Here is a 57671-nt window from a genome sequence, read left to right as displayed (position 1 = left end):
AACGCGCGATCAAACTCGCCCGGCGCAACGCCAAACCCGTCATCGTCGCCACCCAGATGCTCGACTCGATGATCGACAACTCCCGGCCCACCCGCGCCGAGGCCTCCGACGTCGCCAACGCCGTCATCGACGGCACCGACGCCGTCATGCTCTCCGGCGAGACCAGCGTCGGCAAACACCCCGTCGAAACCGTCCGCACGATGAGCCGCATCGTCGAAGCCGCCGAGCAGGAGATCCTCGCCAAGGGACTCCCCCCGCTCACCGAACGCAACAAACCTCGCACCCAGGGCGGTTCCGTCGCCCGCGCCGCCGCCGAGATCGGCGACTTCCTCGGGGCCAAGTTCCTCGTCGCCTGCACCCAGTCCGGGGACACCGTCCGGCGCCTCTCCCGCTACCGCTCGCCCATCCCCCTCCTCGCCTTCACCCCCGACCCGGCCACCCGCTCCCAGCTCAACCTCACCTGGGGTGTTGAGACCTTCCTCGGCCCCCGCGTCGACTCCACCGACGCCATGGTCGGCCAGGTCGACGAGGAACTCCTCCGCATCGGCCGCTGCGAGCGCGGCGACACCGTCGTCATCACCGCCGGATCCCCGCCCGGCGTCGCCGGATCCACCAACCTCGTACGCGTCCACCACATCGGCGAGGCCGACACCCCACGCCCCTGACCCCGGCCGTGCCGGGGCGACGGCGTGTTTGTGCGGACAGGTCCTGGGCAGTCGGCCCCGCAAGAGGCCCCGACACAAGGGCCCCCGCCGACAACGGACGCATGCCGAGGTCCGGATGTCCACAGGAACACTCATCGCCATCATCGTCCCGATCGCGGTCGTCCTGCTCCTGATCGCGGTGGGCGCATGGCTGATCGCCCGCCGGCGTCACCTTCGGGAACGCTTCGGCCCCGAGTACGACCGCACCGTCGAGTCCGGTGACAGCAGGCGCGCCGCCGAGCGCGAACTGCGCTCCAGGGAGCAACGGCACCGCGACCTCGACATCCGGGAACTGCCCCCGGAAGCCAGGGGTACGTCCGTGCCATGGAGCTTCATGTGACTACATTGCGCGATGGCTCGTCGCGGCGGGTGACAAAAAGCGGATGCTCACGAGAACGTGAGCATCCGCTTGTCGTGCCGGGTGCGGGACTCGAACCCGCACGTCCTTTCGGACAGATGTGTTTGAGACATCAGCGTCTGCCACTTCCGCCAACCCGGCGAGGCCGCTTGTGGGAGTGTACCGGGTGAAGGTCGGGGGCCTCAGCTAGGTAGGCTTTCCAGTGCAGCACCGGCCCCGCAACGAGGAGCTCCCGTGACCGCCCCCGAGTCGCCCCAGCCCGTCGCCGACGACGGCAACGCGTCGCACGTCCCGCCGCTGACGACCCGCGTCGTCATCGCAGAGGACGAGGCCCTCATCCGCCTCGACCTGAAAGAGATGCTCGAGGAAGAGGGCTACACGGTCGTCGGGGAGGCCGGGGACGGGCAGCGAGCCGTCGAGCTCGCCCGGGAGCAGCGGCCGGACCTGGTGATCCTGGACGTGAAGATGCCGGTGCTCGACGGCATTTCCGCCGCCGAGAAGATCGCGGAGGAGTCGATCGCACCGGTCCTGATGCTGACGGCCTTCTCCCAGCGCGATCTCGTCGAGCGTGCGCGGGACGCCGGGGCGATGGCGTATCTGGTGAAGCCGTTCAGCAAGAGCGACGTGGTGCCGGCCATCGAGATGGCGGTGTCGCGGTTCGCGGAGCTGCGGGCGCTGGAGAAGGAGGTCGCGGATCTCGCCCAGCGGCTGGAGACGCGGAAGCTGGTGGACCGTGCGAAGAGCATTCTGCAGACGCAGTACGGGCTGACCGAGCCGGCCGCCTTCCGCTGGATCCAGAAGACGTCGATGGATCGACGGCTGTCCATGCAGCAGGTCGCGGAGGCGGTCATCGAGGACGCCGAGGAGAAGAAGGCGGCCAGGGGCGGCCACGACCAGAAGTAGTCCGGCGGCGGTCCGTCGCGGTGCTCGCGCACCGGCCGGCCGTGGACGGAGGAGGCCCGCACCCCCCTGAGGGGTGCGGGCCTTTCGGTGTTCCGGGTGGTGCGGGTCAGTCCTCGCCGAGGTAGGCCTTGCGGACGGACTCGTCGTGGAGCAGGTCCTGTCCGCTGCCGGAGAGGACGATCTTGCCGATCTCCATGACGTGGCCGTGGTCCGCCAGGGAGAGCGCGGCCTGGGCGTTCTGCTCGACGAGCAGGATGGTCGTGCCCTGGGCCTTGAGTTCGGCGATGGTGGCCATGATCTTCTGCATCATGATCGGTGAGAGGCCCATGGAGGGCTCGTCGAGCATGAGCAGTTTCGGCTGGGACATGAGGGCCCGGCCCATGGCGAGCATCTGCTGCTCACCGCCGGAGAGCGTGCCGGCGGCCTGCTTCCTGCGTTCGCCCAGGATGGGGAAGAGGTCGTAGGCGCGCTGGACGTCCTTGACGATGCCTTCCTTGTCGTTGCGGAGGAAGGCGCCGAGGAGGAGGTTGTCCTCGATCGTCATGCGCGGGAAGATGTGCCGGCCCTCGGGGGAGTGGGCGAGTCCGAGCGAGACGATCTGGTGGGCGGGTACCTTGCGCAGCGACTTGCCGTTGAACTTGATCTGTCCGCCGACGGGCTTGAGGAGCCCGGAGAGCGTGCGCAGGGTGGTGGTCTTGCCGGCGCCGTTGGTGCCGATGAGGGTGACGACCTCGCCCGCTTCGACCTTGAACGAGATGCCCTTGACGGCCTCGATCTTGCCGTAGGCGATGCGCAGGTCCTCGACCTCGAGAAGTGCGGTCATCAGTCGTTCTCCTTGCGGGTGCCGGAGGCCTGGGCGGTGTCACCGTCGCCGGCCGCTTCCGGCGCGTCGGCCCGGGGTGCGGCCGGTGCGTCGTCGGGTCCTTCGGTGCCGTCGCCGGCGTCGTCGGCCCGGTCCTCGTCGGCACCGGCCGGGTCGGCGGTTGCGTCGCCGGTGGTGCCGGTGACGTCCGCCTCGGCGGCGTTCGAGGTGTCGTCGGCCTCGTCGGCGTCGCCGTCCGGGGCCACCGCGGCCTCGGTCTCCGGCGCGGTCCCGGCCTCGGTCTCCGCCTCGGTGGTGGTGACTCCGGCCGCGGCCTCGGCCTGGGCGACCTCCGCCGCCTCCTCCTCGCCGGGCGCTCCCTCGAAGGGCTCGCCGAGGTAGGCGGCGATGACGCGCTCGTCGTTCTGCACGGTCTGGCTGTCGCCCTCGACGAGCTTCTCGCCCTGGACGAGCACGGCGACCCGGTCGCAGAGGTTCATGATGAAGCGCATGTCGTGCTCGATGACGAGGACCGCGATGCCCATGTCACGGATGGCGAAGACCAGTTCCTCTGTGGCCCGGGTCTCCTGCGGGTTCATGCCGGCGGTGGGCTCGTCGAGGAGGAGCAGTCCGGGCTCGCTCGCGAGTGCCCGGGCGATCTCCAGCTTGCGCTGCTCGCCGTAGGGCAGGTTGCGGGCGAGGTGCTCGGCCTTGCCCGCCAGACCGACGAACTCGAGGAGTTCCATGGCCCGTTCCCGGGAGGCCGCTTCGGCCTTGTGGAACCCGGGGCCGCGCAGCAGGGCCGACCAGAGGCCCTCCTTGGTCCGGGTGTGCCGGCCGACGAGGACGTTCTCCAGCACCGTCATGTTGCTGAAGAGACGGATGTTCTGGAACGTACGGGCGATGCCGGCCGCGGTCACCTTGAAGGATTTCGGCGGCAGGATCGTGCCCTTGTACCGGACCTCGCCCTCGGTGGGGATGTAGAGGCCGGTGAGGCAGTTGAAGAACGTGGTCTTGCCGGCACCGTTGGGGCCGATGAGGCCGACGATCTCGCCGCTTCTGACGGTGAGGTCGACGGATCGCACGGCGGTCAGGCCGCCGAACCGCATGGTGACGCCGCGGGCGTCGAGGACCGGCTCACCGGTCGGCGCTGCGGTCGCCTTCGTGATCGTGTCGGTGGTCATGTTCAGGCACCTGCCTTGGTGAGGGTGGCGGGCGCTTCCTCGTTCTCGTGGAACTCGAGCTGGCGGCGGCGGTTGGGGATGAGGCCCTCGGGGCGGAAGCGCATCAGCAGGACGAGCGCGAGGCCGAACGCGAGGAGCTGGAGGTCGCTGAGGAACTGCAGCTTGGCGGGGATGAGGAAGAGCAGTGCGCCGCCGACGAGCGGGCCGCTGATCGTGCCCATGCCGCCGAGGACGACCGCGGCGAGCAGGAACGCCGAGTTCGGCGGGACGACGTGGGCGAACTGGTACTGCTCCGGGGTCACGGTGTAGGTGACGTGTGCCTGGACCGTGCCGGCCAGGCCGGCGAGCGCGGCGCCGAGCGCAAAGGCGATGAGCTTGACGCGGAACCCGTTGATGCCCATGGCGAGTGCGGCGGTCTCGTCCTCGCGGATGGCGATCCAGGCGCGTCCGATGCGGGAGTCCGCGCTCCTGCGGAACACGACGACGACGATCAGCGTGACGAGCAGCATCAGGAAGAAGTAGTTCGCGAAGCGGCCGATGGTGAAGCCGCCGATGCTGTGCTCGGCGCCGAAGTCGAACCCGAGGATGTTGAGGTTCGGGATCGAGGAGATGCCGTTGGAGCCGTTGGTGATGTCGGGGCCGGAGGTGCCGTCGAGGTTCAGCACGGCGATGCGGAAGATCTCACCGAAGCCGAGCGTGACGATGGCCAGGTAGTCGCCGCGCAGTCGCAGGGTGGGGGCGCCGATGAGAACGCCGAAGACCATGGACGCGGCGGCGCCGACGAGGATCGCGCCCCAGAACGGGAGGTGGATGTCGAACGGGGAGGAGGGCGAGCCGGAAACCATGGCTGCGGCGTACGCACCGACACCGAGGAAGGCGACGTAGCCGAGGTCGAGGAGGCCGGCGAGGCCGACGACGATGTTCAGGCCCAGGGCGACGGTGGCGAAGATGAGGATGTTGACGCCGATGGTGGCGTACTGGTCGTCGCTCTGGGTGAAGGGGAAGGCCGCGGCCGCGGCGAACGCGCCGGTCAGGGTGACGTTGCGGTGGCGTGCGGTGAGCACGGAGATTCGGGCGACGAGGCCGGCCTTGGTGAGCGCGGCGAATCCGAAGCCCGCGGTGAGCAGGAAGCCGATGAACAGTTCGTCGTACTCGGTGGTGATGCCGTAGGTGAAGACGGCGAGGCCGAGGGCGAGGAAGCCGGTGATGATCAGGATCTCGGCGTAGGCGGGGAGCCTGCGCGCCGGCGGCGGGGCGTCGGCGGCGAAGCCGGCCTTGAAGCCCGCCCAGCGGTTGCCCAGATCGTGCTTGAACTGCTGCCAGCCGCTGTCCTCGGGGTCGGCGGGGTGGAGTTCGGGGCGTTCGTACGGCAGGGACTGGGCGCCGATGAGGGCGGCCAGGGAGGCCAGGGCGGCGACGAAGCCGCCGGGCTCGAGGTTGACGAGGCCGCCGAGCTGGGTGCTGATGGCGATGACCGTGTACCAGGCGGTGGCGAACACGGCGTAGGCGGCGAGCTTGAGGGCGGAGTCCGCGCCCGCCGGGGTGAGCCAGCGCAGGCCCTTGACGCCGTAGGAGGACAGGCCGAAGAGCACGGTCAGGGCGCCGCCGACGAGGACGAGCCACTGGAGCCCGCCGGGGTAGCCGTAGACGGTGAGATCGCCGGGGAATGCGGCGGTCCAGGTCCAGGCGGTGAAGGCGGAGAGGGCGGAGAGGGCGCCGCCGGCGGTCGCGGTGGCGCGGGCGATGCGCGGGGGCAGGAGCCCTGAGCGGGTCTCGGCCGATGCGGTCTCGGGGGTGCCCGTGGTGCTGGTCTGTGTGGTCATGGTGGTCACGCCCTGTCCGCGACGCGCTCGCCGAGGAGGCCCTGGGGCCGGAACAGGAGCACGAGGATGAGGAGTACGAAGGCCCAGGCGTTGGCCCAGGACTGGCCGCCGAGCTGCTGCATGCCGGGGACCTCGGAGACGTAGGCGGCCGCCATGGTCTCGGCGACGCCGAGGACCAGGCCGCCGATCATGGCGCCGTAGATGTTGCCGATGCCACCGAGGACGGCCGCGGTGAAGGCCTTGAGGCCGAGGAGGAAGCCCATGCGGAACTGGACTTCGCCGTACTTGAGGCCGTAGGCGACGGCTCCGATGGCGGCGAACGCGGCGCCGAGGGCGAAGGCGACGACGATGATGCGATCGGTGTTGACGCCCATGAGCTTGGCGGTGTCGGGGTCCTGCGCGGTGGCCTGCATGCCGCGGCCGGTGCGGGTCTTCATGACGAAGTAGCCGAGGACGGCCATGGAGACGGGGGCGGCGATGAGCAGGAATATGTCACCGGTCTGGATGGTGACGCCACCGATGTGGAAGGGGCCGCCCGGGATCTCGGGGAACGTGCGGGACGACTTTGCCCCGGGGTACCACGCCCATACGGCCTGCTGGAGCGCGAGGGACAGGCCGATCGCGGTGATGAGCGGGGCGAGTCTCGGCCCTCCGCGGAGTGGCCGGTAGGCGAGGCGTTCCGCTCCCACGGCGATGGTGGTGGCGACGACGACCGCACCGATGATCATGAGCGGCAGCGCCACCCACATGGTGGTGCCGCCGGGGAGTATCAGCCACACGGTGAGGGCGCCGAAGCCACCCGTCATGAAGATCTCGCCGTGGGCGAAGTTGATGAGCTGGACGATGCCGTAGACCATTGTGTAGCCGATGGCGACGAGCCCGTACATCGATCCGAGTAGCAGGCCGTTGACCAGCTGCTGCGGCAGTTCGTTCACCGCATGTCCTCCGATAAGTCTTGCGCCGGATATGACACCGCGCGGGACGCCTGGTGCGGCGCCCCGCGCGGCGATGGATGTGCTGCGGAGAGCTGATCAGCCGGAGAACGTACCGGACTTGACGGGCGCCCAGGCGCCGCCCTTGTACTGGTAGACCGTCAGCTGCTTGTTGGTCGTGTCGCCGTACTCGTCGAACGCGACCTTGCCGGTCACGCCCTCGAAGGACACGTCCTTCAGGGCGTCGATGACCTTGGAGCGGGCGTCCTTGGACTCGGGCAGCTTGCCGCCGTTGTCGTCGACGACCTTCTTGACGGCCTCGATGATCGACCAGGCGGCGTCGTAGGAGTAGCCGCCGTAGGCCTCGAAGGCCTCCTTGTAGCCGGCCTTCTCGTAGTTCGCGACGAACTCCTTGGCCGACGGGAGGGTCTCGATCGGCGCGCCGACGGAGGTGGCCAGGTCGCCCTCGCCCTCCTTGCCGGAGAGCTTGATGAAGTCGGCGCTGTAGATGCCGTCGCCGCCGACGAGCGGGATCTTGGCGCCGGCCTTCTTGATCTGCTTGCTCAGCGGGCCGGCGGCCGGGTACTCGCCACCGTAGTAGACGACGTCGGCCTTGGAGCTCTTGATCTTGGTGACGACGGAGGAGAAGTCCTTGGTCTCCGGGTCGACGTGGTCCTCGCCGGCGACCTTGCCGCCCAGCTTGGTGAACTCGGCCTTGAAGGTGGCCGCGAGGCCGGCGCCGTAGGTCTTCTTGTCGTCGATGACGAAGACCTTCGTCTTCTTGGCCTCGTTGAAGAGGTACTGCGCGGCGAACGGACCCTGGATGGCGTCCGTGGTGGACGTGCGGAAGTACGAGCTGAACGGGCGCTTCTTGGTGCCGCTGTTCCAGTCCGGGCCCTGGCTCAGCGCCGGGGCGGTGTTGGCGGGCGACACCTGGGCGAGCTTCGCGTCGTCGAAGACCTTCTGCATCGACTCGGCGACGGAGGAGTTCAGCGGGCCCACGACGCCGAGGACGTTCTTGTCGGCGACGAGCTTGGTGGCGTTCTGCTGGCCCGACGACGGCTGGGCCTGGTCGTCGAGCGCCTCGATCTTGAAGGTGACGCCCTTGACGTACTTCTTCTCGTTGGCCTGCTTGGCGGCGAGGTCCACGGAGTTCTTGATGCCGAGACCCAGCGCGGAGAGGTCGCCGGTCAGCGGCGCGTCGACACCGATGACCACGGTGGTGTCGCCACCGGCCGCCGAGTCCCCGCCCTTGTCGTCGCGCGAGCCACAGGCGGTAAGGGTGAGTGCCCCCGCAGCCAGAGCAGCGGTTATGGCTATGAGCGAACGTTGACGCACGAATTTGGTCCTTTCACCTGGCACGGCTGCTCCTCCGTGGAGCGCCGAGTCGAGCGCTGGAGCCTTACTGGGAAGGGATCTGGCGCGGTGACTGGCCGTGACTCTAAGCGGCTAAATGGAAATTAAGCACTGGTCTGACTGATGCTGTGACGCTCTTGTTATCCCGATCGGATTTGCGGCATCCGGTGCATGACTGTTTCCGCATTTTGCTCATGACAGCCGTGGTGGTTGCTCGCAGTAGTCAGCGACGGCCCGCGCCAGGTCCCGGGCGTACCGGTCGCCGAGGATGAACTCTGGTCCTGTTTTGCGTGCACATTACGGAGCGTTACGTCGAGGAATGGGAGTCCGGCATTTCGGGGTGCCTTTTTGCAGTCGCGTACGGCAACGGTGATCACCACGGTCCGGGTGGACCCGGTTCTGACCGTAACGGGAGGGTTCGGGGACGCCGTCAGGCCCAGCGCCGGGGACGGCTGGCGGATGCTCTCGACCGTCACCGGCGGTCCGGTCTCCACGCGGATCCCCAGCGGGAAGCGGAGCGCCCCGCCGGACCGGTCCACCGCCGGGACGGCACCCCCGTACGACACCGAAACCGCCTGCGCGGGCCAGGGGCCGGGGTCCGGTCGAGGGCGGGTGGTCCAGAGGAAGGCGGAACCCGCGGCGATGGCGCAGGCGGTCACGGCGACGGCCACCGGGCGGCGGTGCCGGACGGCGAACCCTGCGTACTTCCCGGCCGGTTCCCGCCGGACGGGCGGAGCGGAAGGTTCCACCGCGTACGTGTGGCCACGGGGCTCCACGGGGCCCACGCCGATCACTGCCACGGCCCTCCCGTCGGAACTCCGCCGCGGTAGCGCTCCGTACAGCCCCGCTCGGACAGACGATGCGTCAGGCGCCGTGCCGCATCGGGTCCGTTGCGCCGTTCCTCGGCCCGGCCGGCGTCCAGGACGGTGCGCAGGATCCCGTACTGGCCGTTGGACAGGCCCATTGACTGGTAGTCGCCGTAACCGCTGCCGCCGTCCGCGAGGAGCCGGTGCGCCCACTGGGTGACGAGCCGGGTGCACAGCTCCTGGGGCGGGGTCGTCCGGGGGGACGGGGAGGGCCGGGGGGCCGTCCCCGCGCCGGGGCCCGCGCAGCCGGCCAGAACGGCCGCCAGCGCGACGGACGGGGTGAGCAGGCGCAGCGGGACACACCACGGGCGGGGCGGTGCGCCGTCGGTCATGCGTCGACGCTAGACCCGTCCGCCCGCCGCGGCAACGGGGCGGGTCTCCCCATCCGGTGGCGGGCCGGCGGTGGCGGGACGAGAGGATCCGCAGCCGGGTGCAAGAGGGCCTGGCCGTGGCCGTGTTGGGTCTGGTGCCGCTGGGGCGCACAGGGTGAAATGTGTCCGCGCAACCCGCGTGATCGTCACCCGTGATCGTCACCAACCCCGGCCCTGGAGGGCACGAATGGCGAGATCCCCCCGAACAGGCGCGGCCCGCGTGGCGCGTGCCCGCACGGCGTACCGATGGGGCACGGCCGCGCTGGCCGTGTCGCTGATGTCGGCGCTGCCCGCGCCGGCGGCGCGGGCGGACGACCCGGCGCTGAGCATCGTGGGCAACCGGACCCAGCCCGTCTTCTCCCGTGCCGACGCCGTCCACCAGCAGGTCGACATCGAGACCGAGGCGGACAGCGACGGCGACGGCCGGCGCGACACGGTACGGATGAGGATCCTGCGTCCCAAGGAGACCGACGCGGGGCTGAAGGTCGCCACCATCGTCGAGGCCAGCCCCTACTGGGCGGGTGGCAACGACGTCCGGTACCACGACGTCGACGTGGACGTGGACGGTCTGCCCGCGCACGGCCGGCTCACCGGGGACGAGCGGGTCCCCGGACCGGTGACCCCGTACGAGGAGCAGGGATCCGCCGGGCCGTCCGCCTCGTCGGCGCCCTGGTCCGGTTACACGGACAACTACTTCCTCCCACGCGGCTACGCGGTGGCGCAGGTCGACAGCCTCGGCACGGGCGGCTCGACCGGCTGCCCGACCTCGGGCGGCCGCAACGAGACGCTCGGCGCGAAGGCTGCCGTCGACTGGCTGAACGGCCGCGCCCGGGGCTGGGACCCCGACGGCAGGCCCGTGGGCGCCGCCTGGTCGACGGGCGACACGGCGATGATGGGCATCTCGTACAACGGCACCCTGCCGACGGCCGTCGCCACGACCGGGGTCGAGGGGCTCAAGGCCATCGTGCCGATCTCGGGGATCTCGTCCTGGTACGACTACTACCGCGCGGGCGGCGGAGTGGTGGCGCCCGGCGGCTACCAGGGCGAGGACGCCGACGTCCTCGCGAAGTACGTGCACACCCGCGCCGACCGGGAGGTCTGCCGGCCCGTCATCGACCGGCTCACCGCCGAACAGGACCGGGTGACGGGGGACTTCACCCCCTTCTGGAAGGAGCGGGACTACCTCCGCGACGTCGGCGGGATCAAGGCGGGCGTCTTCCTCGTCCACGGCGGCAACGACTGGAACGTGAAGACGCGGCACTTCGGGCGGTTGTGGGAGGCGCTGAAGAGGCACGGCGTCCCGCGGAAGCTGTGGCTCCATCAGGCGGGCCACGTCAACCCGATGCCACTGCGCATGGAGGAGTGGCTCGACCAGCTGCACCAGTGGTTCGACCACTGGCTGTACGGGCTGGACAACGGCGCGCTCACCGCACCGCCCGTCGAGGTCGAGCAGTCGGACTTCAGCTGGCGGCGGCAGTCCGACTGGCCGGCGCGCGGCACCCGTGACGTCAGACTGTGGCTGACCGAGGACGGGCTCTCACCGCTGCCGGGCAGGCCCGTGCGGCAGCAGGCGACCGACCGGGGCCGCACCGTACCCGCCGAGCAACTGGTGACGGACCCCGGTGCGGCACGGCCCGACCGGCTCGCCTACACCACCCGTCCGCTGCCGGCCGATCTGAGGGTCAACGGCGTGCCGGAGATGTCGGTACGGGCCTCGCTCGACGGCTCGTCGCCGTACGTGACCGCGCTGCTGGTCGACTACGGCACCGACACCCGGGCGACGGCAGGCACCGTCACGGACACCACGCAGCAGGTCTGCTACGGCGAGGGCATCCCCGGGGACACCGGATGCGCCTACCGCACCCGCCACCGCACCGAGACGGCCGACTTCAAGATCGTCTCGCGCGGCTGGCTGGACATCCGCAACCGGGACTCGGTCGAGCGGCAGAGCACGGTCGTCGAGGGCCGCGAGTACCGACTGGAGTGGGCGATGCAGCCCCAGGACCACGTCTTCAAGAAGGGGCACCGGCTGGGAGTCGTGCTGATCTCGACCGACCACGACCACACCCTGCGCCACCCGGCCGGGACGGAACTCGCCGTCCGGGCCGGTATCAGCAGCGTCACCCTGCCGGTCGCCCCCTGAGGGCTGTCCCGTCAGACCCTGCGGGCGCGCGTCAGCCGTCCGTCCCCGGGACGTGGTCCGCGTCCTGGGGACGGACGTCCCTCAGCAGGCAGGTCAGCCGGGCCGTGCAGACCCGCTTGTCCTGCTCATCGGTGATCACGATCTCGTAGGTGGCGGTGGAGCGGCCCCGGTGTACCGGTGTCGCCACGCCCGTGACCTGCCCGGAGCGCACACCCCGGTGGTGCGTGCAGTTGAGGTCCACACCGACGGCGATCTTCGAACTGCCGCCGTGCAGCATCGACCCGACCGACCCGAGGGTCTCGGCCAGCACCGCGGACGCCCCGCCGTGCAGCAGGCCGTACGGCTGAGTGTTGCCCTCCACCGGCATCGTCCCGACGACGCGCTCCGCGGAGGCCTCGACGACCTGCACACCCATCCGGTTGCCGAGGGTCCCCGCCGAGAACAGCGAGGGCAGGTCGACACCGAGTGCGGCGTACTCGTCGATGACCTCCTGCGGGAACTTCACCGTCGTCTGCTCACCCATGGGCCGGCTCCGATCGTCGTGCGTCTGTGGTGTCCTGGGGCTCCGTCGCCTGAGCGAACGCTCAGTCGGTCGGTGATTGTTCCAGACGCACGATCACGGACTTGCTGGCGGGGGTGTTGCTGGTGTCCGCGGTGGCGTCCAGCGGCACCAGGACGTTGGTCTCCGGGTAGTACGCGGCGGCGCAGCCCCGGGCGGTCGGGTAGTGCACCACGCGGAAGCCGGGGGCCCGGCGCTCCACGCCGTCCGTCCACTCGCTGACGAGATCGGCGTACGAGCCGTCCGCGAGCCCCAGCTCCGCCGCGTCCTCCGGGTGGACGAGGACGACGCGGCGGCCGCCCCTGACACCGCGGTACCGGTCGTCGAGCCCGTAGATCGTGGTGTTGTACTGGTCGTGGGAGCGCAGGGTCTGCAGCAGCAGCCGGCCCTCGGGAACCTCCGGGTACTCGACCGGCGCCGCCGTGAAGTTGGCCCGGCCCGTAGCCGTGGGGAAGCGGCGCTCGTCGCGCGGGGCGTGGGGCAGGGTGAAGCCGCCGGGGCGGGCGATCCTCTTGTTGAAGTCCTCGAAGCCGGGCACCACCCGGGAGATCCGGTCCCGGATCGTGGCGTAGTCCTCCTCGAACTCCTCCCACGGGGTCCTCGACCCCGGGCCGAGCACCGCCCGGGCCAGTCGGGCCACGATCGCCGGCTCGGACAGCAGGTGCTCACTCGCCGGCGGAAGGTTGCCGCGGGACGCGTGCACCATGCCCATGGAGTCCTCGACCGTCACGAACTGGCGGCCGCTCCTCTGCTCGTCCCTGTCGGTCCGGCCGAGCGTGGGCAGGATCAGCGCCCGCGTCCCGGTCACCGCGTGCGAGCGGTTGAGCTTCGTCGACACGTGCACGGTGAGCCGGGCGCGGCGCATCGCCGCCTCGGTGATGTCCGTGTCGGGCGTGGCGGCCACGAAGTTGCCGCCCATGGCGAAGAACACCTTCGACTCGCCGTCCCGCAGCGCCCTGATGGCCCGGACCGTGTCCAGGCCGTGGTGCCGCGGCGGGGCGAAGCCGAACTCCTTCTCCAGGGCGTCGAGGAAGGCGTCCGAAGGGCGCTCGAAGATGCCCATCGTGCGGTCGCCCTGGACGTTGGAATGCCCGCGCACCGGGCACACGCCCGCGCCGGGACGGCCGACGCAGCCGCGCAGCAGCAGCAGGTTGACGATCTCGCGGATGGTCGCGACGGCGTGCTTGTGCTGGGTCAGGCCCATCGCCCAGCAGACGATCGTCCGCTCCGAGGCGAGGACCATGCTCGCCGCTCGCTCGATGTCCGCGCGGTCGAGGCCGGTCGCGGCGAGCGTCTCGTCCCAGTCGGCGGCGCGCGCCGCGGCGGCGAACTCCTCGTAACCGTGCGTGTGCTCCCGGACGAACGCCTCGTCGACTCCGCCCGGCACCTGGAGCATCAGCTTGTTCAGGAGCCGGAAGAGGGCCTGGTCGCCGCCGATGCGGATCTGGAGGAAGAGGTCGGTGAGCTGGACGCCCTTGAGCATGCCCCGCGCCGTCTGCGGGTTCCTGAACCGCTCGAGCCCGGCCTCCGGCAGCGGATTCACCGAAATGATCTTCGCGCCGGACCGCTTGGCCTCCTCCAGCGCGGACAGCATCCGCGGGTGGTTCGTCCCCGGGTTCTGCCCGGCGACGACGATCAGGTCGGCCCGGTGCAGATCCTCCAGGGAGACGCTGCCCTTGCCCACGCCCAGCGTCTCGGTCAGCGCCGAGCTCGAGGACTCGTGGCACATGTTGGAGCAGTCCGGCAGGTTGTTGGTGCCGAACTCGCGGGCGAAGAGCTGCAGCAGGAAGGCGGCCTCGTTGCTGGTGCGGCCCGAGGTGTAGAAGAGGGCCTCGTCGGGGGAGCCGAGCGCCCCCAGCTCCTCGGCGACGATCGCGAAGGCCCGCTCCCAGGTCACCGCCTCGTAGTGGTCGGCGCCCTCCGCCAGGTACACGGGCTCGGTGATGCGGCCCTGCTGGCCCAGCCAGTATCCGCTGCGGGAGGCCAGGTCGGACACCGGGTGGGCGGCGAAGAAGTCCGGCGTGACCCGGCGCAGCGTCGCCTCCTCCGCCACCGCCTTCGCGCCGTTCTCGCAGAACTCCGCCACATGACGGCGCTCGCCCTCGGGCCAGGCGCAGCCGGGGCAGTCGAAGCCGTCCTTCTGGTTCACCCTGAGGAGGGTGCGCGCGGTGCGCACCGGCCCCATCTGCCGCTGAGCGACCCTGAGTGTGTGCCCGATCGCCGGGAGTCCGGCCGCGGCGTGCCGGGGCGCCTCGACCCGGGGTGCGTCCTGCACCGGGTCGTCTTCGGGCGGCTTGGTGGCCATCGTGCTCCCCTTCGAGCGCGGACGAGAGGATGGGCTGTACGCCACCGATCCTGTCACGCGTGCGCGGTGGCCTGACCCCGGCGGCCGTGGGCGGCTTTGTCGGCGGTCCGTGGCAGGATCGTGTCCGTGGCTGAGACAGCATCGAGGAAGACCTCAGAGGAAACCCGTCCCCGCCTGCTCCTCATGGACGGGCACTCGCTGGCGTACCGGGCGTTCTTCGCGCTGCCCGCGGAGAACTTCACGACCGCGAGCGGCCAGACGACGAACGCGGTCTACGGCTTCGCGTCGATGCTGGCGAACACGCTCCGCGACGAGGCGCCCACGCACTTCGCCGTGGCCTTCGACGTGTCCCGCAAGACCTGGCGCTCCCAGGACTTCCCCGAGTACAAGGCAAACCGCTCCTCGACGCCGGACGAGTTCAAGGGCCAGGTCGAGCTGATCGGCGAACTGCTCGACACGATGAACGCGGTCCGGTTCGCCGTGGACGGCTTCGAGGCCGACGACATCATCGCGACCCTCGCCACCCGGGCCGAGGCCGCCGGCTTCGAGGTCCTGATCGTCACCGGCGACCGGGACTCCTTCCAGCTCGTCTCCGACCACGTCACCGTGCTGTACCCGACCAAGGGCGTCTCCGAGCTGACCCGGTTCACCCCGGGGAAGGTCCAGGAGAAGTACGGGCTGACCCCCTCCCAGTACCCGGACTTCGCCGCCCTCCGCGGCGACCCGTCCGACAACCTCCCGGGCATCCCCGGCGTCGGCGAGAAGACGGCCACGAAGTGGATCAACCAGTTCGGCTCGTTCGCGGAGCTCGTGGAGCGCGCCGACGAGGTCAAGGGCAAGGTCGGCCAGGCGCTCCGGGACCATCTGGAGGCCGTCAAGCTCAACCGTCACCTGACGGAACTGGTCCGTGACGTGGAGCTGCCGAAGTCCGTCGGCGACCTCGAGCGCGCGCCCTACGACCGGACCGCGCTGAAGGGCTTCCTGGAGGTCCTGGAGATCCGTAACCCGAGCCTGCGCGAGCGGCTGCTCGCCGTCGACCCGGGCGCCGCCGAGGACGAGCCCCCGGCCCCGGCGGCCGGTGTGGAGCTCGACGCCAGCGTGCTCGGCGCGGGCGAACTGGCCCCCTGGCTGGAGCGGCACGGCGCCCAGCCGCTCGGTGTCGCCACGGTCGCCGCCTGGGCTCTGGGCGTGGGCAGCGTCAGCGAGATCGCTCTCGCGGCCGCCGGGGGAGCGGCGGCCTGGTTCGACACGACCCAGCTCGACGAGGCCGGCGAGCGTGCCTTCGCCTCCTGGATCTCCGACCCCGACCGTCCCAAGGTCGTGCACGGCGCCAAGGAGGCACTGCGGGTCTTCCCCGAGCACGGCTGGGACATCCGGGGCATCACGATGGACACGGCCCTGGCCGCCTACCTGGTGAAGCCCGGGCGCCGGTCCTTCGCGCTGGACGCCCTCTCCGTCGAGTACCTCCATCGCGAGCTGGCCCCCGCCGCGGCCGACGGGCAACTGGCCTTCGGCGCGGAGGACGAGCAGGCCGAGGCCGACGCGCTGATGGCGCAGGCCCGCGCCGTCCTCGACCTGGGCGAGGCCTTCGGCGGCAGGCTCGGCGAGGTCGGTGCCGGCGAGCTGCTGCACGACATGGAACTGCCCACGTCACTGCTGCTGGCCAGGATGGAGCGGCACGGCATCTCCGCCGACCGGGCCCATCTCGAGGCCATGGAGCAGCAGTTCGCGGGAGCCGTGCAGCAGGCGGTGAAGGAGGCCCATGCCTCCGTGGGCCACGAGTTCAACCTCGGCTCGCCCAAGCAGCTCCAGGAGGTCTTCTTCGGGGAGCTCAACCTCCCCAAGACCAAGAAGACCAAGACCGGTTACACGACCGACGCCGACGCGCTGGCCTGGCTCGCGAACCAGACCGACCACGAGCTGCCCGTCATCATGCTCCGCCACCGCGAGCAGGCCCGGCTGCGCTCCACCGTCGAGGGCCTGATCAAGACCATCGCCGCGGACGGCCGGATCCACACCACCTTCAGCCAGACCGTCGCCGCGACCGGACGGCTCTCCTCCACCGACCCGAACCTGCAGAACGTGCCGGTGCGCACGGACGAGGGTCGGGCGATCCGCCGCGGCTTCGTCGTCGGCGAGGGCTTCGAGTCCCTGATGACCGCCGACTACAGTCAGATCGAACTGCGGGTCATGGCCCATCTCTCGGAGGACGAGGGCCTGATCGAGGCGTTCACCTCGGGCGAGGACCTGCACACGACCGTGGCCTCGCAGGTCTTCGGCGTCGAACGGTCCGCGGTCGACGCCGAGATGCGCCGCAAGATCAAGGCGATGTCGTACGGACTGGCCTACGGTCTCTCCGCCTTCGGCCTCAGCCAGCAGCTGAACATCGAGGCGGCCGAGGCGCGGGCCCTGATGGACACCTACTTCGAGCGGTTCGGCGGCGTCCGCGACTATCTGCGCCGCGTCGTGGACGAGGCACGCGCCACGGGCTACACGGCGACGATGTTCGGCCGCCGTCGCTACCTCCCGGACCTCAACAGCGACAACCGCCAGCGCCGTGAGGCGGCCGAGCGCATGGCGCTGAACGCGCCGATCCAGGGCACGGCGGCGGACATCGTCAAGATGGCGATGCTGCGGGTGGACGCGGCGCTGCGGGAGGCGGGTCTCGCCTCGCGGATGCTGCTCCAGGTCCACGACGAAATCGTTCTGGAGATCGCCCCGGGCGAGCGCGAGCGGGTCGAGGAACTCGTCCGCCGCGAGATGTCCGCGGCGGCGGAACTGCGCGCACCCCTCGACGTCTCGGTGGGCGTGGGCCCGGACTGGGAGTCCGCCGCGCACTGACGCCGCCGGGAGCGGGCGTCCCGGGGCGGTACGGGCGTTTCGCGTCCGTCCGGCAGCCGCCGCGTTCGCGTGTGTCCGTGAGGCGCTTCGCGCCCGCGCGGGGACGACGCCCGCGTTCGTCCGTGAGGCGGTGGGCGCCCGCGGGGCGGTCCGAAGGTCGTTCGGTGGGATCGATCGGCGATGGCGTGAGGGACACGGCGTGTGCCCGGCCGGGATGTACGGGCGGTGGGCGCCCGCACGCCCCTGCGGGGCGCGACGCCCGCGTTCGTCCGTGAGGCGGTGGGCGCCCGCGGGGCGGTCCGAAGGTCGTTCGGGGCCGGCGTCCGTTCGGCGACGGCGTGCCGGCCGGTGCGCCCTCGGTCTCCGTCCGGGGTCACGCGTTCCCGCGCGGGCGTCGCGGCGCGCGGGTGGAGGCTTCCCCCGACGAGTGGTCGGCGTCTCCGCGTTCGGGCCTCCCGGGCTCCGACGCGGGATCCTGACGGGCGGCACCCGTCAGGACACGCCCGCAGGCTCCCGGGAGGGCGCCGCGTCCTGGCTCGCGCCGCGGCGTGACCGCAGCCGGACCGCCGCGCCGTACAGCACGACCCCCGCCGCAAGCCCCGCCCCCGCCCCGAAGCACGCGGTCGGGATGATGTCGAGCGGCGTGTCGACCCGGCCCCAGTACGCGTACCAGCGCACGCAGCGGTGCACGGTTCCCGCGAGCACGCACAGCGTCAGCAGCGCCACGGCGGCCCACCGTCCGCGCCGACCCAGCGACGGCACGGGTGCCGGCCCGGTGCGCCCCGAGGTGCGCTTCCAGGCGGACCCCGCGAACCAGCCCAGCGCCACCAGCGCCACGATCGAACTCCCGTACTGCGTGTACGTGTAGAGGGGGAATCCCGCGAGGGATTCGGTCAGTACCGGCAGCGCCCGCGTGCCCCAGCGGTCGAAGTGTGTGAAAGCGTCCCAGACGACGTGCGTCGCAGCACCGATCGCCGCCGAGACCCAGAACCACAGCGCCAGCGACGCCCGCGTCCGGTCCTGCTGGGTGTTGCCGCGCACCATGGCGTGGGCGCGTGCCTGCAGGTGCTGCGGCAGCAGGGCCAGCAGCGGTTCACGCACCATCAGCCAGAGACCCACCAGTCCCGCCGCGATGACGACGTCGACCGTGAGCACCCCCAGCGGGCCGTGCGTCACTTCGCCGAAGCGCATCGCACCCGGCAGGGCGCTCGCCGCGAAGTAGGTCATGTCGGGTGCGAACGAGCCCGCGACCAGTGCCGACGCGACCAGCGGCCCCCGGGCTGCACCGTTCCTGCGGATGCCGGGCAGGACCGCCGCGGCGTGGCTGAGCGTGAATGGCATGGTGCCGCCCCCGTGAGACCTTGTTCGAGCGATGCGGCCCAGTATGCGGGAACCCGACCGGGCGCCGTGCGTACCGGACGCCCGTATGCCGTCCGTGGACGCGGGGTGAACGCCGGGCGCCGGCGGCCGGGGTGACTGTTACGCGGCGCCGGGAGTTGCCGTAATGTCGCACGGGACGTTGCGCGGGGAGCGCGAACGGCCGCCTATGGGGAGGGATCAGGGGTATGGCAGCGCAATTCGGCCGTCGGCTGCGCAAGGGGGCCACCACGACAGCGGTGGCGGCGGTCGCGGTGGCCGCACTCTCCGCGTCGCAGGCGCCGGGTGTCGTGCCCACCGCCACCGGCGGCGACGCCCCGGCATCCGGGTCCGCCCCTCAGTCGGGCTCCTCGGCGACCGGCAACTCCCCCTACTTCACGGACCTGCCACCGCTGAACAGCCCCAACAAGCCGGGCGTGTCGCCCCACCTGCCGGTCGTCGGCCCGGCGGAGGCCGGTATTCCGGCCACGGTGCTGGCCGCGTACAAGCAGGCCGAGCAGGCCGTCGCCGCCAGCGACCCCGGCTGCAGGGTCCCCTGGCAACTGCTGGCCGCGATAGGCAAGGTCGAGTCCGGGCAGGCGCGCGGCGGCCGGGTCGACGCCAACGGCACGACTTTCTCCCCGATACTCGGCCCGGTGCTGAACGGTGTCGGGTTCGCCAACATCTCGGACACCGACAACGGCGCCTACGACGGCGACCGCACGCACGACCGCGCCGTCGGCCCGATGCAGTTCATCCCGTCCACCTGGGCCACCTGGGGCCAGGACGCCAACAGCGACGGCCGCAAGGATCCGAACAACATCTACGACGCGGCCCTCGCCGCCGCGAAGTACCTCTGTGCCGGCGGCCGCGACCTGTCCGTCAAGGAGGACCTCGACAAGGCGATCCTGAGCTACAACCGCTCCCGGGAGTACCTCCGGACGGTTCTGTCCTGGTTCGAGTACTACAAGCGCGGCACGCACGAGGTCCCCGACGGCTCGGGAGTGCTGCCGGTCGGCCGCAGCAAGAGCGGCTCCACCGGGACGGTCGCCGCACCGGCCGCACAGGCCACGCCGGGTGTCACCCCCGGCACTTCGCCGTCCCCCTCGAACCCCGGCACTTCACCGTCCCCCTCGAACCCCGGCGGTTCGACCGGGAGCCCCAAGCCGTCCCCGGACCCGTCGAAGCCGGACACCGGCACGCCGTCCCCGGGTCCGTCGACGCCGACGACCCCGAGCCCGACGCCGACGCCGACGCCGACCCCGATTCCGACCCCTCCGCCCGCCGCGACGGTGTTCGCCATCGAGAACGCGGGCGACGGTCGTCCCACGGCCGTCGCCGGCGAGGACTTCGCCGTCCTACCCAAGGTCCGGGCGAAGAGCCGCTCGGGCCGGTCGGTCGTCGGGGCCGACCTCGTCTTCGAGATCGTCGGCGCGACCGACGCCCGGTTCTCCGGCAACCGCACCACCGCGGTCGTACGCACCGGCGAGGACGGCGTCGCCGTCGCACCCGCGCTGAAAGCCGGTGAGGAGGCCGGCGACTTCACCATCCGCGTCACCGTCGCCGGACGCGCCCTGCCCCGGCTCGACTGCACCGCGACCGTCATCGCCCGCCAGGCCGACGCGCTCGTCCGGACCGGCGACAAGGAGCCGACCGCGGCGCCGTCCTCGGAGTTCGCCGACGCGGTCGAGGTCAAGGCCACGTTCAAGGGCGAGGTGGCCGCGGGTGTGGCGGTCACGGCCACGATGGTCACCTCGGCCGACGACCCCGCCGAGAACACCGGGGGACCGTACTTCAAGGACGCCGAGGAAAAGCCCGTCCGCACCCTCACCGGGCTGAAGACCGGCGCCGACGGTCTGCTGGTGCTGCCGCAGATCTTCTCGGACGAGCAGTCCGGCACGTTCCTGCTGCGTCTGACGACCGAGGGCGGCGCCACGTTGACCGTCGAACTGAAGGTCGCCGCCCCCGAGGCCCCGCCCGTCTGACCTGCTCCGCCTCGGACCACCGCCCCTTTCGCGCTTTCCCACGCGGAGGGGCGGTGCCGTGTGCGGTGCGACGTGTTCTCATCTCGACGCCCCGTTGCTACGGTGCCCCCGCCCGCTGTTCTGACGCTTCATCAGATCGCGTACTCGGGAGGCCGACCATGCGCGCCCTCGTCGCCGCCGCCGTCGGGCTGGCCCCGGTGCTCCTCGTCGTGCTGCTCATCGCCGTGCTCGACGTACCGTCCGGGGAGACCTCGCCCAGACCGCTCCTCACCACCGTCCCCGGCCCCAAGAAGTAGCGGGAGGAGCAGCGCCGTGCGCCGCAGAGCCAGTCTCGTGCTCCTGTCCTTCGCCGTCTTCTTCGCGGCGCTGGCGCCGGTGCTGCGCTGGTACGCCTTCCCCCGGCTCGCGAAGATCCCGCCGAGCCAGTACCAGGAGATGGTGCTCGAGGCGAGGCCCGCGACCCTGCTGCAGTACGACACCATGCAGCCGAAGCAGGTGGAGAAGGTCACCATCGTGCAGACCCTCAAGGGCAACGTGGAGGAGTCGGAGCGGATCGAGCGCGACGCGGGCCGGGACGTGGTCGTCTGGGACTCGCTGTCCTACGTCCAGGGGCCGGACGGGGAAGCGGTCTCCCAGATCCCCGAGCGGTACATCTTCGACGCCCACACCCAGGCTCCCGTGCACGCCACGGGGGAGGCCGTCGACGGGGACCCGGTCCGGCGCGAGGGCATCGAGTTCAAGTGGCCCTTCCTCACCGAGAAGCGGGACTACGCCTACTTCGACGCCCAGACCAGGACCTCGGCCCCCATCCACTACCGGGGCACCCGCACCTTCCGCGGCCTGGAGGTCTACTACTTCGAGCAGACGGTCCCGTGGACCAAGGTGCCGTACCCGAAGAAGATGCCGATGCCCGGCATCGACGCGACGACGCTGGAGAAGCAGACCGGCACCACGCGCTGGTACACCACCAAGCGCATGTTCTGGGTCGAACCCGTCACGGGGGCGCCCGTCAACGGCGAGGAGATCCACACCGAGGAACTGCGCGGGGGGTCGCTCCTCGGCGGCCGTGACAAGGTGACCGCGTTCTCCGGGCACGTCAAGATGCGCGAGGACTACGTGGACCACACCGTCGCCCTGGTGTCGTCCAACCGCGGCCTCGTGCTCCTCCTGGTCTCCCGGCTGCCGTGGACGTTCCTGACCCTCGGCACCGGCCTCCTCGTGCTCTCCCTCCTCCTCGAAGCGCGTTCGCGCCGGCCGGACGGCGGCTCCGCGCCCGCACCCGGGCCCGAACCGGCCCGGGCGTGACCGTGCGGCCCGGGCCCCACCCCGCCGCCGCGTCCGCAGGTCAGCGCTTCACACCGCGCGTGGGCTCCGCCGTCCCCGGATCCTCCGGCCAGGGATGCTTCGGGTAGCGCCCGCGCAGCTCCGCGCGCACCGCCCGGTACCCGTCGCGCCAGAACGACGCCAGGTCCGCGGTCACCGCCGCGGGGCGGCCCGCCGGGGAGAGGAGATGGACGAGTACGGGCACCCCGGCGAGGCGCGGCGTCTCCTGGAGCCCGAACAGCTCCTGGAGCTTCACGGCCAGCACGGGCTGCTCGCCTGAATAGTCCACCCGGATCCGCGAGCCGCTCGGCACCTCGATCCGCTCCGGGGCCAGTTCGTCGAGGCGTGCGGCCTCGCCCGCCGCCCACGGGAGCAGCCGCCGCAGGCACTCCCCGGCGTCGATCCTCGCCAGATCGGCCCGGCGCCGGGCCCGGGACAACTCCGGTTCCAGCCACTCACCGGCGCGATCCAGCAGGGACGTGTCCGAGACGTCGGGCCAGGGCGCCCCCAGCACCCGATGGAGGAAGCCGAGCCGCTGCCGCAGCGCCGCGGCGTCCCGCGACCACGCGAGCAGCCCCGGACCCGTCTGCCGGAGGCCCTCCAGCAGCGCGTCCCGCACCAGGCCCGCCCCCGGCTCCGGAAGCGGGCGCACGGAGAGTTCCACCGCGCCGAGCCGCTCCACCCGCCGGGCCACGACGTCGCCGTCCTCCCAGCGCACCTCCTCGCCCCGGGTGCCCAGATGCCCGGCGGCGGTGCGCGCGGTCTCCTCGTCCACGACGGCGGCGAGCCGCACCCGCGCGGACGCCGCCTGCGCCTGCCGGTCGGCCACCGCCACCGCCAGCCAGGGGGCACTCCGCAGCGGTGACCCTTCGCCGAGCTCCGCACCGGTCCCGGAGACCATCAGGTACGACGTGCCGCCCCGCGCCCGCGCCACCCGCTCGGGGAACGCCAACGCGGCCACGAACCCCGCGACCGTGTCGTCGGAGGCGGCCGCCGGACGGCCCGAGGCGCTCCCGGCGCCGCCGAGCGAGCGGGCCAGCCGGTCCGCCTCCGCACGCCAGCGCGCACCGTACGCGTCATCGCCCCGCCTGGCCGTGCGCCAGACGGCCGCCAGGTCGTCCCCGTACTCGCGCGGGGGCTCCTCGCTCAGCAGCGCGACGACCTCCGCGGCACGGCGGGAACCCACCTCGGACGCGCCGTCGACCAGGGCCCGCGCGAGACGCGGGTGGAGGCCGAGACGTGCCATGCGCCGTCCCCGGTCCGTCGCCCGGCCCGACGCGCCGACCGCACCCACGGCGCCGAGGACCGAGCGGGCCGCGGCCATCGCACCCGCGGGTGGCGGATCCAGCAGGGCGAGCCCGGAGGCGTCCGGATCACCCCAGCACGCCGCCTGCAGGGCGAACGCCGTCAGGTCCGCCACCTGGATCTCCGGCGCGGGGAAGCGGGGCAGCCTGGCGTCCTCCGCCTCGGCCCAGCAGCGGTAGACCGCGCCGGGCGCCTCCCGCCCCGCCCGGCCCGCCCGTTGCCGGGCCGCCGCCCGGGAGGCACGCACGGTCGTCAACGAGCCGAGGCCGCGCGCGTGATCGGTGCGCGGCTCCCGCGCCAGTCCCGAGTCCACGACGATCCGCACGCCCGGGACGGTCAGCGACGACTCGGCGACCGACGTCGCCAGCACGACCCTGCGGCGCCGCCCGGGGGAGAGCACCGCGTCCTGCACGGCCGCCGGCGCCCGCCCGTGCACCTGCAGCACCTCGGCCCCGGCGCCGTCCCCGAGCAGCCCGGCGACCCGCGCGATCTCCCCCACCCCCGGCAGGAAGCAGAGCACGTCCCCGCCCCGCTCGGCGAGGGCCCTGCGGACCACCGACGCCACGTGCGCGAGCAGTGCCGGATCGACCCGCATGCCGTGCGGCGGACGCACCGGCCGCCCGGGCGGCGCCCACACCACGTCGACGGGATGGGCGACGCCCTCGGCTTCGACCACCGGCGCGCCGCCGAGGAGCCGGGCCCAGCCCTCCGCGTCCGTCGTGGCCGACGCCGCCAGCAGCCGCAGTTCCGGCCGCAGCGTCTGGCGTACGTCCAGCAGGAACGCGGCCACCGTGTCCGCGTCCAGATGCCGCTCGTGGCACTCGTCGAGGACCACGGTGCCGACCCCGGCGAGCTCCTGGTCGCGTTGGAGCCGCTGGAGCAGCACACCCGTGGTGACGACCTCGATCGTGGTGTCCGGCCCCACGACCCGCTCCCCGCGCACCGTGAAGCCGACCCGGCCGCCCACCCTCTCGCCCAGCAGCCACGCCATCCGCCGGGCGGCCGCGCGTGCCGCGATCCGCCGCGGCTCGGCGACCACGACCCGGCCGCGGGCGCCGGCATGGCCCAGGAGCCCGGCGAGCGCGATCGGCACCAGCGTCGTCTTGCCCGTGCCGGGCGGGGCGCACAGCACCGCGGTGCCGTGCGCGTCGAGGGCGCGCTCCAGCGCGGGCAGGGCGCCGCGCACGGGAAGCCCGGCCAGGGCGTCCTCGCGGATCACGTCACCCGTCCTCCGCCCGGGGACCCGACCCGCTCCGCTCGCAGACGAAGACCGCCGTCCCCGGGATCAGGTTCCCGCGCAACGGGGACCAGCCGGCCCACTCCTGGCCGTTCCACGCGGGCCACTCCGGCTCGACCAGGTCGACCAGCCGGAAGCCGCCCGCCACCACGTCGCGGACCCGGTCCCCGATCGTCCGGTGGTGCTCCACGTAGACGGCCCTTCCCTGCTCGTCCTGCTCCACGTACGGGGTGCGGTCGAAGTACGAGGCGGCGATGCTCAGCCCCTCGGGGCCGGGCTCGTCGGGGAACGCCCAGCGGATCGGGTGCGTGACCGAGAAGACCCACCGCCCGCCCGGCCGCAGCACCCGACGCACCTCCCGGAACACGCCCACCGGGTCGGCCACGAACGGCACGGCCCCGTACGCGGAGCACGCCAGGTCGAAGGAGCCGTCGGCGAAGGGCAGCGCGCCCGCGTCCGCCTCGACGAGCGGGAAGCCGGTGCCGAGCCGGAGGGCGTGCTGGAGCTGGCGGTGCGAGAGGTCCAGTGCCACCGGCCGCGCGCCCTGGGCCAGCAGCCAGCGGGAGCACTGCGCCGCGCCGGCGCCGATCTCCAGCACGTCGGCGCCCCGCAGGGCCTCCGCCGGGCCGAGCAGCCGGGCCTGCTCCTCGTCCAGTCCCTCGGGTCCCCAGACGAAGCGGTCGTCCCCGAGGAAGGAGCCGTGCTCGGACTGGTACTCGTCGGCGTTGCGGTCCCACCAGCCGCGGTTCGCCCGGCTGCTCTCCGCGCCACCGGCGTCACGCCTGGTCGCCTCCGGTTCGTACTCTTGGATCATCTCGCCCGTCGTTGTACGTTGCTGGTATCTCGCCCGGAAGGGCCGGGACGGCCCTGCGGCCGTGTCGCGGGGGGCGAGGCGCGGCCATCATGGCCTCGGCAAACCTTAGTTGTGCCGGGTATGCGGTGTTCCGCCCCGGGTGGGGGCCTTCGCGCATTGACCGTGCCCTGCCGCCCCCGTATGCTAAAGGTTGCGCTGCGGGCTTGCGCGCCTCAGACGGAGCAGGCCGCGCTCGCATCTGTTGTATGTCCCCTCGGTTCTCGAGGCGCCATTCCTCTCGGGTTGGCGCTTCCTTGGCTGTCCGGCTTCTTCAGCTGCGATACGGGCTCACGGCGTAGCAGTACCTACGACTTCAATGTCCGTACCGGAGCCCTTTCCCACATGACGAGCAGCACCGAGACCACCGCCACCACCCCGCAGGTTGCGGTCAACGACATCGGTAACGAGGAAGCCTTCCTCGCCGCGATCGACGAGACGATCAAGTACTTCAACGACGGCGACATCGTCGACGGCGTCATCGTGAAGGTCGACCGGGACGAGGTCCTGCTCGACATCGGTTACAAGACCGAAGGTGTCATCCCGAGCCGCGAGCTCTCGATCAAGCACGACGTCGACCCGAACGAGGTCGTCGCCGTCGGTGACGAGATCGAGGCCCTGGTCCTCCAGAAGGAGGACAAGGAGGGCCGCCTGATCCTCTCGAAGAAGCGCGCCCAGTACGAGCGTGCCTGGGGCACCATCGAGAAGATCAAGGAAGAGGACGGCATCGTCACCGGTACCGTCATCGAGGTCGTCAAGGGTGGTCTCATCCTCGACATCGGCCTCCGTGGCTTCCTCCCGGCCTCCCTGGTCGAGATGCGCCGCGTCCGCGACCTCCAGCCGTACGTCGGCAAGGAGCTCGAGGCCAAGATCATCGAGCTGGACAAGAACCGCAACAACGTGGTCCTGTCCCGCCGTGCCTGGCTGGAGCAGACCCAGTCCGAGGTCCGTCAGACGTTCCTCACCACCCTGCAGAAGGGCCAGGTCCGCTCCGGCGTCGTCTCCTCGATCGTCAACTTCGGTGCCTTCGTGGACCTGGGCGGCGTCGACGGTCTGGTGCACGTCTCCGAGCTGTCCTGGAAGCACATCGACCACCCGTCCGAGGTCGTCGAGGTCGGCCAGGAGGTCACCGTCGAGGTTCTCGACGTCGACATGGACCGCGAGCGTGTCTCCCTGTCGCTGAAGGCGACGCAGGAGGACCCGTGGCAGCAGTTCGCCCGCACCCACCAGATCGGCCAGGTCGTCCCGGGCAAGGTCACGAAGCTGGTGCCGTTCGGCGCGTTCGTCCGTGTGGACGAGGGCATCGAGGGTCTGGTCCACATCTCCGAGCTGGCCGAGCGCCACGTGGAGATCCCGGAGCAGGTCGTCCAGGTCAACGACGAGATCTTCGTCAAGGTCATCGACATCGACCTCGAGCGTCGCCGGATCTCGCTGTCCCTGAAGCAGGCCAACGAGTCCTTCGGTGCCGACCCGGCGTCGGTCGAGTTCGACCCGACCCTGTACGGCATGGCCGCGTCCTACGACGACCAGGGCAACTACATCTACCCCGAGGGCTTCGACCCCGAGACCAACGACTGGCTCGAGGGCTACGAGAAGCAGCGCGAGGAGTGGGAGCGCCAGTACGCCGAGGCGCAGCAGCGCTTCGAGCAGCACCAGGCGCAGGTCATCAAGTCCCGCGAGGCCGACGAGGCCGCAGCTGCCGAGGGTGGCCAGGCAGCTCCGGCCGCCGCGCCGCAGGGCGGTTCGTACTCCTCGGAGTCGGACGACAACTCCGGCGCCCTGGCGTCGGACGAGGCCCTCGCCGCGCTCCGCGAGAAGCTGGCCGGCGGCCAGAGCTGAGAAGCTCCCCGTCAGCCACCGGGTGACTGGTACGGAGGCCCGCCCCCTTTTCAGGGGGCGGGCCTCCGTCGTCGCCCCGGACACGCCGCGGCCCGCCCCTCCTGGATCTCCGAAGCGGACCGGCACCGGCGGGGAATGATCGCACCGGCCGCGAGGTTGACACCGGAGACACGGAGAAGGGGCGGTAACGGTGCGAGATCCGCAGAGTCTGTACGAGTGGGAGCCGAAGGGCCTGGCGGTCGTCGACGTGGCACTGGCGCAGGAGTCGGCCGGACTCGTCATGCTGTACCACTTCGACGGGTACATCGACGCGGGCGAGACGGGTGAGCAGATCATCGACACTCTGCTCGAGTCGCTGCCCCACCAGGTGGTGGCCCGCTTCGACCACGACCGGCTCGTCGACTACCGCGCCCGCCGTCCGCTGCTGAGCTTCCGCCGTGACCGCTGGACCGGTTTCGAGACCCCGTCCCTGGAGGTCCGCCTGGTCCAGGACGCCACCGGCGCCCCGTTCCTGCTGCTGTCCGGTCCCGAGCCGGACGTCGAGTGGGAACTGTTCGCCGCGGCCGTGCGGCAGATCGTCGAGCGGCTCGGCGTACGTCTCTCCGTCAACTTCCACGGCATCCCCATGGGGGTACCCCACACCCGTCCTGTCGGCATCACCCCGCACGGCAACCGCACGGACCTGATGCCCGGTCACCGCAGCCCCTTCGACGAGGCCCAGGTGCCCGGAAGTGCGGAGTCCCTCGTCGAGTACCGGCTGGCGCAGTGGGGCCACGACGTCCTCGGAGTCGCCGCCCACGTGCCGCACTACGTGGCCCGCTCCGCGTACCCGGACGCCGCGCTGACCGCCCTCGAGGCGATCACCGCCGCGACCGGTCTGGTCCTTCCCGCCGCCGCGCACACCCTGCGCACCCAGGCCCAGCGCGTCCAGACCGAGATCGAACGCCAGATCGGCGAGGGTGACGAGGAGCTGACGTCCCTGGTGCGCGGGCTCGAGCACCAGTACGACGCCATCGCCGGCGCCGACACGCGTGGCAGCCTGGTCGCCGAACCGGTGGAGTTGCCGTCCGCGGACGAGATCGGCAGTCAGTTCGAACGGTTCCTCGCCGAACGCGAAGGCGACTCCTAGGGCGTGTTTCCAGAGTCCCGTCTGGGCGGGGTTCGCCCGGGGCGACGGGGCAGAGCTCGGCTGACGGCACCGGGTCCCGGCCGAATGTCCCGCCCGGTGCCTGCCCTACGGGCTCTCCCGCAGTCACCGGGGGACCGGGGCGCGACGTCGGAAGCGGTGCGTCGCAAGGCGGAGAGTCGCCCTCATACCGGGTGTACTCGGGTGATTCGACAACACGTCGAGGCGCCGTGGCTGTCGTCGTCCGCCTGCCGGGGACTGCGGAACAGCCCCTAAGCTTCGGCCCATGCTGAAGGTGGGCCTGACCGGCGGAATCGGCGCCGGCAAGAGCGAAGTGTCCCGGCTCCTCGCGTCGTACGGCGCGGTACTGATCGACGCGGACGAGATCGCCCGGGAGGTCGTCGAACCCGGCACGCCCGGACTGGCGGCCGTCGTCGAGGCGTTCGGCCCCGGCGTACTCACCCCCGAGGGCACCCTCGACCGGCCACGGCTCGGCGCGATCGTCTTCGCGGACGCCGAACGGCTCGCGCGGCTCAACGCCATCGTGCACCCGCTCGTCGGGGCGCGGTCGGCCGAGCTGGAGGCCGCGGCAGGCCCCGACGCGGTCGTCGTTCACGACGTCCCGCTGCTCACGGAGAACGGCCTCGCCCCGCTGTACGACGTGGTCGTCGTCGTGGACGCCGCCCCCGAGACCCAGCTGGGCCGGCTCGTACGGCAGCGCGGCATGACCGAGTCGGACGCGCGCGCCCGGATGGCCGCGCAGGCGACGCGCGAGCAGCGCAGGGCCGTCGCCGATGTGGTCATCGACAACGACGGGCCGCTGGAGGCGCTGGAGCCCCAGGTCCGCCGGGTCTGGGCGGAGCTGAGCGAGCGGGCGCGGCGCTAGGGCGCGTGTCGAAAGGCCCGTCTGGGCGGGGGCCTCCGGCACACACCTTCGCGGCGTTGTCGGTCGTCGGCGCAGCCCGCTGCGCTCTTCTCCCTCCGCCTTGCGACCCCACGCACCAGAGGCCCCCGCCCCCGCCCTGCGGCGGACGACGCTGCCTTCGACGCACGCCCCGGACGTATTCGGTCATGACCGTGGCCGACGGTTCGGCCCGGCCCGGCCCCCGCACCGCTTCGTGCCCGGCCACGGGAATCCCCCGCGGCCGGGAATGTTGAACACATGAGGGGGAGGGAAGGATGCGAGCGTGCCCGAGACCAACCCGGAGACCCACGTCATCGACTTCCGCGCGGCCGAGCAACTGCTCGCCTCGCGGGACCCGCGCGGGGCGATCAAGCTCCTCGACTCGGTCATCGCCGCCCACCCGGAGAGCAGGGCGGCCCGTCTGCTGCGGGCACGTGCCTACTTCGCGTCCGCCCAACTGCGCGCGGCCGAGCGCGAGTTCCAGCACATAGTCGACCACGAACCCGACAACGCATTCGCCCACTTCGCGCTGGCCCGTACCTTCCAGCGCGCCGGCCGCCCGGACCAGGCACAGCGGCACTTCCGCCTCGCCGCCGCACTCGATCCCAAGCCCGAGTACCTGGAAGCCGCACGCTTCGACACCTGAGACCGAGGAGGCGGACGCGGCGCACGGCGAGCCCCGGGGCGGAGCGTCGGCACCTGGGGCGGAGCACCGGGATCTGAGACCGAGCTCCTGGCTCGGGCGCCGCGCCGCCCGCGCCCTAACGCCGCCGCCGGTTGTCCCCGTGGTCCGGCTCGTAGGGCGGGATGCCGGGACCGGGCTGGTAGTGCGGCCCCTGGTGCAGCCGGTGCACCACGATCATCAGGTCGGTCATGACGACCAGGGTCAGCACCGCGCAGGCGATAGCCCACCCGGGGCGTTCGGCGAGCGCGAAGAGCGCCGTCCCCGCGACCGCCCACAGCAGTCCCCAGACACCCAGCCAGAAGCGCATCCGCAGCGGACTGCGCGCCGTCGCCGGTTCGTTTCCCGTACGCATCGTCATCGCCTCTTCCCCTCCAGGATCCACCCTGACCGCGCGGGACGGGCCGGGCGGGCGCCGAATTCCTCCGGGGCCGCACCCGCGGGGCACCCGGGAGAACGACCCGGGACCGGTCACGGGCCGGCGATGAGTTCGCGGGGGTGGTCTCGGTCCGACTCGGTGCGGGAGTCACGAGGCGCCCGCACGGACCGCCGGCCCGGCACACCCCGCAGAGGAGAACCCCATGTCCGCCCCCGCCCCGCGTGCCCCCGCTCCCGCCGGTCCGTCCGGCGCGCCCGTCACGGACCACGGTTCCGGAACCGGCCGTCGCGCGCATCTGACGACCCTGACGCTGCAGGTGCTGCTCGCCCTGTTCCTCGGCGGTGCCGGCGCCCTCCCCAAACTGATCGGGCACTCCTCGGCCGCGGAGTCCTTCGACAGGATCGGATTCGGGGACTGGTTCATGTACGCCGTGGGCGTGCTGGAACTGGCCGGCGCGGTGGCGCTGCTGGTCCCGGTCCTCTCCGGGGCCGCGGCGCTGGCACTGATCGGCCTGATGGCCGGGGCCTTCGTCACCCGGGTGACCGTCTTCGACGGGCAGTACGCCCTCACACCCGTCCTGGTGGCGCTGCCGCTCGCGGTCGTCGCCCGCGTCCGCGGGCACCGCAACGCCGAACTCGTGGCGCTCCTCCTCCGGCGCAGGCGCGGCGGGCCCGCGCCCAGTGGTCCGGCGCCTGCTCAGTGGACCCAGCGGTAGCTGAGCCAGGGCTGGGTGCCGGGGGCGATGTTGTTGAACAGCGTCGTCGCGATGTACGTCGTGCCGCCGCCCGTGCAGTCCGGTGTCCGGTACGCGATGAGATCGATCAGCGTCGCGTTCTCGATACGCACCGCGCCGGCCGGCAGGAGCTTGTGGCAGCCGGTGACCACGGGATTGGACACCGTGACGACGCGGTCCTTCCCGGCCTCGTAGTTCACGGTGCCCACAGCCGTCCGGCCCAGGCCGGAACAGCCCGCGAGGGCGGTGGTCAGAAGCACTGCCCCGGCGACGATGCCGAGGCGCCGGTGATCGGCCATGACTGGTCCCCGTCTGTGATGCGGACTCCTGCTCAGACCCTGCCGGACGTCCTCGGGGGTCCGCACGCCGGATGCGCCCGCTCAGGGGACATCCCGCCCCGCACGGCGCTCGACCACCGCACCGGACAGGAATACCGTTGAAGCACAGACCGAACCTCCCGGACGCGTGAGACTGCAGGGGGTGCCGTGATGGTTGAGGATCTCGTGGCGGTCGGTGTCACAGCGGGTGTCGCGTGCGCCGCCTACGTCATGGCCGCGGCCAAGGTCGTCAAACAGTACGAGCGGGGCGTGGTCTTCCGCCTGGGCCGCCTGCGCGATCGGGTCCGCGGCCCCGGATTCACCATGATCATCCCGATCGTGGACCGGCTGCACAAAGTCAACATGCAGATCGTGACGATGCCCGTACCCGCGCAGGAGGGCATCACCAGGGACAACGTCACGGTCAGGGTCGACGCCGTCGTCTACTTCAAGGTGGTCGACGCGCCCGACGCCCTCGTGAAAGTCGAGGACTACCGCTTCGCCGTCTCCCAGATGGCGCAGACGTCGCTGCGCTCGATCATCGGCAAGAGCGAACTGGACGACCTCCTCTCCAACCGCGAGAAACTCAACCAGGGCCTCGAACTCATGATCGACAGCCCGGCGCTCGGCTGGGGCGTGAGCGTCGACCGCGTCGAGATCAAGGACGTGTCGCTGCCGGAGACGATGAAGCGCTCCATGGCGCGCCAGGCGGAGGCCGACCGCGAGCGCCGGGCACGGGTCATCAACGCGGACGCGGAACTCCAGGCCTCGAAGAAACTGGCCGAAGCGGCCCACCAGATGTCCGAGACCCCGGCGGCACTGCAGCTGCGCCTGCTCCAGACCGTCATGGCGGTCGCCGCCGAGAAGAACTCCACCCTGGTCCTCCCCATCCCCGTCGAACTGCTGCGCTTCCTGGAACGCGGTTCCGCCCCCGACCGGGACGCCGAGCACCACCACGAGGCACACGCGGTGAAGCCCCCGCTGAACGCGCCGGTGACCAACTCGACGGCGATGCCCGCCATGCCGGACCTCCCGCTACCGGTCGTCCCGGAGAGCCCCGCCGCCCTCAGTGACCAGGCACACGGCGGCCACGAGTCCCTGGACGACGGAAGGAGATGAGACACCGCCCGCCCGGCAGCAGCGGGCCCACCCCGCGCACCCGCCCCGCGGACCCCGAACGGCACCCGGCCGCCGCGCGCGCCGGATCCGTTGTCAGACCCGCCCCGTAAGGTCGTTCACCCATGGCGCGGTCCACGTCGCGCCGCCCGTACGACCGAGCGGAACGGAGACGACCGGGCATGCTGCACACCCTTGCCGCCGTCTTCCGTCCCGCGGCCCTGCCCCGCGACGGACGGGTCGCCTTCTGGAGCCCCGACGGGGAGCCGCTGCCCGACGGCGGCACCGCGGGAGACACCCCCGCCGTCCCCGGCGAGATCACCGTCGTCCGCGGACACGGCGCCGGGATCCGCCGCCGCACCGTCCCCGCACTGCTGCTGTCCGTCGCCGACGCCGTGCCGCTCCTCGCCGGTACCCGGCACGACACCGCCGCCCACCCCGCCACGGCCTGCTGGGGCGCCGCCGCCCTGCACGCCCTGCACCTCGTCGCCCGCGGCAGACTGCTCCCCGGCCTCACACCCACCGACCACGACGCCTGGCGAGCCGGGCCACTGGACGCCGACGACATCGCCCAGCTCCGCGCCATCGCCGCCGCCATGCCGCCCGAGGCGCACGCCATCCCCCTCCCCGGGCTGCGGCCACTCCGGCTGCCCGAGCCCGAAGCCCTGGTCAGAGCATTCCTCGACGCGGTCGCGGACAGCCTGCCCCGCACCCCCGCCGCCGAGCACGCCGCCGGCGGGCCGTTCGCCGCCACGGCACCGCAGCATCTGCCGCACGCACGCGAGTGGGCGGCACAGGCCGCGGCCGGCATGGACGCCGGCGTCCGGATCTCCCTCCGCCTCGACCTGTCCGCCTACGAACTCTTCGACACGTCCGAGGAGAGCCGGGACGGCCGGCAGGCAGCAGCAGCCCTCGTCCAGGTGCACAGCCTCGCCGACACGACACTCGTCGTCGACGCCGCACGGCTGTGGGCGGGGGAGGGCGACGAGCACTTCGGCCCCCGCGCCCGCGTCGACGCCGTGCTGGCCCTGCGCCGCGCCGCCCGCGTCTGGCCCCCACTCGGCCGGCTCCTCGAGCGCGAGGTGCCCGATGTCCTGCCCGTCACCGAGGACGAGCTGTACGAGCTGCTGGGCCCGGCAGCCACCCGACTCGCCGACGCCGGGATCGCCGTGCACTGGCCCAGGGAACTCGCCAGGGCCCTCAGCGCCACTGCGGTCGTCCGCACGACCGCACCCGGCTCCGCCACCGACGGCACGCCGTTCTTCGAGAGCGAGCAGCTCCTGCGGTTCGACTGGCGGCTCGCGCTCGACGGCGACCCCCTCACCGAGCAGGAGATGGACACCCTCGCCGAATCACACCGGCCCATCGTCCGGCTGCGCGACCAGTGGGTGGTCGTCGACCCCGACCTCGTACGCAAGGCCCGCAAGCGGGAACTCGGCCTGCTGGAACCGGTCGACGCCCTGGCCGCCGCCCTCACCGGCACCGCCGAGGTCGACGGCGAGAGGGTCGAGGCCGTCCCCGAGGGCGCGCTGGCCGCCCTGAGGGACCGTCTCACCCACGGCCCGGCCCCCCTCTCCCAGCCCACCGCCCTCGCCGCCACCCTGCGGGAGTACCAACTGCGGGGACTCGCCTGGCTCGATCTGATGACCTCACTGGGCCTGGGCGGCTGCCTCGCCGACGACATGGGCCTCGGCAAGACGGTCACCGTCATCGCGCTCCACCTCCACCGCGCCGAGCACCGGGCCCGCACGGCACCCACACTCGTCGTCTGCCCCGCCTCCCTGCTCGGCAACTGGCAGCGCGAGATCACCCGCTTCGCACCCGGAGTGCCCGTCCGCCGCTTCCACGGCCGGCAACGCAGCCTCGACACCGGGCCCGGCGGCTTCGTCCTCACCACCTACGGCACGATGCGCACCGGCGCCTCGGACATCGCCGCCCGGGACTGGGACATGGTCGTCGCAGACGAGGCCCAGCACGTCAAGAACCCCTTCTCCGCGACCGCCAGGGCCCTGCGCACCATTCCGGCCCCGGCTCGCGTCGCCCTCACCGGCACCCCCGTCGAGAACAACCTCTCCGAGCTGTGGTCCCTCCTCGACTGGACCACACCGGGACTCCTCGGGCCGCTGAAGACCTTCCGTGCCCGCCATGCCCGCGCCGTCGAGAACAACGAGCACACCGGCAACGAGGAGGCGGTCGAACGTCTCGCCAGGCTCGTCCGCCCCTTCCTGCTGCGGCGGAAGAAGAGCGACCCCGGGATCGTGCCCGAACTCCCTCCGAAGACCGAGTCCGACCACCCCGTCCCCCTCACCCGGGAACAGGCGTCGCTCTACGAGGCGGTCGTCCGGGAGACCATGGCCCGGATCGAGACCGCCGAAGGCATCGCCCGCCGCGGCCTCGTCATGAAACTGCTCACCTCGCTCAAGCAGATCTGCAACCACCCGGCGCAGTTCCTGAAGGAGGACCGGCCCCGCCTCACGGCCCGATCCGGCAAACTCGCACTGCTGGACGAACTGCTCGACACGATCCTGGCCGAGGACGGGTCCGTGCTGGTCTTCACCCAGTACGTGGCCATGGCCCGGCTCATCACGGACCATCTGGCCTCCCGGGCGATCCCGGCCCAGCTGCTGCACGGCGCCACCCCCGTACCGGAGCGGGAGAGGATGGTGGACCGCTTCCAGTCCGGCGAGATCCCCGTCTTCGTCCTCTCCCTCAAGGCGGCGGGCACCGGACTCAACCTCACCCGGGCCGGCCACGTCGTCCACTACGACCGCTGGTGGAACCCGGCGGTGGAGGCGCAGGCCACCGACCGCGCCCACCGCATCGGACAGACCCAGCCCGTCCAGGTCCACCGGCTGATCACCGAAGGCACGGTCGAGGACCGCATCGCCGAACTCCTCCAGTCGAAGCGGGCGCTGGCGGACGCCGTCCTCGGCTCCGGCGAGGCCGCCCTGACCGAACTCACCGACCGCGAACTGGCCGACCTCGTATCCCTCAGGAGGCCGTCATGACCCCGGCCCAGCCCCGCCGCACGCAGGCGCGCCCGCACCGCACCGGCCGGCCCGTCCGGGAGACCCCGCACCACCCGGACGACCGGCGGCGCACGTTCCCCGCCCTCGCCCCCCGGCCCGGGAAGGACGGCATCGCCGCCTCCTGGTGGGGCAACGCCTGGGTGGACGCCCTGGAGGACACCGCCCTCGACCCGGCCCGTCTCACCCGCGGCCGGGCGTACGCCGGACGCGGCCACGTCGACGCGATCACCGTGACCCCGGGAAGAGTCGTCGCCTACGTCCACGGCTCCCGGCCGCGCCCCTACCGCGCCGAGATCCGGCTGCGCCCCCTCGGCGACGACGAATGGGAGCGGCTTCTGGACACCGCGGCGGCCCGCCCGGACCACATCGCGGCCCTCCTCGACAAGGACGTCCCGCACGCCCTCGCGTCCGCCGCCGACCTGCTGCCCACGCCCGGCGCCCTGATCCCCGACTGCTCCTGCCCCGACGACGGATTCCCCTGCAAACACGCCGCGGCACTCTGCTACCAGACCGCCAGGATCCTCGACGAGGACCCCTTCGCACTCTTCCTCATGCGCGGCCGCGGCGAGCAGGAGATCCTCGCCGAGCTCACCCGGCGCAACGCCGCCCGCTCGGCGGCCGAACACGGCGCCGCCCGGCACCACGCCGCCCCCACCGGACACCCCGCCGACGAAGGCGACGGCACCGCCCCGGCCCTCGCCACGGTGCGCGCCCGCGACGCCCTCGCCCCGCGGACCCGCCCCGCGCTCCCGCCCCCGCTGCCCGCACCACCGCGGCCCGGCCGCCCACCCGTGTACCCCCAGGCCGCCGGCGCACCCGACCCCCTCGCCCTCGACCTCCTCGCCGGCGAGGCCGCGGCTCGCGCTCACACCACCCTGCGCACCGGCAGGGACCCGGTCGGCGGGCTCAGCCTCTGGCAGGACGCGGTCCGGCTCGCCGCCGCCCACCCCGGATCCGGGCTCACCGCGTCCACCCGCGCGCTGTACACCGCGCTGGCCCGCGCCGACGGCCGCACCCCCACCGACCTGGCGCGCGCCGTGGCCGCCTGGCGCCAGGGCGGGCTCGCGGGACTCGCGGTCCTGGACGAGGAATGGGATCCGCCCGCCGGCCCCTTCGACCGGGCCCGCCCCGCCCTCGCCGCCGCGGACTTCCCGCACTTCCGTCCCCGGCGCAATCGCCTGTCCACCCCCTCGCTCCAACTTCGCCTCGGCCGCGACGGATTGTGGTACGGATACGAGTCGGACCCCGGTCGCGACGACTGGTGGCCGCGGGGCACACCGGACGAGGACCCGGTGGGCGCCCTCACGACCCTGCTGGGCCGTTGACCACCGGCCGTGCCTGCCGCCGGGCCCGGCCGCGCCGACCGACCCACCGAGCGTGCGCACCGGCGCCGAGTCCAGGGCCGCGGTGCCGGGAGCCGAACACATCGCCGGTGCCGGACAGTTCTGCCCCACCCCACCCGAAGGGGTGAAACGCGTCGCGGCCATAACCCGGCCGGTTCCATGGCGTTATTTCCGGTGCGGGTGAGCACCCGTGTTCATCCACCGGAAGGCAGGAATCCATGAGGCACATTCGCCGAACAGGTCTGGTCGCAGTGATGGTCACCGGCGGCGCGCTGGCCGCCGCCGGGGCCGCCCACGCCGACTCGGGCGCGCAGGGGAGCGCGGCCGGATCACCGGGCCTGATCTCCGGCAACGCGGTGCAGATCCCGGTCCATGTGCCGGTCAACGTGTGCGGCAACACCGTGAACGTGATCGGTCTGCTGAACCCGGCGGTCGGCAACAGCTGCGAGAACGCAGGAAACGGCGGCGGCGGAGGCGACGGCGCGTCAGACGGCGGAGCGGTCGCCGGGACGAGCGCGAACGACTCCCCCGGAGTCCTCTCCGGGAACGCGGTCCAGCTGCCCGTGGACGTCCCCGTGAACGTCACCGGCAACTCCGTGAACGTCGTCGGCATCGGCAACGCCGCGGCCGGCAACTCCTCCTCGAACTCCGCCAACCCGCCGGCCCCGCCCCGGCAGGTGACGCCGCCGAAGACGGCCACACCCTCGGAGGTCCGCCCCGCCACGCGCGACCTGGAGCCCCAGCAGGGCCCGGTCCACCTGGCCGAGACCGGCACACCGGCGTCTCTGGGCCTCACCCTCCCGGCAGGCGCCGCCCTGGTCCTGGGCGGAGCCGTGCTGTTCCGCCGGTCCCGCGCCAGGGCGTAGACGCGCAGGCGTCCGCGTCGCACACGGGGCCTGTGCTGCTTCTGCCGCCCGGTCCGGAGCCGTCCGGGCCCGGCCCCGTGGCGCCACCCTCCCCCCGGCCGTGTTCCGCCCCTGCGGTACCCCATGACCATCGCTCCGGCGCCCCGCCGTCACACCGGAGCCGCCCGCCAGGCCGTGAGCGCCGTGTCGACGGCCGCAGCGACCCGCCGACGTGCCTCGTGGCGGGGGACACCCCGCATCAGCAGCGCGTCGTACGGCGTGTCCCGGTGGCGTACCGAAGCCCGCACCGCCGCCGTGACCGCGCCCTCGTCCAGGGCGCGGCCGGCCGCGGAACGCCCCACCCGTCCGCTGCCCCGCACCGAGGTGTGCGCCGCCACGTCCAGCGCGCGGTCCAGCGGGCAGGACGGAAAGAGCCGCAGGATCTCCGCGGTGAGTCGGGCGGTGAACCGGACGTCCTCCGCCGCCCGCCGGGCCGCGTCCCGCTCCCGACGGCGTGCCCGTGCCTCCGCGTCGGCCAGGCACGCCGCCTGCGCACGCGCCAGTGCCGCCTCCTCCACCAGCAGGCCCTGCCGTTCGTACCGGGTGCGCTGTCTGTTGTGCCGTACGACGACGGCCCACAGGGAACTCGCCTCGCGAGCCCGCCGGGTCAGCGCCGCGTCACCGCGCGCCAGGAAGACCAGATGGCCCAGGTCCGCGCAGTCGAGACAGCGCGGCGCGTTGAACTCCAGCACCAGCCGCTCCAGCGGACCCCGCCGGCATTCAGCGCAATGCCGCCGCTTCAGCGGCTCGACGACGACGAGCGGTTCCACCGGTCCCTCGCCCCCTCCCCGCAGAACGCCTCATGAACGGGAACTGACAGCTGACGGAACACGGCCGTCCAATAACCGTTCGAGAAAAGGACATCGGTCTTGCCAACTTCCCGGACGTGGCGAAACTCAATCAGATCATCGCAGTGGAGAAGGGCGTCAAGTCCAAGGCGCACCAGGACCTGACGACGGCTCATCACGGCCTCCAGAAGCCGGCCCTGCTCGCCGGAATCGCCCGCACCTACCAGCCCAAGGACGAGGAGGGCGAGCAGCTTCCGCCCGAGTCGACGCTGGTGCAGGTCAAGGCCGAGGACGTGCTGCGCGACACCGCGAGGACGCTGACCCGGTTGTTCGACGTGACCGCCACCAAGGACTGGGCGAACTGCACGGCCCGCGCGGACGTCACCGTCGACGGGCGGGTCCTGGTCGCCGGCGTGCCCGTCGCCTACCTCCTCTTCCTGGAGAAGCAGCTCACGGACATCAACACCTTCGTGCGCGAGCTCCCGGTGCTGGACGCCGCGGAGTCCTGGACCCAGGACCCGTCCACCGACCCCTGGAAGACCGAGCCGGTCAAGACGGTCCGTACGAAGAAGGTGCCCCGCAACCATGTGAAGGCGGAGGCGACCGAGAAGCACCCCGCGCAGGTCGAGGTGTACTACGAGGACATCCCGGTGGGGTACTGGACCACCGTGGAATTCTCCGGTGCCCTGCCCGCCCGCCGGGTCAACGAGTTGCTGGACCGGGTGGAGAAGCTCCAGCAGGCGGTGAAGTTCGCCCGTGAGGAGGCGAACGGCGCGGAGGTCACCGACCAGCGGGTCGGCGACGCCGTGTTCGGCTACCTCTTCGGGTAGCCCATGTACTCCCCGGCCACCACGCACCACGGCCGGGGTGCGCGAGGAGCGCAAAGCTGAAGCTAGTCGTGAACCGCGCGGCCGGCAGGAGACCGGCCGCGACGAATCTCGGACTCTCGCTCCGGACTCAGCATTCGCCGCTCATCGCCGGATCGACCGGGCCCGGGCCCTGGTGCGTCGAGATGCCGGTTCAAGTCCGGCCCGCGGAGCTCGGTCCGCGGTGGTCCAAAGGAAGGACGCGGCGCAATGACGACTGGCCCGGGTCCTCAAGCGTGCCGGCGTGTGAATGTGAGCGGCATCAACAGGGCCCGGAGGCCGGCTACGCCTCCGGGCCCGCTCCCGTTACCCAGTGCCTTCCGCCCGTGCCGGGCGGCACGGTCCGGCTCGCCCGGCGCGCTGTGAGCCACCCCGGCTGTGCGGGCCCTCCGGCGCGCGCCGCGTCGCCCGGTGCACAGGCCCCGGCGGCCGGCGGCCTCTCGCCTACTGGCGGTATCCGCTCAGGAAGCGCCCGATCCGGCTGATCGCGGCATCCAGGTCGTCCGCGTGCGGCAGGGTCAGGATGCGGAAGTGGTCCGGGCGCGGCCAGCTGAAGCCGGTGCCCTGCACCACCTGGATCTTCTCCCGTAGCAGCAGGTCCAGCACGAACCTCTCGTCGTCGTGGATGGGGTGCACCTCGGGGTCGATGCGCGGGAAGGCGTACAGCGCCCCCTTGGGCTTCACGCACGAGATGCCGGGGATCTCGTTCAGCCGTTCCCACGCACGGTCGCGCTGCTCGCGCAGCCGTCCGCCCGGCGCGGTGAGCTCGTGGATCGACTGGCGTCCGCCGAGCGCGGCCTGGATGGCGTACTGTGCGGGCGCGTTGGGGCACAGCCGCATCGACGCGAGCATCGTGAGCCCCTCCAGATAGCTGCGCGCGTGCTGCTTGGGGCCGGTGACGACCAGCCAGCCGGAGCGGAAGCCCGCCACCCGGTAGGTCTTGGACAGTCCGCTGAAGGTGAGGACGACCAGGTCCGGGGCGAGTGCGGCCGCGGTGTGGTGGACGGCATCGTCATAGACGATCTGGTCGTAGATCTCGTCGGCGAAGACCATCAGCTGGTGGCGGCGCGCCAGGTCCAGGATGCCCTCGACGATCTCGCGCGGATACACCGCTCCGGTGGGGTTGTTGGGGTTGATGATCACGACGGCCCTGGTCCGGTCGGTGATCTTCGACGCCATGTCGTCCAGGTCCGGGTACCAGTCGGACGCCTCGTCGCAGAGGTAGTGGACGGGCTTCCCGCCGGAGAGGGTCGTGACGGCGGTCCACAGCGGGAAGTCGGGTGCGGGGACGAGCACTTCGTCGCCGTCCTCCAGCAGTGCCTGCACCGCCATGGACACGAGTTCCGAGACGCCGTTGCCGAGGAACACGTCGTCGACGGAGACGTCCGGGAGCCCGAGGGCCTGGTAGCGCTGGGCGACGGCGCGCCGGGCGGAGAGTATGCCGCGAGAGTCCGTGTAGCCGTGGGCCTTGGGCAGCATCCGGATCATGTCCTGGACGATCTCCTCCGGCGCCTCGAAGCCGAAGAGCGCGGGGTTGCCGGTGTTGAGCCGCAGCACGCTGTGGCCGGCCTCCTCCAGCGCGTTGGCGTGCTCGATCACCGGGCCGCGGATCTCGTAGCAGACCTCGCTGAGCTTGCTCGACTGCCGGAACTCCATGCGGAGGCCTCCCCAGGACTGACGCGGACGGTGGTACCCGCTGTCACTTGGTTTTACCAAGTGACAGCTTGGAAAGTCCAACAACGGGTCTAGACTGCCCTGCATGCCCCGTCCTCCACGCCGCCGAAGCTACGACCAGTACTGCGCCGTCGCCCGCGCCCTCGACTCCGTCGGCGACCGCTGGACGCTGCTGATCGTGCGGGAACTGCTGGCGGGCCCCCGTCGGTACACCGATCTCCATGCCGATCTGCCCGGAGTCAGCACGGACGTCCTCGCCTCCAGGCTCAAGGACATGGAGCGCGACGGGCTGACGGCCCGCCGCCGGCTGCCCGCCCCCGTCTCGGCGTACGTGTACGAACTGACCGAACGCGGACGGTCCTTGCTCCCCCTGGTCGGAGCCCTGGCCGAATGGGGTGCGCCCGCACTCGACGGCCCCCGCCCGACGGACGCGGTACGGGCCCACTGGTTCGCCGTCCCGCTGCTGCGCCGGCTGGAGTCGGCGGGTGTGACCGGCACCGTCGAAGTGCACCTCCCGGAGGGGGAGTTCCATCTGCGGCTCGCTCCGGACGGATCCGGGGAGTCCGGTTACGGGGACGGTCCGGCCCCCGCCGGGATCCCGGCCACCCGGCTGGAGCTGGACGGCGGCACCTGCCTCGCCGTCAGCCGGGGCGACCTCGGCGTCGCGGAGGGCGTACGGGACGGGCGCATCCGCGTCTCCGGCGGCGGGGCCGCGGCAGCCGCGCTCGCTGAGGGGCTCGACGGGGAGCCGCCGGGCACCGGCCGGGACACGGGCGTACTCGTCGACGCGTCCTGCGGCCGGTCGCGAGGCGCCGCGGAGCAGGGCGACGGCCGGGAGCGATGACGGACGGGTGCGACTGGAACCGATCACCTGGGAGCGGCTGACCGAGGCCGTCGCGGACCGGATCGCGAAGAGGCGGGCCGGCGACGGCAGCCCGTGGCTGCGCGTCGCCGTCGACGGTGCCCCCGCCGCCGGCACGTCGGGTGCGGCCGAGGCCCTCGCCGAGGCTCTGCGGCTGCGCGGGCGTGCGGTGCAGGTGGTGGGCACGGGCGGGTTCCTGCGGCCCGCCTCGCTGCGGTTCGAGCTCGGGCGCGAGGATCCCGACAGCTTCTACGACGGCTGGTTCGACGTCGGGGCGCTCTGGCGCGAGGTGTTCGGGCCGCTGGAGCCGGGCGGTTCGGGACGGGTGCTCCCGGACCTCCGGGACCCGCTCACCGACCGTGCGACACGCAGCCCCCGCGCCGAACTGCCGCCGGGCGGCGTGCTCGTGCTCCACGGCCCGCTGCTCCTCGGGCACTGGTTCCCCTTCGACCTGACCGTCCATCTGCGTCTCTCGTCCGGTGCCCTGCGCCGCCGCACCGACGCCGGCGAGCTGTGGACGCTGCCCGCCTTCGAGCGCTACGAGCACGACGTCTCGCCGTCGGAGGCCGCCGAGGTGGTGGTCCGTGCCGACGACCCTCGCCACCCCGCGTGGAACGCGCCGTGGGAAGGCCGCGACGAGAGCGAACGGTGAGTGCGACGGGTGCACTCGCGGTGCGCGTGCTCCGAGTGACGGGCACGGCCGGACCGGCGGCGCGCGGGCGGTCCGGGCGTCCTCGGCCGGCGCGGTGCGGTGTCCCGGGAGGTGCTCGGGGACGTGGACTACGGCCGCGTACCCGTGCTTCCCGGCGGCCGGCCCCCGCGCACCGTGACCGCGTGGGCCCCGGCGCGGCATCCCGCCGACGCCGCGTCGACCGGGGACGCGCCTGAGAGCAGGGCGGCCAGGAAGGCGCCTGTGAAGGCGTCGCCCGCGCCCGTGGAGTCGACCGCCGTCGCCGGAACAGGGGCGACCCGGGCCGTCACCGCACCCGACTCCGCGACGAGCGCGCCGCCCGCGCCGAGCGTGACGACGGCCAGCGGGACGTGGCGGCTCAGTTCGGCCGCGGCGTCGGCGGGGTCGGGGAGGCCGGTGAGGAGCCCGGCCTCGTCCGCGTTGGGGAGCAGCACGGCGGCGCCCGCCGCCGCCGTGAGGAAGCGGTCCACGCCCATGGCGGCGATGAACCCGGCGGAGGCCGGGTCGACGCTCACCGGAACGCCCCGTTCGAGCGCGTCCGCGAGTGCCAGTCCGGCCAGCTCCCGGCTGGGCCCCGAGAAGAAGAGGTACCCGGAGAGATGGAGTCCGGCCACTCCGTCCAGCAGCCCCGCCGACCAGTCGGCGGGACACAGCCGCAGCGCCGCTCCGCCGTCGGTGAGGAAGGTCCGTTCGGCCTTCGCGTCGACCAGCGCGACGATCGTGGCCGTCGGTGCCTCCTCGTCGGGGATCAGCGTCGGGCGGACTCCGGAGTCCCGTAGCAGTGTGCCGTGCCACTCCGCGCCTCCTGCGCCGACCCGCCCGAGCAGCCGTACGTCCGCACAGCCCGAGTAGGCCGCCCAGCAGGCGGCGTTGGCGCCGGCACCGCCCGGCAGCGTCAGTATCTCCGCCGTGGTGTCGGTCCCGTACGTGAGCGGCTCGGTGTGGCGGGCCACCACGTCCGTGGCCACGTCCCCGACGACCAGCAGCGCTCCTCCGGCCGCACCGGGCCACGCCGTCTCCTCGCGGTCCGCTGCCGCTCTCACAGCGCGGCCGCGATCCGCGCCGCCAGCCGTACGTTGCCGCGTACCGCCGCCAGATTGGCCTCCAGCGAGGCGCCGCCCGTGTGCTTCATCAGGAAGTCCAGCAGGAACGGCGTGACCGCCTGGCCGCCGATGCCCCGCTCCCGGCATTCGTCGAGAGCCTCCCCGAGCACACGGTCGTGCAGCGCCGGGTCCAGTTGCTCGTCCTCCGGCACCGGCCGGGCCACGACCAGCGCCGTGTCCGGCCCGCCGAGCGCTTCCTGTGCGCGCATCACGTCCGCCACCTCTTCCGGCGTACGGACCGTCCAGTCGACCGGCAGGCCGGAGGAGGACAGATAGAACCCCGGGAAGTGCCCGGTGCCGTAGCCGATCACGCCGACCCCGAGGGTCTCCAGGCGCTGCAGCGTCGCCGGGACGTCGAGGATCGACTTGACCCCGGCGCAGACGACCGTGATCCCGGTCCTGGCGAGCAGCCGCAGGTCCGCCGACTCGTCCTGGGTGACCGACCACTCCCGGTGCACCCCGCCGAGCCCGCCGGTCGCGAAGACCCGGATCCCGGCGCGTGCCGCGAGGAACGCCGTGGCGGACACGGTCGTCGCCCCGCTGGCCCCGGCGGCGAGGGCGGGTGCCAGATCGCGGTGCCCGAACTTGCGCACCCCCGGGTCCGTGGCGATGCGCTCCAACTCGTACTTGCCCAGGCCGACATGGGCCCTGCCGTCCAGTACGGCGATCGTTGCCGGCACCGCGCCGGCGCCTCTGACCAGTGCCTCCAGCTCCTCGGCGACGGCCAGATTGCGCGGCCGCGGCAGTCCGTGGGCGATGATCGTGGATTCCAGGGCGACGACGGGCCGACGCGCGACGAGCGCCTCCCGTACCTCTTCGGACAGCATCAGCGTGGTCTTGGGCATGTCCACATCCCTGGCACGGCAGCGGCGTGCCCAAACGTTTCGGCAGTCGCATCGTCACGGCCCTGCCGACACGGTGCTCGTGCTCGTGCCTCGCCCCGTTCCTCGTGCCCGCTCGCCGCCGCCCCACCGGGATCCTCCGGCTCGGTAGCAGTCCACCACCGGACCACCGGCCCCGGCCCACCCCGCCCGGAGCACCGGCCTGCCCCTTCCCGGCCACCACCGCTTCCGCGACCACTGGTCCCGAAGGCCCGGACCACCGGTGCCGACGGCCCGTGCACCGCCCGGGCACGGGGCTCGCTCACCGCCCGGAACGGCGGCCCGTGCACCGCCCGGGCAGGGGGCCCGAGCGGTGCTCCGCGTCTCAGCCGCAGTCGCGCGGCTTCGGCAGCCGTGGCAGCCGGTCCGCACGCACGACCTGGATCACCGACCGCGCCCCCGGCCCCTTCGCCCGGTCCTCGTTGTAGGCGACGGCCAGCGCGCCCGCTCTGGCCTGGGCGTAGCCGTACTGCGGGGTGATCCGCGTGTATGCGGAGGTCCGCAGGTCCAGGGCGTAGGCGGCCTCCGGCGTACGCCACGTGATCAGCTCACCGCTGATGCGCAGCTGGTCGAGCCCCTCGGCAGCGGGGGCACCGGAGAGCCGCGCCACCGGTGACGACTGCCCCTGCCGCCAGACCACCAGCCTCGGCTCACCCGCGTCCTTCCCCTCCTCGATCCAGGCCCAGGTGGCGCCGTCGGAGGTCGGAGACCTCAGATCGCGCAGTGCGGCGAGGGGCCCCGGCAGTCCGGCGGGGCGCAGGGTGGCGAACGACAGCGCGGACAACTGCGTCGACCGGCCGTCCGCGCTCGCCTCCCGCCAGGCCAGCAGCCCGCCCGCGGCGAACGGGGCGTCGAGCACACCGGAGTGCAGGGCGCGCGGCGAGGGTGCCCGGTTCCCGGAGCCGGGCCGGCGGACCGGACTGCTGAAGATCGTGGCCCGGCCCTTGCCCGTGCCCTGCGCCCAGAAGACCGAACCGTTCCGGACGACGGGCTGGGGGAGCGGTCCGGGGAGCGTGGACCGCGCGAGCCTGCGCATCCCGCCCCGGGCGTCCTGCACGTACAGCGACCAGGGACTGTCGAGCGTGCGACCCTCCAGGACCGCGAACGCCGTCCACCGCCCGTCCGCCGAGACGTCGGCGGCGAGGAGCTGGTGCTCGACGGGATCGGTGAACGTCAGCAGGGTGCGCGGTGCCTCGGCGTCCTCGACGACGGCCGCCCGGCGGCTCCGCCCGTCGGAGAGCTGGACGACGGTCCACCTGGCCCGGGGGCCTACCTCGGTGAGGACCGCGCGCTGGCCCGCCGGCGCCCGGAACTCGCCTGCAGCGAGCGCGGACCGCCAGCTCTCGGGCAGGGGCGCCTCGCATGCCGCCCGGACGACGGCGGCCGGCGGGGAAGCCGTCCGTGCGGAGCCGGACGGGAGCGCGTGCGCCGGCCCCGACGAGGACGGCGCCGAGGCGACCGGAGAGGCGGTGGGGTCCGTGGGGGCCGACTCGTGGGCCGGCGAGCACCCCAGGCCCGCGAGCACGAGCAGGGCCGAGCCGAGCAGCGCCGGGACCCTTGGTGCGCCGGAGCGGTGCCATCGTGCCGGTCGTTCCGGTGGTGCGCCGGCGCGGGCCCACCGGCCGCACCGCCGGTCCGGACGGTCCGGCGCCCGGCTGGAGGGCCTACCAGACGTAGCCACGGCCACCCATGATCGTCGTGATGGTGTCCGCGGAGATCCGGGCGGACTTCGGGACTCCGCCGGCCCAGGAGATCACGCTGGTGCTCACCCCGCCGACCGGGTCCAGATAGCGGACCTGCCGCGCGTCCGTGTCGCTGTTGTAGCCGTCGATGGCGACCCAGTGGAAGATCTCGATGTTCGGGTGCCCGGCCAGGTGCGGACCGCCCGGTACCTCCCAGGCGTTGCCGGCGATCGCGTAGTCGTAGTCCGTGTTGTGGACGATGTGCTCCCGGAAGTCCGCCACGTCGGCCGACGTCGGGCTGTACGGCAGCGACCTCGGCACGTAGTTGGCGCCGGGGAGACGGTGGTTGAGGGCGTCTGCCATCGGATAGCCGGTCGGCTCCGCCACGTCGATGCCGACCCCGTACCAGGCCGTGCCGCTGGAGTCGGTCTCCAGGAGGTCCGCCGCGCTCTGCTGGGAGCGCCCGCCGACCTCGTCGTGCGCGGACTGGGTGATGACCAGGGCGGCCGGGCCGCACCAGTACGACCTTCGCTGGGACTGGTGCAGCCCGCCGGAGACGATGTAGCCGGCTCGCTTGGCGCGGGTGGCGGGCCGCCCGAACCACGCGGCGGCCTCCGCCTCCTTCCGGGCGGTGACCCGGCGCTGCTCGGCGGTGAGCCGTTGCGGCCCGAGGGTGTCCAGGGCCTGCTTGTAGAAGGCGCCTGGCGCCCTCCGGGACCCGGATCCGGGCAGGAGGCCCGGGAACGGGTCGGTGTCGTGCCCCGCCGTCGTGCGGGCGTCGGCCGGCTCCACGCCGGCGGCCGGCCCGGTCGCGGTGAGGACGGAGAGGAGGCACACGGCCGTGATGAGGGCGAGGCAACGCCCTGTGCGCACTGCTGACATCGGTGGTCGCTTCCTGTGCGAGGGGGAACTCGGGCAAGCGCTGCCGTGGGTGTCGCACGCCTTTGCGCGTGGGCAGCTGTGGGCCTACCTCGACGGTGCCCCGTGCCCCTGTGCCTCCCGGGGCGGCTCGCCGCGTGCCGCGAATCTTTCGCCCGCTAAGGTGAGCCGCCATGACGACCTTTGATCACTCAGTTGCCGGGCCTTCTTCTCCTTCGTTCGTCGTGCACATCCCGGACGCGGAGCTGGAGCCCGAGCCCCTCGACCCGGCCCAGATCGTCTCGGGGAACCCCGTGGTGACGGGCAAGGTGCTGTGGGAGTCCGAGGACGGGAAGCAGGTGCGAGGCCTCTGGCAGATCACGCCCGGCGTGGTCACCGACACGGAGGCCAACGAACTGTTCGTCGTCGTGAGCGGTCGCGCCACGGTCGAGGTCGAGGGCGGTGCCACGCTGGAGATCGGGCCGGGCGACGCCTGCGTGCTGCGCGAGGGCGACCGTACGACGTGGACCGTCCACGAGACGCTGCGCAAGGCCTACCACATCAGCGAGTGACGGCGTCGGCGGACGGTCAGTCCTCGGCCGCCGCGCCGTTGCGGGTGACGGCGCGGCGGACGGCGAGGGCCGCGAGCGGCAGCAGCAGACACGCGCCGACGAGGTTGAGCACGCCGTAGCCTCCCTGCGCCACGATCAGCCCCGCCATGACACCGCCGATGCCCGCTGCCGCGTTCATGGTCAGGTCCGACAGGCCCTGGACCGCCGGCCGGGCGGGGCCCGGCACGGAGTCGGTGAGCAGAGCGGAGCCGGAGACCAGGCCCGCCGACCAGCCGAGGCCGAGCAGGAACAGACCCGCCGCGGTACGGCCGTGGCTCGCTCCCGCCGTGCCCGCGAGCAGTGCGGCGCACGACAGCAGGCCCACGGCGAGTCCGATCACCGACAGCCTGCCGAAGCGGTCGGACAGTGCGCCCATCACCGGCGAGAAGGCGTACATACCGGCGATGTGGCCGCTGATGACCAGGCCGATCAGCTGGATCCCCGCCCCGTGGTGGCTCAGCGCGACGGGGGTCATCGACATGATCGACACCATCGCGGTGTGCGAGACGGCGACCGTGACGAGCGCCAGCCTGGCTCCGGCGGACTCCCGTACGGCACGGACTCCCGCACGCAGCGACCGCTCCTCCTTGCCCCCTTCCTCCGACGGCGCGAGCGCACGGGCCGTCAGCAGCGGATCGGGCCGCAGCAGCAGGGCGACGACCACCGCCGCGATCAGGAAGACCCCGGCCGCCCAGACGAACGGCCCGGCGGCCTCCGGTATCCCCGACCCGGAGACGCTCCGGCCCGCCGGTGCGGCGATGTTCGGTCCCACGACCGCCCCGATCGTGGTCGCCCACACCACCAGGGAGATGGCGCGGGCGCGTCGCGCCGGCTCCGCCAGGTCCGCTGCGGCGAAGCGCGCCTGGAGGTTCGCCGAGGAGGCCGCCCCGAAGGCGGCCATGCCCAGCAGGAGGAGCGGGAAGTTGCCGAGCACCGAGGCGAGTACCACCACACCGGCGCCCACGGCCCCGATCACATAGGCCAGCACCAGCCCGGGACGCCGCCCACGGGCGGTCATCAGCGATGCGAGCGGAACGGACAGCAGCGCCGTGCCGGCGACCGTCGCGGTGGGGGCGAGGCCCGACAGCGCCTCCGACCCGCTGACCTGCTGGGCCAGTACTGCGGCCAGTGCGATGCCGGTCGCGACCCCGAGACCGCCGAGGATCTGGCTCGCGATCAGCACGGGAGTGATCCGGCGGCGCAGGGCGGGCAGGTCCGTGGAGCCGGCGGTTATGGGCACGTCGTGAGAGGTACTGGCCACTGCCGCAGTGTGCCAGTGGCATCGGCTCCACGACACCCCGGCCGTCGCGCCGCGGTGGGCCGCCGCACGCCGTCCGCCCGGCCCGGTCAGAAGAGCGGCTGCGGCAGCACCCCCTCCAGCGCCAGTAGCTTCCGTTTGGTCTCGAGGCCGCCGCCGAAACCGCCCAGGCCGCCGTCGCTCTCCACCACGCGGTGGCACGGCACCACCAGGGGCAGTGGGTTGGACCCCATCGCCGCGCCCACCGCCTGGGCGGCGCCGGGCCGGCCCGCCCGGTCGGCCAGCTCCCCGTACCCCACGACCGTGCCGTACGGCACGGTCTCCGCGAGCTCGTGCAGCACCCGGCGGTTGAAGCCGGACGTCAGCGACCAGTCCAGCGGCAGCCCGAACTCCGAGCGGCGCCCCGCGAAGTACTCCGCGAGCCGGCGTATCGGCTCGGCCAGCAGCCCCGAGCCCTGGGCGTCCTCGGCCCCCCGGCGGCCCAGGCGTTCCGCGAGCCGGCCGACGGCTCTGGCCCGCACCGGCTCCCGGGCGTGGAAGACGACGCTCACCAGTCCGTCCTCGGTCGCGGCGAGCAGCAGCGGCCCGATGCCCGAGTCCACGACGGTCCACTCGAAGCTCTTCATGCGGACCACCGTACGGCCGGGCACCGACAGCCGCCCCGGCCTGTGGGGAACGCCGGACCGGGCTCCCGGGCCGGTATCGGATCGCCGGGCGGGCCGGGCGTGCGCACCGATCCGCCACGGGCGGGCGCCCGGCCGCGGCGGCCGGTACCGGGGCGCGTGTCGGCACCCCGGCGAGGACGTCGCCGCCGTCGCCGCCGTCGCCGCCGAGTCCGAGTCCGAGACTGCCCAGGCCACCGAGCCGGTCAACGTTCAACGGGCTCGCGAACCGATCACGTACGGTCGCAGGATGGCCACAAGATGAACGGAACCCTCGCGCTGCGGCTCCCGGCCCACGCTTTCGTCGCGGATAAATCTCCCTCCCGAGGTTTGCTTGCCGGGGCGCTCGCCATACGCTCGCCCAGGACGGCCTTCTCGACGGGACGCACGAGGACACCTGGCGACACATGGGGCGAAGGGCATAGCGCGGATGCAGGGCACAGTGGACGGTTTCAGCCACGGGCTCGTCACGCCCGTGGCCGCGTACCTCATGGCGTGCCTGGGGGGCGTGCTCGGGCTGCGCTGCACGACCAGGGCCCTGCGGAGCGGGGGTGTCGTGCGGCCGGGCTGGCTGGCGCTCGGTGCCGTCTCCATCGGTTCGGGGATCTGGACGATGCACTTCGTCGCCATGACGGGCTTCGCCGTGGACGGGGTGCCGATCGGCTACGACCCCTTGATCACCTTCGCCAGCCTCGCCGTCGCCGTCGTGATGACCGCGATCGGGACGTTCGTCGTCGGCCACCGCGGCGCGAACACGATGGCCGTGGTCACCGGCGGCATGATCACGGGCCTCGGTATCGCGACCGTCCACTACCTGGGCATGGCGGGCATGCAGCTCAGTGGGCGGTTCGAGTACGACACCCCGACCGTGGCGCTGTCGGTGGTGATCGCCGTCGTGGCGGCGACGGCCGCGCTGTGGGCGGCGGTTTCGGTCCGCGGTTTCCTGCCGAGCCTCGGCGCCGGACTGGTGATGGGCGTGGCGGTGAGCGGCATGCACTACACCGGCATGGCCGCCGTCACCGTCCATGTGGACGGCGTCGCCTCGCCGCCGGCCGAGGGCGACAGCCCGCTCGCGCTTCTCGCCCCGATGCTGGTGGGGCCCGTGGTGTTCCTGGTCCTGGCGGCGGTGATCGTCATGTCCGACCCCGCGCTCCTCACGGGCGACCCGGACGTGCGGAACGCTCCCGTCGTGGGGCGTGCCGCCGCCGTGGGCGTGCCCGCGCAGCGCCGCCCCCCTCACGCCGGGCCGGCGAACTGGGCGGCGCCGTCCGGAGAGGTCCGTCGCGGCTTCCAACGCGCCCGCCGGCCCTGACCGGCCCGCCCGCGCCGCGGTGGCACCTGCCGGGCGGGACGGCCCCCGCGTCCGCCGCGCAGCCGTCACGAGCGGTCCGGGCCGGTTGTCGGTGGGGGGTCGTACGGTTGATGGCATGCGGCCCGTTACCGAGATCGAACGCACGATGGCGCCCTTCGAGGTCGTCAGTCCCTACAAGCCCAGCGGCGACCAGCCCGCGGCCATCGCCGAGCTCGACCGGCGCGTCCGCGCGGGTGAGAAGGACGTGGTGCTGCTCGGTGCGACCGGCACCGGCAAGTCGGCCACCACGGCCTGGATGATCGAGAAGCTCCAGCGCCCGACCCTCGTGATGGCACCGAACAAGACCCTGGCCGCCCAGCTGGCGAACGAGTTCCGCGAGCTCCTGCCGAACAACGCGGTCGAGTACTTCGTCTCGTACTACGACTACTACCAGCCCGAGGCGTACGTCCCGCAGTCGGACACGTACATCGAGAAGGACTCCTCGATCAACGAGGAGGTGGAGCGGCTGCGCCACTCCGCGACGAACTCCCTGCTCACCCGCAGGGACGTCGTGGTGGTCGCCTCCGTCTCGTGCATCTACGGCCTCGGCACCCCGCAGGAGTACGTGGACCGCATGGTGCCGCTGCGGGTCGGCGACGAGATCGACCGCGACCAGCTGCTGCGCCGCTTCGTGGACATCCAGTACGCGCGCAACGACCTCGCCTTCACCCGTGGCACCTTCCGGGTCCGCGGCGACACCATCGAGATCTTCCCGGTGTACGAGGAGCTCGCCGTCCGGATCGAGATGTTCGGCGACGAGATCGAGGCGCTCTCCACGCTCCATCCGATCACGGGCGAGGTGATCAGCGACGACCGCGAGCTGTACGTCTTCCCGGCCAGCCACTACGTCGCCGGCCCGGAGCGCATGGAGAAGGCGATCACGGGCATCGAGCGGGAGCTCGCGGAACGCCTCGCGGAGCTCGAGAAGCAGGGCAAGCTCCTGGAGGCCCAGCGGCTGCGCATGCGCACCACGTACGACATCGAGATGCTGCGCCAGATCGGCACCTGCTCCGGTGTGGAGAACTACTCGATGCACTTCGACGGCCGCCTCCCGGGCAGCGCGCCGAACACCCTTCTCGACTACTTTCCGGAGGACTTCCTCCTGGTCATCGACGAGTCCCACGTCACGGTCCCGCAGATCGGCGCCATGTACGAAGGCGACGCCTCCCGCAAGCGCACCCTGGTGGACCACGGCTTCCGGCTGCCCTCCGCGCTCGACAACCGGCCGCTGAAGTGGGAGGAGTTCCAGGAGCGGATCGGGCAGACCGTCTATCTGTCGGCGACCCCGGGCGCGTACGAACTCTCCCGCGCCGACGGCTCCGTCGAGCAGATCATCCGCCCCACCGGCCTCGTCGACCCGGAGGTCGTCGTCAAGCCCACCGAAGGCCAGATCGACGACCTCGTGCACGAGATCCGCACGCGCACCGAGAAGGACGAGCGCGTCCTCGTCACCACACTCACCAAGAAGATGGCCGAGGACCTGACGGACTACTTCCTGGAGCTCGGCGTCCGGGTCCGCTACCTGCACAGCGACGTGGACACGCTCCGCCGGATCGAGCTGCTGCGCGAACTGCGCGCCGGTGAGTACGACGTCCTGGTCGGCATCAACCTCCTCCGGGAGGGCCTCGACCTCCCCGAGGTGTCGCTGGTGGCGATCCTCGACGCCGACAAGGAGGGTTTCCTGCGCTCCGGCACCTCGTTGATCCAGACCATCGGCCGCGCGGCGCGCAACGTGTCCGGACAGGTCCACATGTACGCCGACAAGATCACTCCGGCGATGGAGAAGGCGATCGAGGAGACCAACCGGCGCCGGGCCAAGCAGATCGCGTACAACGCGGCGAACGGCATCGACCCGCAGCCGCTCCGCAAGAAGATCAACGACATCGTCGCCACCATCGCCCGCGAGGAGGTCGACACCGAGCAGCTTCTGGGCACCGGCTATCGGCAGGGCAAGGACGGCAAGGGAGCCAAGGCGCCCGTTCCGTCGCTGGCCGCGCACGCCGTCAAGGGCGCCGACGCAAAGGGTGCCAAGGCGGGCAAGGGTGCGGTCACGAGCGACCGGCCGGCCGCCGAACTGGCCGGGATCATCGAGGAGATGACGGACCGGATGCGAGCCGCGGCGGCGGAGCTCCAGTTCGAGGTGGCCGCGCGGTTGCGGGACGAGGTGGGCGAACTGAAGAAGGAGCTGCGGCAGATGAAGGAGGCCGGTGTCGCCTGAGCCGGGCCGGTGTCGCCCGGGCCGCGGCCAGTGTCTCAACACCGCCACAAAAACACACCAAGTCTGCTGCACGGTCGGAGCGACTGCGTAGGGTGCAGGCAACCGCACACACGGACGGTTGCGGGGGAACCATGGAGAGGGGACAGCGCGTGGTGGACGTATCCAAGGGCAATGCGCCCGGGGGTCCCGGAGTCAATCTGACCAAGGGACAGGCCATCAGCCTGGAGAAGAAGGGCGGCGGCACCCTCACCGCGGTGCGGATGGGCCTCGGCTGGCAGGCGGCCCCCCGCCGGGGACTGTTCGGGTCGCGCACCCGGGAGATCGACCTGGACGCCTCGGCGGTGCTCTTCGCCGACAAGCAGCCGGTGGACGTGGTCTTCTTCCGGCACCTCGTGAGCGACGACGGCTCGGTCCGCCACACCGGCGACAACCTGGTCGGCGGCGCCGGCCAGGGCGGCGACGACGAGGCGATCCTCGTCGATCTGCAGCGGGTGCCGGTCCACATCGACCAGATCGTGTTCACCGTCAACTCCTTCACGGGCCAGACCTTCCAGGAAGTGCAGAACGCCTTCTGCCGCATCGTGGACGAGACCAACGGCCAGGAGCTCGCCCGCTACACGCTGGACGGCGGCGGCCAGTACACCGCCCAGATCATGGCCAAGGTGCACCGCGCCGGCTCGGGCTGGCAGATGACCGCCCTGGGCAACCCGGCCAACGGCCGTACGTTCCAGGACCTGATGCCGTCGATCCTGCCGCACCTGTAGGCACGCGGGCAGGTCCGTCCGCACCAGAGGTCACGGCGGCGCCCCGCCGTGACCGCGCAGCTCCCGGAGGTGAGCAGGCCACCGGGAGCTGCTCCGCACACCACCGAGGGGGACAGAGGCGATGACGGCCGAGCTGGTCAGGGGGCAGAACCATCCCTTGCCCCACACCCGACTGGAGATCCGGGTGTCGGCCGGCAAGCCGGTCGTGGCCGCCGCCGCGCTGAGCGACGAGGACGGTCGGGTTCCGGGTACCGAGTGGGTCGCCCACCCCTCACAGCCGGCCCTGCCCGGCGTCGTGGTCTCCCGCCAGGCCGCCGCGGACCATCTGCTGGCCGTCGACCTGAGCGCCGTACCCGCCTCCGCGCACCGGGTGACGGTGCTGCTCGCGCTGCCCATGGGGCCGGGGCGCCCCGTACGCTTCGGGGCCGTCGCCGCCCCGTTCGTCTCCGTCGGCCCCCCGGGCGGCGACGAGATCGCGACCTACACCGTCACCGGCCTGGACACCGAGTCCGCCGTCGTAGCCCTGGAGCTGTACCGCCGCCAGGGGGCCTGGAAGGTCCGCGCCGTCGGCCAGGGGTATGCGGGCGGTCTTGCCGCATGCCTCACCGACCAGGGCCTCGACCGCGCCGGCGAACTCGCCGCGGTCGTCCACGAGGCCGTCGCCCCCGGCCTCTCGCGCACCCTCGGCACGCCGCCGCCCCGGACGACGGAGGTGCGGCACAGCGCGGCCGCGGCCGCCGCCGCGGGCGACACCGGCCCCTCTCCCGACCCCGGCCCGGTATCGGGCGCGGGTGCGGGTGCACCGACCTCGGGTCGGGCTGCTCCGCAGCCGCCGCCCCAGACGCACGGCGGTCCCGTCGACTACTCGCACCCGCGCAGGCAGTCCGCCGCGCCGCCGTCTCCGCCCCCGGCGGTGCCGCCCGCCGAGCCCGGCCGGCCGCCGGTTCCCGTCGCGGGCGACGCCACCGGCTGGTCCATGGAAGAGCGGCTGTACAACCAGGTCTGGGGCATGTTCGAGGACCTGGCCCGGACGACGGCCGCCTACCGCGGCGCGGTGGACTTCGCCGACTCACGGCTCGACCAGGAGCTCGACCGCACCCTGTCCGACCCGCGCAGCCGGATCACCGGCGCGGGGGACGGCGCACGTGAGACGGCCCGTGCCAAGCACGACGAGCTGACGGGGCGCGCCCGCGAGGCCCTCGAGCGCGACCTGGCCCAGCTGGCCGCGGAGTCCGAGGTCGTCGAGCCCGCCCTGCCGCCGGCGTTCGCCCGCTGGGACAGCCCGGTCTGGCACGGCTACCGCGTCCCGATGGAGATCCCCATGGCCCTCCGCCTCGGCGACCTCCACCTGCCCGAGCGGCCCGAGCTCCGGATCCCGATGCTGGTCCGGCTGCCGCTGGAGCGCGGACTGTGGGTGGACAGCGGCCGGGCCACGTCGGAGGCCGCCGTGACGCTGGACGAGGCGCGGCTGCGCGCGCTCGCCGTGGACACCGCGGTCGCCCACGCGGCCCGGCTGCTCGCGGTCCATCCGGCCGGGGAGTTCACCGTGCACGTCATCGACCCCGCGGGTTCGGCGGCGCGTTCGCTGGCCCCGCTGGTGCGGTCGGGCGTGCTGGACGGGCCGCCGGCGGCCGGGGCCCAGGGCGTCTCCACGGTGCTGGCGAAGCTCACGCAGCGCGTGGACCTGGTGCAGATGGCCGTGCGCGGGGGTGCGGCCGACGCACTGCCGCCGGACCTTGACACCGCCCAGCAACTGCTGATCGTCAACGACTTCCCGCACGGTTTCGACGACCGCGCCGTCACACAGCTTCGCTACCTCGCCGACGAGGGGCCCGCGGTCGGCGTCCATCTGCTGATGGTCGCCGACCGGGAGGACGCCTCCGCGTACGGGCCGGTGCTCGACCCGCTGTGGCGCTCGCTGCTGCGGATCACCCCGGTCCCGGACGACCACCTGGCCGATCCATGGGTCCAGCATGCCTGGACGTACGAGCCGCCGTCGGTGCCCGAGGGCAGCGATGTGCTCGGGCTGGTGCTGGCGAAGGTCGCGGAGGCGCGGCGCACCTGGCGGCGCTGACCCGCGGACGTCGGCGCGGTCCGGACCTCGCGCGCCACCGGCCGGCTCACGGGGTACCGGCCCGCCCTCGTGCTGCCCCGTGCCCGGAGCCGCCACGCGCCGCCCGCCCCGTCCCCCTCTCGGGACGATTCCGGGCTCAGCTCGCTGAACTGCAACTTTGACTCTCCATTACCCTCGTCTTTACCGTTCTTTGGTCTTTCGGGTAGTGTTTCCTCCGCGGAGGGGAGTACTCCCACCTGCGGCGTGCCCGTCAGTACGGACCGACAGACCCAGAGCGGTCCCGGGGCGCCGGCCCGCGGTTCGGCGACCAGCCACCCGGGTGGAAGAGACCTCCGGCAGCGACGACGCTGATGAGTAGCCGTACGACGCCGGAGGCGCAATGGACGTGTCATTGACCATGTGGCTGGTGACCATCTTTGGTCTCTCCGCCCTGATCGCGGTCGACTTCTTCATCGGGCGCAAGCCCCATGACGTGTCGATCAAGGAAGCGGGAACCTGGACGATCGTCTGGATCGTCCTGGCAGTGATCTTCGGTGTCGGACTGCTGATGGCCGGTGAGAGCCAGGCCTCGGGTGAGTTCTTCGCGGGCTACATCACGGAGAAGTCGCTCAGCGTCGACAACCTCTTCGTCTTCGTGCTGATCATGGCGAAGTTCGCCGTGCCGTCGCAGCTCCAGCAGCGCGTCCTGATGTTCGGTGTGCTCATCGCGCTGGTGCTGCGGGCCATCTTCATCGCCGCGGGTGCCGCGATCATCGCCAGCTTCTCCTGGGTCTTCTACATCTTCGGCGCGTTCCTGATCTACACGGCCTGGAAGCTCATCCAGGAGGCGCGGTCCGACGAGGACGAGGACGAGTTCGAGGAGAACAGGCTCCTCAAGTCGGTCGAGCGGAAGTTCGGCGTCGCCGACAGGTACCACGGCACCAAGCTCTTCGTCCGCGTCAACGGCAAGCGGGTGCTGACGCCGCTGATGGTCGTCATGCTCGCCATCGGCACCACCGACGTGCTGTTCGCCCTGGACTCGATCCCCGCGATCTTCGGTCTGACCCAGGACCCGTACATCGTCTTCACCGCGAACGCCTTCGCGCTGATGGGGCTGCGGCAGCTGTACTTCCTCATCGGCGGACTGCTCAAGAAGCTGGTCCACCTCAGCTACGGCCTGTCGGTGATCCTCGGCTTCATCGGCGTCAAACTGGTGCTGCACGCACTGCACGAGTCGGGAGTCCATGTCCCCGAGATCTCCATCCCGTTCTCGCTGACGGTCATCTGCGGCGTTCTGGTCATCACCACGATCACCAGCCTCATCGCCGCCAGAAAGCTGGAGAAGCGGGAGGCGGAGGCCAAGGCGACGGACTCCTCCGAGAAGGACAGCGTCGAGGCCTGAGTCCGCCCGGTGCGCCGCTCGCTCCCCGACACGCGCGCGGCGCACGGCATGACGGGACACAGCCCACGCCGACGGTCGCCGGCCCCGTCGGCAGCGGCGACGCGAACAGCGCCGGGGGACGCTCGTGGCGGTCGTCGATGTGCCCGAGGAGCACCGATCAGAGCGGCCGGGAGCCGAAGCCGATGGTGAACGGGGAGCACGTCGGGACTGGCAACGGGCCGAGGGCCGGTGCGGCGGCCGTGCCGTAGACGAGGGCGCGGCGATCCGGCGACGATTGCCACCTCAGCCGCGCCCCTCGACGACCCGCTCGGGCACCGCCCAGCTCCACCCGGTCGCGGGCAGGGTCTCCGGCTCGTCCGCGAACGTCCCGG

General features: G+C 72.4%; 45 protein-coding genes, 1 tRNA gene and 4 pseudogenes (2 of these 50 cut by a window edge). 26 read left to right on the top strand and 24 right to left on the bottom strand.

Translation table 11 applies throughout. The annotated features are described in order from the left end of the window. Both pyk and QMZ92_RS13930 read left to right on the top strand, forming a co-directional pair. Positions 1–665, top strand: partial view of a pyruvate kinase gene (gene pyk / locus QMZ92_RS13935; protein WP_283297687.1) — the 3' end only. Its footprint begins 772 nt before the window's first position; 665 of the gene's 1437 nt are visible here — the last part of the coding sequence; its start codon lies off the left edge, out of view; it ends in the stop codon at positions 663–665. A 115-nt stretch (positions 666–780) separates the two neighbouring features. Beyond that, positions 781–1014: pseudogene (locus QMZ92_RS13930) on the top strand (hypothetical protein); the annotation flags it as partial. A gap of 105 nt (positions 1015–1119) precedes the next feature. Here the strand turns inward: QMZ92_RS13930 and QMZ92_RS13925 are convergent. Next, a tRNA-Leu gene (locus QMZ92_RS13925) sits at positions 1120–1203 on the bottom strand. A gap of 93 nt (positions 1204–1296) precedes the next feature. Here QMZ92_RS13925 and QMZ92_RS13920 point away from each other — a divergent pair. Continuing rightward, positions 1297–1965 carry an ANTAR domain-containing response regulator gene (locus tag QMZ92_RS13920; RefSeq protein WP_283297686.1) on the top strand — a complete coding sequence of 223 codons (669 nt, stop codon included), beginning with the start codon at positions 1297–1299 and terminating at the stop codon, positions 1963–1965. Positions 1966–2071: 106 nt separating this feature from the next. Here QMZ92_RS13920 and QMZ92_RS13915 read toward each other — a convergent pair whose 3' ends face one another. The 6 genes from QMZ92_RS13915 to QMZ92_RS13890 all read right to left on the bottom strand — a co-directional run bounded on the left by QMZ92_RS13915 (position 2072) and on the right by QMZ92_RS13890 (position 9260). After that, the gene (locus QMZ92_RS13915) at positions 2072–2788 is read right to left on the bottom strand and encodes an ABC transporter ATP-binding protein (RefSeq protein ID WP_283297685.1); all 717 of its coding nucleotides are present in this window, start codon (positions 2786–2788) and stop codon (positions 2072–2074) included. After that, positions 2788–3951 (bottom strand): ABC transporter ATP-binding protein, encoded by a 1164-nt coding sequence (locus QMZ92_RS13910; RefSeq protein ID WP_283297684.1) that lies wholly within the window; start codon positions 3949–3951, stop codon positions 2788–2790. Before QMZ92_RS13910 ends, QMZ92_RS13915 begins: the two co-directional genes overlap by 1 nt. Positions 3952–3953: 2 nt before the next feature. After that, positions 3954–5783, bottom strand: a complete 1830-nt coding sequence (locus tag QMZ92_RS13905) for a branched-chain amino acid ABC transporter permease (RefSeq protein ID WP_283297683.1) — start codon at positions 5781–5783, stop codon at positions 3954–3956. Further along, positions 5780–6709: a branched-chain amino acid ABC transporter permease gene (locus QMZ92_RS13900; protein ID WP_283297682.1), complete on the bottom strand. Its 930-nt coding sequence runs from the start codon at positions 6707–6709 to the stop codon at positions 5780–5782. Before QMZ92_RS13900 ends, QMZ92_RS13905 begins: the two co-directional genes overlap by 4 nt. Positions 6710–6805: 96 nt before the next feature. After that, positions 6806–8044, bottom strand: coding sequence for a branched-chain amino acid ABC transporter substrate-binding protein (locus QMZ92_RS13895; RefSeq protein ID WP_283297681.1), 1239 nt, complete (start codon positions 8042–8044; stop codon positions 6806–6808). Positions 8045–8852: 808 nt separating this feature from the next. Continuing rightward, positions 8853–9260 (bottom strand): hypothetical protein, encoded by a 408-nt coding sequence (locus QMZ92_RS13890; protein ID WP_283297680.1) that lies wholly within the window; start codon positions 9258–9260, stop codon positions 8853–8855. A 259-nt stretch (positions 9261–9519) separates the two neighbouring features. On the opposite strand from QMZ92_RS13890, the gene QMZ92_RS13885 reads away from it, so the two are divergent. After that, entirely contained in the window at positions 9520–11442 is a 1923-nt protein-coding gene (locus tag QMZ92_RS13885; RefSeq protein WP_283297679.1) for a Xaa-Pro dipeptidyl-peptidase, read from the top strand. Positions 11443–11473: 31 nt separating this feature from the next. Here QMZ92_RS13885 and QMZ92_RS13880 read toward each other — a convergent pair whose 3' ends face one another. Both QMZ92_RS13880 and QMZ92_RS13875 read right to left on the bottom strand, forming a co-directional pair. Beyond that, positions 11474–11965 carry a PaaI family thioesterase gene (locus QMZ92_RS13880; RefSeq protein ID WP_283297678.1) on the bottom strand — a complete coding sequence of 164 codons (492 nt, stop codon included), beginning with the start codon at positions 11963–11965 and terminating at the stop codon, positions 11474–11476. A gap of 61 nt (positions 11966–12026) precedes the next feature. Beyond that, on the bottom strand, positions 12027–14306 hold the full coding sequence (locus QMZ92_RS13875; RefSeq protein ID WP_283297677.1) for an FdhF/YdeP family oxidoreductase: 2280 nt from the start codon (positions 14304–14306) through the stop codon (positions 12027–12029). A 183-nt stretch (positions 14307–14489) separates the two neighbouring features. Here QMZ92_RS13875 and polA point away from each other — a divergent pair, with 183 nt between their 5' ends. Beyond that, positions 14490–17147: a DNA polymerase I gene (gene polA / locus QMZ92_RS13870; RefSeq protein WP_283297708.1), complete on the top strand. Its 2658-nt coding sequence runs from the start codon at positions 14490–14492 to the stop codon at positions 17145–17147. A gap of 492 nt (positions 17148–17639) precedes the next feature. Here the strand turns inward: polA and QMZ92_RS13865 are convergent, their stop codons facing one another. Beyond that, positions 17640–18488 carry a DUF4184 family protein gene (locus QMZ92_RS13865; protein ID WP_283297676.1) on the bottom strand — a complete coding sequence of 283 codons (849 nt, stop codon included), beginning with the start codon at positions 18486–18488 and terminating at the stop codon, positions 17640–17642. A gap of 224 nt (positions 18489–18712) precedes the next feature. On the opposite strand from QMZ92_RS13865, the gene QMZ92_RS13860 reads away from it, so the two are divergent. From QMZ92_RS13860 to pgfA, 3 genes are all read left to right on the top strand, one after another. Further along, positions 18713–20488, top strand: coding sequence for a lytic transglycosylase domain-containing protein (locus tag QMZ92_RS13860; RefSeq protein ID WP_283297675.1), 1776 nt, complete (start codon positions 18713–18715; stop codon positions 20486–20488). A 158-nt stretch (positions 20489–20646) separates the two neighbouring features. Next, positions 20647–20784: an SPW_0924 family protein gene (locus QMZ92_RS13855; RefSeq protein WP_283297674.1), complete on the top strand. Its 138-nt coding sequence runs from the start codon at positions 20647–20649 to the stop codon at positions 20782–20784. 16 nt (positions 20785–20800) lie between these two features. Then, the gene (gene pgfA, locus QMZ92_RS13850) at positions 20801–21793 is read left to right on the top strand and encodes a cell envelope lipid trafficking protein PgfA (protein WP_283297673.1); all 993 of its coding nucleotides are present in this window, start codon (positions 20801–20803) and stop codon (positions 21791–21793) included. 40 nt (positions 21794–21833) lie between these two features. On the opposite strand, the gene hrpB is transcribed toward pgfA, so the two are convergent. After that, positions 21834–24335, bottom strand: a complete 2502-nt coding sequence (hrpB, locus tag QMZ92_RS13845) for an ATP-dependent helicase HrpB (protein ID WP_283297672.1) — start codon at positions 24333–24335, stop codon at positions 21834–21836. 1 nt (position 24336) lies between these two features. Further along, the gene (locus QMZ92_RS13840; protein ID WP_283297671.1) at positions 24337–25167 is read right to left on the bottom strand and encodes a class I SAM-dependent methyltransferase; all 831 of its coding nucleotides are present in this window, start codon (positions 25165–25167) and stop codon (positions 24337–24339) included. A gap of 381 nt (positions 25168–25548) precedes the next feature. Between QMZ92_RS13840 and rpsA the strand changes: the two genes are divergently transcribed. The 4 genes from rpsA to QMZ92_RS13820 all read left to right on the top strand — a co-directional run bounded on the left by rpsA (position 25549) and on the right by QMZ92_RS13820 (position 29718). Then, positions 25549–27042, top strand: a complete 1494-nt coding sequence (rpsA, locus tag QMZ92_RS13835; RefSeq protein WP_017947549.1) for a 30S ribosomal protein S1 — start codon at positions 25549–25551, stop codon at positions 27040–27042. 190 nt (positions 27043–27232) lie between these two features. Next, positions 27233–28171, top strand: coding sequence for a PAC2 family protein (locus tag QMZ92_RS13830; protein WP_283297670.1), 939 nt, complete (start codon positions 27233–27235; stop codon positions 28169–28171). A 283-nt stretch (positions 28172–28454) separates the two neighbouring features. Beyond that, on the top strand, positions 28455–29054 hold the full coding sequence (coaE, locus tag QMZ92_RS13825; protein WP_283297669.1) for a dephospho-CoA kinase: 600 nt from the start codon (positions 28455–28457) through the stop codon (positions 29052–29054). A 301-nt stretch (positions 29055–29355) separates the two neighbouring features. Beyond that, entirely contained in the window at positions 29356–29718 is a 363-nt protein-coding gene (locus QMZ92_RS13820; RefSeq protein WP_138055932.1) for a tetratricopeptide repeat protein, read from the top strand. 115 nt (positions 29719–29833) lie between these two features. On the opposite strand, the gene QMZ92_RS13815 is transcribed toward QMZ92_RS13820, so the two are convergent. After that, the gene (locus QMZ92_RS13815; protein ID WP_283297707.1) at positions 29834–30109 is read right to left on the bottom strand and encodes a DUF6343 family protein; all 276 of its coding nucleotides are present in this window, start codon (positions 30107–30109) and stop codon (positions 29834–29836) included. A gap of 226 nt (positions 30110–30335) precedes the next feature. Here QMZ92_RS13815 and QMZ92_RS13810 point away from each other — a divergent pair, with 226 nt between their 5' ends. Next, positions 30336–30848 (top strand): DoxX family protein, encoded by a 513-nt coding sequence (locus tag QMZ92_RS13810; protein WP_283297668.1) that lies wholly within the window; start codon positions 30336–30338, stop codon positions 30846–30848. Here QMZ92_RS13810 and QMZ92_RS13805 read toward each other — a convergent pair. Further along, positions 30830–31165, bottom strand: coding sequence for a hypothetical protein (locus QMZ92_RS13805; RefSeq protein WP_283297667.1), 336 nt, complete (start codon positions 31163–31165; stop codon positions 30830–30832). The genes QMZ92_RS13810 and QMZ92_RS13805 overlap by 19 nt on opposite strands. 189 nt (positions 31166–31354) lie before the next feature. Here QMZ92_RS13805 and QMZ92_RS13800 point away from each other — a divergent pair, with 189 nt between their 5' ends. The 4 genes from QMZ92_RS13800 to QMZ92_RS13785 all read left to right on the top strand — a co-directional run bounded on the left by QMZ92_RS13800 (position 31355) and on the right by QMZ92_RS13785 (position 37537). Continuing rightward, the gene (locus QMZ92_RS13800) at positions 31355–32302 is read left to right on the top strand and encodes a slipin family protein (protein ID WP_283297666.1); all 948 of its coding nucleotides are present in this window, start codon (positions 31355–31357) and stop codon (positions 32300–32302) included. Between the two features lie 179 nt (positions 32303–32481). Further along, complete coding sequence (locus QMZ92_RS13795) at positions 32482–35307, top strand: SCO1167/SCO6262 family helicase (protein WP_283297665.1); 2826 nt, start codon at positions 32482–32484, stop codon at positions 35305–35307. Further along, positions 35304–36653, top strand: coding sequence for an SWIM zinc finger family protein (locus tag QMZ92_RS13790; RefSeq protein WP_283297664.1), 1350 nt, complete (start codon positions 35304–35306; stop codon positions 36651–36653). The genes QMZ92_RS13795 and QMZ92_RS13790 overlap by 4 nt, the downstream gene beginning before the upstream one ends. Before the next feature lie 236 nt (positions 36654–36889). Next, positions 36890–37537 (top strand): chaplin, encoded by a 648-nt coding sequence (locus QMZ92_RS13785; RefSeq protein ID WP_283297663.1) that lies wholly within the window; start codon positions 36890–36892, stop codon positions 37535–37537. A 149-nt stretch (positions 37538–37686) separates the two neighbouring features. Here QMZ92_RS13785 and QMZ92_RS13780 read toward each other — a convergent pair whose 3' ends face one another. Continuing rightward, the gene (locus tag QMZ92_RS13780) at positions 37687–38346 is read right to left on the bottom strand and encodes a DUF2293 domain-containing protein (RefSeq protein ID WP_283297662.1); all 660 of its coding nucleotides are present in this window, start codon (positions 38344–38346) and stop codon (positions 37687–37689) included. Between the two features lie 116 nt (positions 38347–38462). On the opposite strand from QMZ92_RS13780, the gene QMZ92_RS13775 reads away from it, so the two are divergent. After that, positions 38463–39194, top strand: coding sequence for a DUF7873 family protein (locus QMZ92_RS13775; RefSeq protein WP_283297661.1), 732 nt, complete (start codon positions 38463–38465; stop codon positions 39192–39194). 480 nt (positions 39195–39674) lie between these two features. Here QMZ92_RS13775 and QMZ92_RS13770 read toward each other — a convergent pair whose 3' ends face one another. Continuing rightward, complete coding sequence (locus tag QMZ92_RS13770) at positions 39675–40886, bottom strand: pyridoxal phosphate-dependent aminotransferase (RefSeq protein WP_283297660.1); 1212 nt, start codon at positions 40884–40886, stop codon at positions 39675–39677. A gap of 103 nt (positions 40887–40989) precedes the next feature. Here QMZ92_RS13770 and QMZ92_RS13765 point away from each other — a divergent pair. Both QMZ92_RS13765 and QMZ92_RS13760 read left to right on the top strand, forming a co-directional pair. Continuing rightward, positions 40990–41640 (top strand): annotated as a pseudogene (locus QMZ92_RS13765) (winged helix-turn-helix transcriptional regulator); the annotation flags it as partial. 115 nt (positions 41641–41755) lie between these two features. Beyond that, on the top strand, positions 41756–42418 hold the full coding sequence (locus QMZ92_RS13760) for a nucleoside/nucleotide kinase family protein (protein ID WP_283297659.1): 663 nt from the start codon (positions 41756–41758) through the stop codon (positions 42416–42418). A gap of 128 nt (positions 42419–42546) precedes the next feature. On the opposite strand, the gene QMZ92_RS13755 is transcribed toward QMZ92_RS13760, so the two are convergent. From QMZ92_RS13755 to QMZ92_RS13740, 4 genes are all read right to left on the bottom strand, one after another. Further along, positions 42547–43500 carry a carbohydrate kinase family protein gene (locus tag QMZ92_RS13755; protein WP_283297658.1) on the bottom strand — a complete coding sequence of 318 codons (954 nt, stop codon included), beginning with the start codon at positions 43498–43500 and terminating at the stop codon, positions 42547–42549. Further along, on the bottom strand, positions 43497–44405 hold the full coding sequence (locus tag QMZ92_RS13750) for a pseudouridine-5'-phosphate glycosidase (protein ID WP_283297657.1): 909 nt from the start codon (positions 44403–44405) through the stop codon (positions 43497–43499). Before QMZ92_RS13750 ends, QMZ92_RS13755 begins: the two co-directional genes overlap by 4 nt. A gap of 361 nt (positions 44406–44766) precedes the next feature. Continuing rightward, positions 44767–46122: a hypothetical protein gene (locus tag QMZ92_RS13745; protein WP_283297656.1), complete on the bottom strand. Its 1356-nt coding sequence runs from the start codon at positions 46120–46122 to the stop codon at positions 44767–44769. Beyond that, the gene (locus tag QMZ92_RS13740) at positions 46106–47005 is read right to left on the bottom strand and encodes a cysteine peptidase family C39 domain-containing protein (RefSeq protein WP_283297655.1); all 900 of its coding nucleotides are present in this window, start codon (positions 47003–47005) and stop codon (positions 46106–46108) included. The genes QMZ92_RS13745 and QMZ92_RS13740 overlap by 17 nt, the downstream gene beginning before the upstream one ends. A gap of 170 nt (positions 47006–47175) precedes the next feature. Here QMZ92_RS13740 and QMZ92_RS13735 point away from each other — a divergent pair, with 170 nt between their 5' ends. Continuing rightward, entirely contained in the window at positions 47176–47553 is a 378-nt protein-coding gene (locus tag QMZ92_RS13735; RefSeq protein WP_283297654.1) for a cupin domain-containing protein, read from the top strand. Positions 47554–47569: 16 nt separating this feature from the next. Here the strand turns inward: QMZ92_RS13735 and QMZ92_RS13730 are convergent, their stop codons facing one another. Together QMZ92_RS13730 and QMZ92_RS13725 are read right to left on the bottom strand one after the other, a co-directional pair. Next, positions 47570–48853 (bottom strand): MFS transporter, encoded by a 1284-nt coding sequence (locus QMZ92_RS13730; protein ID WP_283297653.1) that lies wholly within the window; start codon positions 48851–48853, stop codon positions 47570–47572. Between the two features lie 86 nt (positions 48854–48939). Continuing rightward, a complete protein-coding gene (locus QMZ92_RS13725; protein ID WP_283297652.1) occupies positions 48940–49476 on the bottom strand; it encodes a methylated-DNA--[protein]-cysteine S-methyltransferase in 537 nt (178 codons plus the stop codon). Positions 49477–49942: 466 nt separating this feature from the next. Here QMZ92_RS13725 and QMZ92_RS13720 point away from each other — a divergent pair, with 466 nt between their 5' ends. From QMZ92_RS13720 to QMZ92_RS13700, 5 genes are all read left to right on the top strand, one after another. After that, positions 49943–50824 (top strand): MHYT domain-containing protein, encoded by an 882-nt coding sequence (locus QMZ92_RS13720; protein ID WP_283297651.1) that lies wholly within the window; start codon positions 49943–49945, stop codon positions 50822–50824. Between the two features lie 115 nt (positions 50825–50939). Beyond that, complete coding sequence (gene uvrB / locus QMZ92_RS13715) at positions 50940–53081, top strand: excinuclease ABC subunit UvrB (RefSeq protein WP_283297650.1); 2142 nt, start codon at positions 50940–50942, stop codon at positions 53079–53081. A 197-nt stretch (positions 53082–53278) separates the two neighbouring features. Then, on the top strand, positions 53279–53845 hold the full coding sequence (locus QMZ92_RS13710) for a TerD family protein (RefSeq protein ID WP_283297706.1): 567 nt from the start codon (positions 53279–53281) through the stop codon (positions 53843–53845). 121 nt (positions 53846–53966) lie between these two features. Continuing rightward, on the top strand, positions 53967–55919 hold the full coding sequence (locus QMZ92_RS13705; protein WP_283297649.1) for a TerD family protein: 1953 nt from the start codon (positions 53967–53969) through the stop codon (positions 55917–55919). Positions 55920–56298: 379 nt separating this feature from the next. Continuing rightward, entirely contained in the window at positions 56299–57300 is a 1002-nt protein-coding gene (locus tag QMZ92_RS13700) for a TerC family protein (RefSeq protein ID WP_283297648.1), read from the top strand. 49 nt (positions 57301–57349) lie between these two features. Here the strand turns inward: QMZ92_RS13700 and QMZ92_RS13695 are convergent. Together QMZ92_RS13695 and QMZ92_RS13690 are read right to left on the bottom strand one after the other, a co-directional pair. Further along, positions 57350–57586: pseudogene (locus tag QMZ92_RS13695) on the bottom strand (hypothetical protein); the annotation flags it as partial. 2 nt (positions 57587–57588) lie between these two features. After that, positions 57589–57671: pseudogene (locus tag QMZ92_RS13690) on the bottom strand (LD-carboxypeptidase) (its annotated part continues 492 nt past the right edge of the window); the annotation flags it as partial.

The organism is Streptomyces sp. HNM0645 (assembly GCF_030056615.1).
GTDB lineage: Bacteria > Actinomycetota > Actinomycetes > Streptomycetales > Streptomycetaceae > Streptomyces > Streptomyces marianii.
Note: the sequence above shows the minus strand (reverse complement) of the source record. Positions and strands in the feature narration are given on the sequence as shown.

Coding starts and splice junctions, on each gene's coding strand:
- QMZ92_RS13915 (WP_283297685.1), bottom strand. CDS start 2,788: ATGACCGCACTTCTCGAGGTCGAGGACCTGCGCATCGCCTACGGCAAG.
- QMZ92_RS13910 (WP_283297684.1), bottom strand. CDS start 3,951: ATGACCACCGACACGATCACGAAGGCGACCGCAGCGCCGACCGGTGAG.
- QMZ92_RS13890 (WP_283297680.1), bottom strand. CDS start 9,260: ATGACCGACGGCGCACCGCCCCGCCCGTGGTGTGTCCCGCTGCGCCTG.
- QMZ92_RS13880 (WP_283297678.1), bottom strand. CDS start 11,965: ATGGGTGAGCAGACGACGGTGAAGTTCCCGCAGGAGGTCATCGACGAG.
- QMZ92_RS13875 (WP_283297677.1), bottom strand. CDS start 14,306: ATGGCCACCAAGCCGCCCGAAGACGACCCGGTGCAGGACGCACCCCGG.
- polA (WP_283297708.1), top strand. CDS start 14,490: ATGGACGGGCACTCGCTGGCGTACCGGGCGTTCTTCGCGCTGCCCGCG.
- QMZ92_RS13865 (WP_283297676.1), bottom strand. CDS start 18,488: ATGCCATTCACGCTCAGCCACGCCGCGGCGGTCCTGCCCGGCATCCGC.
- QMZ92_RS13860 (WP_283297675.1), top strand. CDS start 18,713: ATGGCAGCGCAATTCGGCCGTCGGCTGCGCAAGGGGGCCACCACGACA.
- QMZ92_RS13855 (WP_283297674.1), top strand. CDS start 20,647: ATGCGCGCCCTCGTCGCCGCCGCCGTCGGGCTGGCCCCGGTGCTCCTC.
- QMZ92_RS13840 (WP_283297671.1), bottom strand. CDS start 25,167: ATGATCCAAGAGTACGAACCGGAGGCGACCAGGCGTGACGCCGGTGGC.
- rpsA (WP_017947549.1), top strand. CDS start 25,549: ATGACGAGCAGCACCGAGACCACCGCCACCACCCCGCAGGTTGCGGTC.
- coaE (WP_283297669.1), top strand. CDS start 28,455: ATGCTGAAGGTGGGCCTGACCGGCGGAATCGGCGCCGGCAAGAGCGAA.
- QMZ92_RS13815 (WP_283297707.1), bottom strand. CDS start 30,109: ATGCGTACGGGAAACGAACCGGCGACGGCGCGCAGTCCGCTGCGGATG.
- QMZ92_RS13810 (WP_283297668.1), top strand. CDS start 30,336: ATGTCCGCCCCCGCCCCGCGTGCCCCCGCTCCCGCCGGTCCGTCCGGC.
- QMZ92_RS13805 (WP_283297667.1), bottom strand. CDS start 31,165: ATGGCCGATCACCGGCGCCTCGGCATCGTCGCCGGGGCAGTGCTTCTG.
- QMZ92_RS13800 (WP_283297666.1), top strand. CDS start 31,355: ATGGTTGAGGATCTCGTGGCGGTCGGTGTCACAGCGGGTGTCGCGTGC.
- QMZ92_RS13795 (WP_283297665.1), top strand. CDS start 32,482: ATGCTGCACACCCTTGCCGCCGTCTTCCGTCCCGCGGCCCTGCCCCGC.
- QMZ92_RS13790 (WP_283297664.1), top strand. CDS start 35,304: ATGACCCCGGCCCAGCCCCGCCGCACGCAGGCGCGCCCGCACCGCACC.
- QMZ92_RS13785 (WP_283297663.1), top strand. CDS start 36,890: ATGAGGCACATTCGCCGAACAGGTCTGGTCGCAGTGATGGTCACCGGC.
- QMZ92_RS13770 (WP_283297660.1), bottom strand. CDS start 40,886: ATGGAGTTCCGGCAGTCGAGCAAGCTCAGCGAGGTCTGCTACGAGATC.
- QMZ92_RS13750 (WP_283297657.1), bottom strand. CDS start 44,405: ATGCCCAAGACCACGCTGATGCTGTCCGAAGAGGTACGGGAGGCGCTC.
- QMZ92_RS13740 (WP_283297655.1), bottom strand. CDS start 47,005: ATGTCAGCAGTGCGCACAGGGCGTTGCCTCGCCCTCATCACGGCCGTG.
- QMZ92_RS13735 (WP_283297654.1), top strand. CDS start 47,176: ATGACGACCTTTGATCACTCAGTTGCCGGGCCTTCTTCTCCTTCGTTC.
- QMZ92_RS13725 (WP_283297652.1), bottom strand. CDS start 49,476: ATGAAGAGCTTCGAGTGGACCGTCGTGGACTCGGGCATCGGGCCGCTG.
- QMZ92_RS13720 (WP_283297651.1), top strand. CDS start 49,943: ATGCAGGGCACAGTGGACGGTTTCAGCCACGGGCTCGTCACGCCCGTG.
- uvrB (WP_283297650.1), top strand. CDS start 50,940: ATGCGGCCCGTTACCGAGATCGAACGCACGATGGCGCCCTTCGAGGTC.
- QMZ92_RS13705 (WP_283297649.1), top strand. CDS start 53,967: ATGACGGCCGAGCTGGTCAGGGGGCAGAACCATCCCTTGCCCCACACC.
- QMZ92_RS13700 (WP_283297648.1), top strand. CDS start 56,299: ATGGACGTGTCATTGACCATGTGGCTGGTGACCATCTTTGGTCTCTCC.